The sequence below is a fragment of the Pseudoflavonifractor sp. An187 genome (assembly GCF_002160275.1).
In the GTDB taxonomy this organism is placed as follows: Bacteria; Bacillota; Clostridia; order Oscillospirales; family Oscillospiraceae; genus Enterenecus; species Enterenecus faecium.
On record NZ_NFKG01000010.1, the window covers coordinates 1 to 57,671 of the forward strand.

The following is a 57,671-nucleotide window of genomic DNA, read 5'->3' on the forward strand; positions in this document are numbered from 1 at the left end:
ACTTTTTCGTCAGAAATCGAGCCCCATCCGTCATGCAGTCTTTTTCGCCAAAGAAGTCCTGGGACTTCTTTGGCAAGACCACGAAGGGGGACGGTGGTACACCGTCCCCTTTTACAGGCTGTGGAAAAACTCTCGGGGTTCGGAGCCTCGCAGAGTTCCGTCATCCGCAGATGACGGAATAAATTGAAATCCTGTCATTTCCACGGGCATGTGCCGGGGAAATGACACTTCTCATGACGGGTGGGGTGACTTTTTCGTCAGAAATCGAGCCCCATCCGTCATGCAGTCTTTTTCGCCAAAGAAGTCCTGGGACTTCTTTGGCAAGACCACGAAGGGGGACGGTGGTACACCGTCCCCCTTTTAGTATGGCTAATATGAACTTACTTTACCACCTGGGCCTTGATCAGGTTGGTAGAGCCGCTCTTGCCGATGGGCACGCCAGCGGTGATAACCACGGTATCACCCTCCTGGACAACGCCCTCCTTCTTGGCGGATTCCACACACAGAGAGAACAGACGGTCGGTGGAGTCCACGGTGCCGGACAGGTAGGGAGCCACGCCCCAGGTGATGGCCAGCTGACGGCGGACACGCTCGTTGGTGGTCAGGGCGGCCACCAGGCAGCCGGGACGATACCGGGTGGTCATACGGGCGGTGTGACCGGTCTCGGTGGCGGTGAGGATGGCGGAGGCCTTCAGGTCCATGGCGGTCAGGCAGGCGGTGTGGCTGATGGCATCGGTGATGGAAGCGGTGTGGTCCACGGTGGACTTGGTGAAGCGCTTCCAGTAATTGGTGGAGTTCTCAGCGGTGGTGACGATGTCCACCATGGTCTGCAGGGCCTCCACGGGGTGCTTGCCGGAGGCGGTCTCACCGGAGAGCATCACGCAGCCGGTGCCGTCGAACACGGCGTTGGCCACGTCGGACACCTCAGCACGGGTGGGACGGGGATTGCGGATCATGGAGTCCAGCATCTGGGTGGCGGTGACCACGTGCTTGCCCTGGGCAATGGCGGCCTTGATCATGCGCTTCTGGATGACGGGCACATCCTGAGCGGGGATCTCCACGCCCAGGTCGCCACGGGCCACCATCAGGCCATCGGCAACCTTGAGGATCTCCTCCAGATTGTCCACGCCCTCCTGGTTTTCGATCTTGGCGATGATGCCGATGTGCTGGCCGCCGTGGGAGTCCAGAACGGCACGGATCTCCTCCACGTCGGAGGCCTGACGCACAAAGGAGGCGGCAACGAAGTCGAAGTCGTTCTCCACGGCGAACTTCAGATCGCTCTTGTCCTTCTCGGTCAGAGCGGGCAGGGAGATGTGGGTGTTGGGGATGTTGATGGACTTGTTGTTGGACAGGGGGCCGCCAGTGACTACGTTGCAGATGATGTCCTGACCCTTGATTTCGGTGACCTCGATGTCCACCAGGCCGTCGTCAATGAGCAGGTGGGTGCCCACGGACACCTCGTTGTGCAGGTTGGGGTAGGTCACGGACACGATGGTGTTGTCGCCGTCCACCTCACGGGTGGTCAGGGTGAAGGTATCGCCATCGGCCAGCTCGATCTTGCCGTTGGCAAAAGAACGAATGCGAATCTCGGGGCCCTTGGTGTCCAGAATGGTGGCCACGGGGCAGCCCAGACGATCCCGGACGTTCTTGACGCGGGTGAGGACGGCCAGGTGGGACTCATGGGTGCCGTGGGAGAAGTTGAAGCGGGCGGCGTTCATGCCGGTGAGAATCAGCTTCTCAATCATCTCCTCGCTGTCGGAAGCAGGGCCCAGGGTGCAAATAATCTTTGTCTTTCGCATAGAAATGTTTCCTCCGTTCTGTCATTTACAGGGTGAGAATGGTGCGGGGTGGCGCACTATAACTAAGAAGATCTATTAGAAAAACAAGGCCAGGAGCCCTGCTCATCTACAATAGAAATGCTGGGGTCAGTGTTTGGCTTCCTCCTCTTGGGGAGGGAGCTTGGAGACTTGGGCCAGCTCCACCCGTCGGTCGGTGAAGTTGAGCACCTTGATGTGAAGCCCGTAGGCGTCCAGTTCCAGCTGTTCGCCGTCGGAGGGAATCACAGACAGTTGGGCAAAGACCAGGCCGCCCAGAGTATCGAACTCCTGGTCCGCGGGGAAGGTGATGTCCAGAGCCTGCGCCAGTCGGTCCAGGTCACAGGAGCCGGAAACTTGCCAGAGGTTGTCGTCCAACTGGACCAGATCGGCCTCCTCCTGGGGGTCGAACTCGTCGTAGATGTTGCCCACGATCTCTTCCAGCAGGTCCTCCATGGTCACCAGACCAGAGGTCCCGCCGTATTCGTCCACCACAATGGCCAGGTGGACCTTTTTGCTCTGCATATCCCGGAACAGCACGTCGGTGCGCACCGACTCGGGCACGAAGTAGGCGGGGTAGAGCAGCTCCCGCAGGGGCTTGGGGTGTGCCTGCTGGGTGTTGAGCAGGTAGACCCGGGTGGATAAGATACCCACGATGTCGTCGGCGTCCTCCTCGTAGACGGGGAAGCGGGACAGACCGGACTGCCGAATGGTGTTCAAGATCTCCTCGGGGGTGTCCCCGGCCCAGATCATCACCATGTCGGTGCGGTGGACCATCACATCCTCGGCGGTGGAGTTGTTGAACTCAAAGATGTTCTCAATGAGCTCCTTCTCGGCGGTTTCAATGGTGCCCCGCTCCTCGCCCAAATCCACCATCATGCGGATCTCGTCCTCAGACACCTCTTCCTCATCGGCACGGGGGTCGATGTGCAGCAGGCGCAGCACCCCGTTGGTGGACTTGGACAGCAGCCAGATGATGGGGCGGCACACCGTGGCGATGACGCACACAGGGCCTACGGTCATCCGGGCCACCGCCTCCGTCTTCTTCATGGCGATGCGCTTGGGCACCAGTTCGCCCAGCACCAGGCTGAAGTAGGAGAGGATGATGGTGATGATGATGACGGTGATGGTGTTCAGGGTCCCGGCGGGAATCTGGGTCACGCCTCGGGCCACCAGCCAATGCACAAGGGGACCGGAAAAGCTGTCGGCGGCAAAGGCGGAGGACAGGAAGCCTGCCAGGGTGATGGCGATTTGAATCGCGGAGAGGAAATGGTCGGGCGCCTGGGTTAAGGCCAGGAGCTTCTTGGCTTTCTTATCTCCTTCCTCCGCCTGCTTTTTCAGCTTGGTTTCGGACAGGGAGATGACGGCGATCTCGGCGGCGGCGAAAAAGGCGTTGACCAAGATCAGAACAATGAGGACCAGAAGCTTGGGCAATATAGATGGGTCGTCCGGCAAAATGAGTAACCTCCTAATTTATCGTTGGGGGATGGATTTGCTGTGTACAGCCTGAACCCCAACGCCTTACAGTATAGCATCTTTCTGTAAAATTGCAACTAGAAAAGGGGTAGCATCCTGCTAGGAAAATAATTGCGTAATTTATGCAAAATCCCTGGAAATAGAAGCTTCTACTCCCAGGGATTGACGAATCAATTAAATTTGTATATTTTTCGAGCCATGCGATAGAGTGAAACAGACAACTTTCGGCCCTGGTAACCGGGGATGTTGGTGGCGGCGTTGGTGGCGCGGTAGCGGCAGCGGCGGTAGAGGGCGGGGTCCTTCTGCCGCAGATACTCCCACAGCTCGGTGCGCATCCCCAGAGACTCTGGAGTGTTGGCAATCACGGCAAAAATGGAAGAAATCGTCATCATCATGGACAGATAGCCCAGCATATACCGGCCCAGGCGGGGCTGACTGGCCTTGATGGCCAGCACATCGTGGGCGGCAATCATCAGGCGGGTGACCCGCACCTGCTGGTCAATGCGCCCGGCCATCACCGACTCGTTGACGCTCTGGTCCGCCCGGCCGATGAAGTAGCGGTACAGGTCCACATTGAGGTAGTAGATGGTCTTCACGTAGGGCAGGGGCTGGTAGACAAAGATGTTATCCACATAGAAGGTGTGCTTGGGCAGCTCCAGACCACAGTCCCGCAGCAGCTGGGTGCGGTAGATCACCGAGTGCATCAGCAGGTACTGGGAGGTGCGGAAGTGGCGAATCTCGTCCCAGGTGAAGATGCGGCCGGTGGGGAACACGTTTTTATAGTTTACCGCCTTGCGGGTGTTGTCCTCCACGTGCTCATAGACGTAGTTGGCCACCACCATGTCCACCGGGGCGGGCATGTGGGCGAACTGGCGCAGCTGGTCCATCACCGTGTGCAGGGCGGTCTCGTCCAGCCAGTCGTCGGAGTCCACCACCTTATAGTATAAGCCACGGGCGTTGCGGATGCCCTGGTTGACGCCCTCGCCGTGTCCGCCATTTTCCTGGTGGATGGCCCGGATGATGTCCGGGTACTTGGCGGCCCACTCGTCGCACTTCTCATGCGTGTTATCCTTGGTGGAGCCGTCGTCCACCAGGATGATCTCAATGTCCTCGCCCCCTTTGAGCAGGGTCTCCACACAGTGGTCCATGTAGGCCGCTGAATTGTAGCAGGGGACGGCAAAGGTAATGATTTTATCCATGAAATCGTTCTCCCTCGTCTATATTATGATATGCCGGGCTCAGCAGAACGTGTCCCGGTAGTTGGAGATGGCCTCGGCAATGATCTTCACGGCGGCGGCCCGGTCGTTGACCTCTCCGGCCACGGTCTCCTTGCCCTCCAGGGCCTTGTACACCGAGAAGAAGTGGGACATCTCGTCAAACTTGTGGGCGGGCAGGTCGCACAGGTCCTTGGTGGTATTATAGGTGGGGTCATTGAAGGGGATGGCCACGATCTTCTCGTCCCGCTTGCCGCCGTCCAGCATGGAGATGTAGCCGATGGGGTAGCAGCGGACCAGAGTCAGGGGGTCCAGGTCCTCTGAGCACAGCACCAGCACGTCCAGGGGGTCCCCGTCGTCGCCGTAGGTGCGGGGGATGAAGCCGTAGTTGGCGGGGTAGTGGGTGGAGGTGTGGAGGATGCGGTCCAGGATGATCATACCTGTGGCCTTGTCCAGCTCATATTTTTTCTTGCTGCCCTGGGGGATCTCAATCACCGCGATAAAGTCCTCGGGAGAGATGCGCTTTGGGTCCATATCATGCCAGATGTTTCCCATATGGTATACTCCTTGTCACTTGAATTCCTACATTCCGAAAAGTCTAGCCCATTATATCCTAGCTTGAAGGAAAATACAACAGGGTGGAAGGGCAATGGGAAAAAACATTGTCACATGTGGGGGATTGTGGTAAAATATCCACAAAGAAGGGCTGGGTCTGTTCCGGGAAGGGGGCGGATAGGCCAATTTTTGAGAAAGGGGAACCGACATGGAACCCGTAATTGAACGATTTCGCACCTCTCTGGCAGGCTTTCACCGGGGAGATGTGCTCCACTACATGGATCGGCTGGCCGCCCAGCACCGCAGCGAGATGGCAGGGGTGGAGGCCGAGCTGAAGCGCGCTCGGGAGAACGAGCGCAGGCTTCAGCAGGAAATGGATGCCCTCCGCCAGGCCCACGGCAGCGTATCCGCCGAGGAGGCCAAGGTGCGGGCTTCTCTGGAGGAGTCCACCCGGGCTCTGGCCCGTCTGCGGGGTGAGCTGAGCCAGACCGAGACCAAGCTGGCCGCCGCCCGGCTGGAGCTGGGCCGCCTCCACGGCCAGGTGGACGAGATGGAGCCCATGGCCCAGAAGTACGACCAGCTCAAGGACTATGTGGCCACCGTGGAGCTGGATGCCCACCACAAGGCCCAGGAGACCATTGAGCAGGCCAAGACCAAGGCGGAGAAGATTCAGACCGACACCCGCCAGTGGCTGGACCAGGTCCTCAGCGGATACAGCAACCTGAGAACCGAGATGGACCGCCTCTTCCAGCAGATTCGAGAGCTGGGGGAGATGGGGGTCCAGTTCGACCAGGCCGACGAGGCCGCCCAGAGACTCCAGGAACAGGGCGAGCAGGGAGACCAGGCGCAGGAGGAAGAGGTCCAGAGCGAAGAGGCGGAAGAGGTGGAGAGCCATGAGTGAGACCAAGGTACTGACCACGGACCAGCTGCCCCAGGTGCTGGGAGAGCTGAGAGCGGGGGACCGAGTGCTCCTGTCTGGCACCATCTATACCGCCCGGGATGCCGCCCACAAGCGCATCTTCCAGCTGTTGGACGAGGGCAAGCCCCTGCCCTTTGAGCTGAAAGGCGCCGTCATCTACTACGCCGGCCCCACCCCGGGCCAGCAGGGCATGGCAGTGGGAGCCTGTGGCCCCACCACCGCCGGGCGGATGGACGGCTTTGCCCCCCGGCTGCTGGACTTAGGGCTCACCGCCATGATTGGAAAGGGGGAGCGGGCCCAACCGGTGGTGGACGCCATTGTGCGCAACAGGGCGTGCTACTTTGCCGCCGTGGGCGGCGCCGGGGCCCTTATTGCCAAGTGCATCAAGACCGCCCAGGTCATCGCCTTTGACGAGCTGGGCTGCGAGTCGGTCAAGCGCATGGAGGTGGAGAATCTGCCCCTCACCGTGGCCGTGGACAGCCAGGGCAATGACCTGTTCAAGATTGGACGCAGTCAATACGCAAAATAAGAGAGGTGGAAGAGCCTATGGAAGGTTCTTCCATCTTTTTTGAGAGAATGACCTTCTCCCAAGTCTGGGTTCAGGCCTGCCAGCCTGGCGGGGACGCTCCGCTGGGCCCGATTTCTCCCCGATGAGAAATCGGGGAAAGAATCGCCAAAGGCGGGGCCTTCCCCCGCCTTGTGGAATCCACCCCGCGGTACTGAGTGGAGGGTGCATCGTTCTCTTTTTGGCCCTGGCATAGATGGCGTAGACATTCTGTCAATCGTGCCTGCTCCTCTGTAGATAGTACTTCTACCGCCAGGGCCTTACCCTGGTGAGCCGCTGTTCCCAGCTATCGGGGGCCCGGTTTCCGGCGGCGAGAACGCCGCACACCGGGGTAAGGCCCTGGAAACAGAGGCACCATCTCACAGAGAAGGAAATGCGTTCTATAGACTTGCCAGGCCATCTATGTGACCCCACCAGGGCCTGGGCCGGCCATAGGATTGACGCAGTTCCAGCCCCGTACCCCAAGGGAGGTCCTTAGGGGGGAACGCCCTAAGCGGGTTTTGGTTTCTTTTGCCCGCTCAAAAGAAACCCCCAGCGGGAAGCGTCCCCACCAGACTGGAAAGCCTGAACATGAGACGTTGGAGGAGGTCAATTTCTCCAAAACAAAAAAACAAGCCTGTTGCACCATAATGGATGCAACAGGCTTGTTTCATGTACGGTTTGGGGAATTAGTCCACCAGCTTGTCCAGCTCCTTGATGTGCTCGGTGCCGGTGGCGGTGGTGTGTCCGGCCTGCTTGGCGTAGATGCCAACGGTGGCCTGGGACTTCTTCACAGGCTGCATGGTGCCGGCGCCGGCCACACAGCCGCCGGGACAGGCCATGCCCTCCAGCAGGTAGCCGTTGTACTTGCCGGCAGCGGCCAGAGTCAGCAGCTTGCGGCACTCCTTCAGGCCGTCGGCGCTGGCGATCTTCACCTCACGGTCGGGATAGCGCTCGGCGATGACGTTGGCCACAGCCTTGGCCACGCCGCCAGCCACAGCGAAGTTGCGGCCGTCGGTGGAGGCGTCGTTGACGCCGTTGGGGTCCTCTTCCATGGCCTCCAGGTCCAGGTGCTTGGCGTCGAAGATGCCGGACATCTCCTCGTAGGTCAGCACGAAGTCCACCTCGCTGCGCACGCTCTTGCGCATGGCCTCCAGCTTCTTGGCGGCGCAGGGGCCGATGAAGACCACCTTGCCCTCAGGCTGCTGCTGCTTAATGAGGCGGGCAGTGAGCACCATGGGGGTCAGGGCCATGGACACGCTGTCGGCGTGCTGGGGGAACAGCTTCTTGGCCATCACAGACCAGGCGGGGCAGCAGGAAGTGGCCATGAAGGGCAGCTTCTCAGGCACCTCGTTGACAAAGTCCTCGGCCTCCTGGACGGCGCACAGGTCGGCGCCGATGGCCACCTCGAACACGTCGGCAAAGCCCAGGGCCTTCATGGCAGCACGCAGCTTGCCGGGAGTGACCTTGGGGCCGAACTGGCCCACGAAGGCGGGAGCCACGGCGGCGTACACCCGCTCACCGGACTGGATGGCGCGGATGACCTGGAAAATCTGGGACTTGTCGGCGATGGCGCCGAAGGGGCAGTTGACCAGACACATGCCGCAGGAGACACACTTGTCGTAGTCGATCTCCGCCTTGCCGTTGGCGTCGGTGTGGATGGCGTCCATGCCGCAGGCCTTGGCGCAGGGGCGCTCCTGGACGATGATGGCCTTGTACTCGCACACGTCGGCGCAGCGGCCGCACTTGATGCACTTGTCCTGGTCGATGACGGAACGGCCATTGAAGCGGTCCAGGGTGATGGCGTCCTTGGGGCACACCTCCACGCAGGGGTGAGCCAGACAGCCCTGGCAGCCGTCGGTGACGTGCACCCGCTTCTCCGCGCAGCCGTTACAGGCAAACTTGATGATGTTGATCAGCGGGGGAGTGTAGTAGGTCTCGTCCTTGGCAGCGGCCTCGATGTTGTCGGACAGGGGGGCGTGCTCCCCAGCGCCGCGGCAGGGCAGACCCATGGCCAGACGCAGGCGCTCGCCGACGATGGCGCGCTCCAGAAATACGTCGTTGCGGTAGTTGCCCACCTCACCGGGAATGATCTTGTAGGGCAGCTCCTCAATGCGCTTCTCCACCGGCCACTCGGTGTGATAAGCCATGCGGGCCACCTCGCGGAAAATGCGGTGGCGAATCTCCTGAATACGGGTTTCTACACCTCTCATGTTGTACAGTCCTCCTTCTGTATCTCATGGGTAGTCACATATAGCATACATCAAAAGTCCGGGCTTGTAAATGCAAGATTGGAAAATTGGTGAAAAGTTTCACAAGACTAACGAGAGGGGCCGGGGCGGCCCCTCTCGTGGGGAAGTGCGGTGGGTCAGGCCAGGAACTGAATCTGGTTGACGCACACAAAATAGATGCGGTTGTTGGCAGAGTTGGACAGCACCAGCACGTTGCCCACGGTGCCCAGCAGGGTGACCCCCTGGAGCACCAGAGGCCCGGCCACGATGGTGACCTTGCGGCTGAGGTTGCTCTGGGACAGGGTGGACAGCAGCCCGGCGGCGCAGCAGCACTCGTCGTCGGAGCAGGCGCAGGAACAGGCGCAGCACCCGCAGGGGTTGGGGCAGGGGGTGAGGCACTGGGACAGGATCTTCTGAATGGTCTGGAAGTTGTTGGCGGTGGCCTGGTCAGAGGTGATGTCCCCGGAGGCGGGGGCGGTGGCGGTTTGCAGGGCCACGGCGGTGAGCTGGCACAGGGGCACCTGGGTGGCGGTGACTCCGGTGCTAGTCTCCGGGGGCGTATTCACCAGGGCGGAGATCTCCAGCAGGTCGCAGTTGCAGGGGGAGAAGCGGCGGAAGGACCCGGACATGGTGTTCAGGTTATCCGAAGGGGTGGTACCTGCGGGAGTGGTGTTGATGGTGGCCCCTGCCACGTAGGTATCGGTGACAAAGGCGGCCTGGTTGAAGTCCAGCAGGGTGGCCAGCTGACTGTTGCACAAAAGCTGGAGGGCCGCCCGGAAGGACTGCTTGCAGCAGCAGCCCTCCTCCACCGGCTGCGGGGTGGGACAGGTGGGCGTGGGCATGGGCTGGCAGCAGCAGATCATGGGTGTGGTCTGGCCGGGACAGGGATTGGGACAGGGGTTACAGGTATTGCAGGTGTTGCAGGTACAGCTGCCCTTGGAACAGCTGGAATTCTGTTGGGCGGCGAACTCCTCCGCCGTGACAGACCCGTTCCAGGACTGGGTGGGCCAAAGATTCTGGTTCATGTGATTCGCTCCTTTCAAAGGTGGGGTTTCCTCATGGGAAACCGCCAGGGTGCACCACATTCTATGCCAATGGGGGCGGGACGGTCCCCAGAGGAAGAGAAGGAAATAAATTCCGTACTCCACAATATTTCGAAATAATCAAAGCCGCTATTTACAACAGCCACAAGATATGGTATCCTGTCTAAGCGCCACTCGACCAGAGGAAATCCCGGACTCCCTGGAAGACGTGGCGGCTGAATTCCATAGAATGCGATGACGACGGTGTGTTGTCCCACCTGGGGCGACCGCCGCTTTGTCCCGCTTAGGGGCGATCTGAAAAGTCGAAATTCTTGACTTTTCCAACCATCAACGCCAGCTACTTCGTTAAAAATACTCGGAATCCATCCAGGATTCCTGCGTTTCTTGCCTCGTATCTGTGCGTTGCTTGTGGAAAATTCGTCGATTTCTTTGTTTTCAGATGCGCCCTAGGATAAAAATAACGGGAGAAAGGGCGTTACAAATGAAAGTAATCAAGCGAGATGGCTCTACTGTAGACTTTGACCGCAGCAAGATTGTCGTGGCCATTCAGAAGGCCAATCTGGCGGTGGAGGAACCCTATCGCATGGACGATGCCTCCATTGAAGCCATCGCCGACTCCGTAGCCAGCAAGGACCGCAAGCGCCTGCTGGTGGAAGACATACAAGATATGGTGGAGAAGCGCCTGATGGAGGCGGAGAAGTATGAGCTGGCCAAAGCTTACATCATCTACCGCTATACCCGCGCTTTGGTGCGCAAGGCCAACACCACCGATGAGTCCATCCTGGCTCTGATCCGCAACGACAACAAGGACCTGGCCGAGGAGAACTCCAACAAGAACACCGCCATCGCCTCCACCCAGCGCGACTACATCGCCGGTGAGGTGAGCCGGGACCTGACCCGCCGTCTGCTGTTGCCGGAGAAGATCTCCAAGGCCCACGACGACGGCGTGCTCCACTTCCACGACGCCGACTACTTTGTCCAGCACATCTTCAACTGCTGCCTGGTGAACATCGGGGACATGCTGGACAACGGAACCATGATCAACGGCAAGCTCATCGAGTCTCCCAAGAGCTTCCAGGTGGCCTGCACCATCGTCACCCAGATCATCGCCTGTGTCGCCTCCAACCAGTACGGCGGCCAGTCCGTGGAGATGAGCCACCTGGGCAAGTATCTGCGTCTGACCTATGAGAAGTACCTGCGCCGCACCCGGGAGGCCGCCCCTGAGCTGGACGACGAGACCGTGGAGAAGATCGCCAAGGCCCGCACCAAGGACGAGCTCAAGAGCGGCGTGCAGACCATCCAGTATCAGATCAACACCCTCATGACCACCAACGGCCAGTCTCCCTTTGTCACCCTCTTCCTGGTGCTGCGGGAGAACGACCCCTATATGGAGGAGAACGCCGCCATCATCGAGGAGATTCTTTCTCAGCGTCTGGAGGGCATCAAGAACGAGAAGGGCGTGTACATCACCCCCGCCTTCCCCAAGCTGGTGTATGTGCTGGACGAGTGCAACTGCCTCAAGGGCGGCAAGTACGACTACCTCACCCGCCTGGCGGTGAAGTGCTCGGCCAAGCGCATGTACCCCGACTACATCTCCGCCAAGAAGATGAAGGAGAACTATGAGGGCAATGTGTTCTCCCCCATGGGCTGCCGCTCCTTCCTCTCCCCCTGGAAGGATGAGAACGGCAACTACAAGTTCGAGGGCCGCTTCAACCAAGGCGTGGTGTCCATTAACCTGCCCCAGATCGGCATTGTCTCCGGCGGTGACGAGGACAAGTTCTGGAAGGAACTGGACCAGCGCCTGGAGCTGTGCTTTGAGGCCCTCATGTGCCGCCACAACGCCCTGAAGGGGGTCCACTCCGACGTGTCCCCCATCCACTGGCAGTACGGCGCCATCGCCCGTCTGGAAAAGGGCGAGACCATCGACAAGCTGCTGGAGGGCGGTTACTCCACCCTGTCCCTGGGCTACATCGGGCTGTACGAGCTGACCCGCCTGGTGAAGGGCTGCTCCCACACCACCCCCGAGGGCGAGGAGTTTGCCCTGCGGGTGATGCGCCACCTGCGGGAGACCACCGACCGGTGGAAGAAGGAGACCGGCCTGGGCTTTGCCCTGTACGGCACTCCCGCCGAGAGCCTGTGCTACCGCTTTGCCCGCATCGACCAGGAGAAATACGGCACCATCGAGGACGTCACCGACAAGGGCTACTACACCAACTCCTACCACGTGGACGTGCGGGAGCATGTGGACGCCTTCTCCAAGTTCCACTTTGAGAGCCAGTTCCAGAAGATCTCCTCCGGCGGCGCCATCTCCTACGTGGAGGTGCCCAACATGCGCCACAACCTGGAGGCCCTGGAGGATGTGGTGCGCTACATCTACGACAACATCCAGTACGCCGAGTTCAACACCAAGAGCGACTACTGCCAGGTGTGCGGCTACGACGGGGAGATTCAGATCAACGAGGAAGGTCAGTGGGAGTGCCCCAGCTGTGGCAACAAGGACCACAACAAGATGAACGTCACCCGCCGCACCTGCGGCTACCTGGGCGAGAACTTCTGGAACGTGGGCAAGACCAAGGAGATCAAGTCCCGGGTGCTCCACCTGTAAAAGAGAGGGAGCTGCATGAATTACGCCACCATCAAGTGGGCGGACGTGGCCAACGGCCCCGGCGTGCGGGTGTCCCTGTTCGTCTCCGGCTGTACCCACCACTGCCCCGGCTGCTTCAATGAGGAGGCCTGGGACTTCTGCTACGGCAACCCCTTCACCCCGGAGGTGGAGGACAAAATCCTGGAGGCTCTGGCTCCCTCTTATCTCAAGGGCCTGTCCCTGCTGGGCGGCGAGCCCTTCGAGCCCGCCAACCAGGCGGTGCTGCTGCCCTTCCTGAGACGGGTGAAGGAGCGTTACCCGGATAAGGAAATCTGGTGCTATTCCGGCTACACCCTGGACGGGGAGCTGTGGCAGGAAAGCCGGGCCCGGTGCGAGCACACCGACGAGATGCTCTCCCTCATTGACGTGCTGGTGGATGGCCGCTTTGTGGAGGAGCTCAAGGACTTAAACCTGCGCTTCCGAGGCTCTGCCAACCAGCGCATCATTGATGTGCCTTCCAGCCTGAAAGCTCACCAGGTGGTGGAGTGGAAGGGCGAGCACACCATCCAGCCCATACAAAAGTAAAGAATACCCCGGCAGCTCTGCTGCCGGGGTATCGCCCGTATCTTGCTATATTTGGAGGAATCCACCTATGACACAACCTGTATCTGTGAAGCTGTTAGACCCCCGGGCCAAGATGCCCACCTATGGCAGTGTGGACGCGGCCGGGGCGGACCTGTATGCCGTCACCGACGGCCCCGTCACCGTGGCTCCCGGCCAGACGGTGCTCATTCACACCGGGCTGGCCCTGGCCATCCCCCAGGGCTTTGTGGGCCTGGTGTACGCCCGGTCTGGCCTTGCCACCAAGCAGGGGCTGGCGCCCGCCAACAAGGTGGGGGTCATTGATGCCGACTACCGGGGCGAGCTGATGGTGGCCCTGCACAACCACAGCGGCGAGAGCCGCACCGTGGAGTGCGGCGACCGCATTGCCCAGCTGGTCATTGCCCCCTACCTCACCGCCCAGTTCACCCAGCAGGAGGAGCTGGACGACACCGTCCGGGGCGAGGGCGGCTTTGGCTCCACCGGAAGTAAATAAGAAAAAAGATTGCCGCCCGGCGCTGTGAACCGCCCCCCGTCAAGTAGACAAAGAAAAAAATAATAGAATCACAGCGCTGCGGCGCTGTGGCAACCGCAGATTTTGGACGGCAGCGATTGCTGCCAACCAGAATCTGCGGTTTGTTTATGCGGCAAAATACATCTCATGCTTTTCAAACGGTGTGAGAACACCCAGACCTCGCTGCAATCGCCTGGTATTATAGTAGAAAATATAATCCTCGATCATAGTCACCAAGGCTTCCCGGCTGGTAAAGCGTTTGCCATAATAACGCTCACGCTTCAAGATACCCCAGAAGCCTTCCATCGGCCCATTGTCAATGCACTTGCCAACACGGGACATACTTTGGATCATGCCAGCTTGTTCCAGCTTCGCATGGAACGTCCGATTGGTGTACTGGAACCCTCTGTCGCTATGGAATAAGGGATGAGCCTCTGGATTGGCAGCTACAGCCTTGTTAAAGGTCTCAAAAACCAGGGCATTGTCGTTGGTGTCACGGATGACGAACGACACGATTCGCCGATCGTAGAGATCCAGAATGGCACTGAGGTAGAGTTTGTGCTTCTCGGCTCCGATGTAGTACTTGAACTCTGTCACGTCAGTCAGCCATTTTTCGTTTGGTTTGTCTGCATAAAACTCACGCCTCAAAATATTTGCCGCCAGATATTGCGGGTTGGAAGCCTGTCTTGTACAGCCATGGTTGCTGTACTTAATGGTAGATTTGATCCCTTTAGCCCGGCAAATGCGCAGTACCCGCTTGTCGCTTACCGGTGTCTGGTGGAACCGCTCCAAATCATCCCGTATCCGCCGGTATCCCTTGTCTGGCTCCTGATTATGAATTTGCTCTATCAAATTCCCAATACGCTCATTCTCTGCGGTTCGCTGGCTTCTGTGGCCGGACTTCCACTTGTAATACGCCGCCCGGGACACCCGCAGAATCCGGCATCCTGCATCGATGGGATAGTGAAATTCTTCGTGGCAATCCCGGATTGCACGGTACTGGCGTTCCTGCCTTACTTGCCCCAGCGATCCCTCCTCTCCAATTCTTTCACTTTTTTTAGCAGGTCACGCTCCATTTTCAGCATATAGTTTTCGTGTTCCAGCTGAGCGATTCGGGCTTTTAACTCTTCTTCTGGTGTCCGAGGAGATTGTTGAGCGATACGCTTTCCCCGCCGATCCTCCAGCCCAGCCGCACCCAGCTGGCTGAATTTCTTCACCCATGTGTAAACCTGCTGATAGCTAACATTGTATTTCTGTGCAATTTCTCCGTAGTTCTTCCCGTTCTCCAGGCATTCCTTTGCGATCATCTGCCGCTCTTTCTGGCTCGTTTTTCGTGATTTCGTCATATGGCTCCCTCCACTGTATGTCTTGAAGTCTTCATGACGATTATACACCTGAATCCAGTTCCGGAGCTGTGCATCTGACCGAATATTATATTTTTCACATATATCCTGCAAGCTGCCTTTCCCTGCCAGATACTCCTCTACGACTTGGCGCTTCATCTCTGCCGGATATGTCCTGTTACGCTCTGATGGTAGGAACGCACTGACTCCCTCCGCCTTATACCGACTCATCCACCGCCTGATATTCTTTTCATCCACTCCTATACGATCTCCCGCTTCGCATACTCCAATCTTCCCTGACAGGCACGCCTCTACTATTTTCAACTTTTCTTCCGCACTGTACTTACTTCGCCTGGACATGACAACTCCCCCTATCGAAGACTTTTCTAATTCCTTGTCTTCCATAGGGGGAGCATATCACTGTGCCAGGCGGCAAACATTTTACTTCTGGGCTTCCTCTTCCTTGGGAATGATGAGGTTGAGGACGATGGCCATAATGGTGGCCACCACCACGGAGGAGGAGCCGAACACGGTGTTCACCCAGCCGGGGAAGCCAGCGCCGGACAGGCAGCCGGACACCTGGGTGATACCCACGCCCATGGCCACAGACAGGCCCATGACGGCGCTCTTCCGGGGAGTAAAGCCGCCCTGGGTGATCATGCGGATGCCGGTCATGGTGATGGCGGCAAACACGGAGATGGTGGCGCCGCCGATGACGCTCTGGGGAATGGTGGTGAGCAGGGAGGCGAACTTGGGCATCAGGCCCGCCACCAGCAGGATACCGGAGGCCAGGGCGAACACGGAGCGGTTGATGACCCGGTTGACGGTAATAATGCCCACGTTCTGGCTGTAGGTGGCGGTGGGCAGGCCGCCGAAGAAGGCGCCCAGCACGCTCATGACGCCCTGGCCGATGATGCCGCCGGACAGCTCGCGGTCGGTGGGCATACGGTCCAGGCCGCCCATGGTGGTGGAGCTGAGGTCGCCGATGGTCTGCACGGCGTTGACCACGTAGACAATGCTCAGGGACACGGCGGCGGAGGGCACGAACTTGATCTCAAAGGGCATGAACTGGGGAAGGGCGAACCACTGGGCGGAGCCGATGGAGGAGAAGTCCACCAGATCCAGAGGGATGGAGATGATGTAGCCCACAATCATGCCGATGAGGATGGCGCCCAGCTTGGTCAGCCCCTTGGTGAAGTTGGTCAGGGCGATGACCACCACCAGGGTAATGAGAGCCACCAGCCAGCTCTTGGGAGTGCCAAACTCAGGGGTGCCAGCCCCGCCCGCCATGTACTTCACGGCAGTGGGGTAGAGGGACAGGCCGATGGTGAAGATGACGGTGCCGGTGACCAGGGGCGGGAAGAGGGGGCGGATCCACTTGACGAAGATGCCGAAGACGATGGCCACACAGCCGCCGATGATCTCCGCGCCCAGGATGGTGGCGATGCCGAACTCGGCACCGATGGCCTGGAGGGTGGGGATGTAGGCAAAGCTGATGCCCATAATGACGGGCAGACCCGCTCCAATGCGCCCGAAGATGGGGAACAGCTGGAGGAGGGTGGCCAGGGCGGTGAGGATGAGGGAGACCTGAATCATCAGGGTCTTCTGCTCCTCGCTGAGGCTACAGGTGTTGGAGATGAGGATGGCGGGGGTGATGATGCCCACCACGGCAGCCACCACGTGCTGGAGTCCCAGGGGAATGAGCTGTCCTGTGGGGGGGATACCCTTCCACTGGAATACCGTGTCGGATTTGGTTTGTTTCATCTGCTTCTCTCCTTCTCGTTTTCTCTTTGTGTTGTCCATACTTAAAAAACACCGGGAGGGAACACAAGGTGTTCCCTCCGAGATTGTCATGGAAAAAGCCAAAGACCATGCAGGGAGTCGTGACGATCTTGCATTGACAAAAGCCCTCGGCAGAGTTTTCCGCCCGCAGGCGGGAAAAAATTGAAATCTGTTTTTTCCGGGGACATGCGTCTCGGAAAAAACACTTCTCAGCCCGCCAGTGTGGAATCGGGTCGTCCTTTGACCCGATTATGCATGCAGCGGGCTGCATCCCCTCGAGAAAATGCTTGCGTTTTCGAGAAATGATTATACATTGAAGCGGAAGAGAATGATGTCTCCGTCCTTGACCACATAGTCCTTGCCCTCGGAGCGGATCAGGCCCTTCTCTCGGGCGGCGGCCATGGAGCCGCAGGCCTTCAGGTCCTCAAAGGCCACAGTCTCGGCCCGGATGAAGCCCCGCTCGAAGTCGGAGTGAATCTTACCGGCGGCCTGGGGGGCCTTGGTGCCGTTGGTGATGGTCCAGGCACGGCACTCGTCCTCACCGGCGGTGAGGTAGGAGATGAGGCCCAGCAGGGTGTAGCTGGCGTTAATGAGACGGTCCAGACCGGACTGGGCGATGCCCAGGTCCTCCAGGAACATGGCCTTCTCCTCGCCGTCCAGCTGGGCGATCTCTGCCTCCAGCTGGGCGCACACGGGGATGCACTGGGCCCCTTCCTCGGCAGCCCGCTGGGACACCTGCTGATAGTACTCCACCTGGTCGGGGTGGGAGAAGCCCTCCTCGTCCAGGTTGGCGGCATAGATGACGGGCTTGAGGGACAACAGCTCGCTGGTGGCGATGAGGGCGGCGTCCTCCTCGTCCACCTGGCTGAGGTAGCTGCGGGCGGACTTGCCCTCGTTGAGCCAGTCCCGCAGGCCCTGGAATACCTCGGCCTCGTGGAGGAACTTCTTGTCCGCCTTGGCGGCCTTGGTGGCCTTGTCAATGCGGCGGTCGGCCATCTCCACGTCGGCCATGATGAGCTCCAGGTCGATGATATCAATGTCCCGGATGGGGTTGGTGGAGCCCTCCACGTGGATGACGTTCTCGTCGTCAAAGCAGCGCACCACGTGGACAATGGCGGCGCACTCCCGGATGTTGGCCAGGAACTTGTTGCCCAGACCCTCGCCGTGGCTGGCGCCCTTCACCAGACCGGCGATGTCCACGAACTCCACCACAGCGGGGGTGGTCTTCTTGGGCTTGTAGAACTCACTGAGCCAGTCCAGACGGGCATCGGGGACGGCCACAATGCCCACGTTGGGGTCGATGGTGCAGAAGGGGTAGTTGGCGCTCTCGGCACCGGCGTTGGTGATGGCGTTGAACAGGGTCGATTTGCCCACGTTGGGCAGACCCACAATACCGAGCTTCATAGATAAGGACATCCTTTCAGACGTTATATATTCTCAACGATTATACAGGGTTTGGCATGGAATTACAAGATGAAGCCGTGAAAACTGTGGGCATAGCTCTTTTATTTTGCAAGATGGTATGATATGATATCACTATTGCACAACAATTCCATTCACAGGCATATTCAAGGAAACAAATCGGAATTTTATGAGGAGTTTGAAATGGACACACAGGAAAAGTGGTTGGAGTGGGCCATGGAATTGCAGAGCATCGCACAGGCAGGCCTGTTCTATTCCAAAGACAAATTTGATTTGGAACGGTTTGAGAGAATCCGAACGGTGGCAGCAGAAATGGTTTCCCATCAAACGGAGCTTCCGCTCAACAAGGTCAAGGATTTGTTTTGCAACGAAACGGGGTATCAAACGCCGAAAATTGACACGAGGGCAGCCATGTTTGACCAGGGGAAAATCCTGCTGGTACAGGAGCATGACGGCCGATGGGCGCTCCCGGGCGGTTGGTGCGATGTGGATGTCTCGGTGAAAGAGAACACCATCAAAGAGGTCAAGGAGGAAGCCGGCCTGGATGTCACTGCGGACAAAATCATAGCAGTACAGGACCGGTCAAAGCACAATTTGCCCGTATACCCCTACGGTGTATGCAAGATCTTTGTCTTATGCACCGTAGTTGGCGGCCACTTTGAAGAAAACATAGAGACCCAAGGGTTTGCCTATTTCTCGGCGGAGGAACTGCCAACATTGGCAACGGAAAAAACAACGAGGAACAGATCCGCATGTGCTTTGATGCGTTCCACAGTCCCAACTGGGAGGTCCTGTTTGATTAAAGCAGAGACCTTGGTAGGCGACGTGTGGGAAGGGTCCTTTTATTTTGAAACATGGTGTGATATGATAACACTATTGTATAACAATTCCTTCCATCCCAGATGGAAGAGTGGAAAAAGGAGTTAGACAAATGGATTACGCAGCAGAATCTTTGAAGCTTCACTACCAGTGGCGGGGCAAGCTGGACACCGTGCCCAAGATGGAGGTCAAGGACCGCCAGGCCTTGTCCCTGGCCTACACCCCCGGCGTGGCCCAGCCCTGCCTGGAGATTCAGAAGGATATCAGCAAGAGCTACGAGCTTACCGGACGGTGGAACACCGTGGCGGTGGTCACCGACGGCACCGCCGTGCTGGGCTTGGGCGACATTGGCCCCGAGGCCGGTATGCCGGTGATGGAGGGCAAGTGCGTGCTGTTCAAGGCCTTCGGCGACGTCAACGCCGTGCCCCTGTGCATCCGCTCCAAGGACGTGGACGAGATCGTCCACACCGTTTCCCTGCTGGCTGGCTCCTTCGGCGGCATCAACCTGGAGGATATCTCCGCCCCCCGCTGCTTTGAGATCGAGCGCAAGCTCAAGGAAGTGTGCGACATTCCCATCTTCCACGACGACCAGCACGGCACCGCCATCATCGTGGCCGCTGCCCTCATCAACGCCCTGAAGCTGGTGAACAAGAAGATTGAGGACATCACCGCCGTGTTCTCCGGCGCTGGCGCCGCTGGCACCGCCATTTTCAAGCTGCTGAAGTCCATGGGCCTGGGCGACGCCATTATCTGCGACCGCAAGGGCGCCATCTGCTCGGCCCGCACCGACCTCAACGACGAGAAGAAGGCTCTGCTGGAGCTGTCCAACAAGCAGGACAAGTCCGGCTCCCTGGCCGACGTGATGGTGGGGGCTGACCTGTTCATCGGCGTGTCCTCTCCCGGCGTGGTCACCCCCGAGATGGTGAAGACCATGGCCCCCAACCCCATCCTCTTCCCCATGGCCAACCCCGTGCCCGAGATTATGCCCGACCTGGCCCGGGAGGCTGGGGCCGCCGTCATCGGCACCGGCCGCAGCGACTTCCCCAACCAGATCAACAACGTGCTGGCCTTCCCCGGCGTGTTCCGGGGCGCCTTCGACGTGCGAGCCAGCGATATCAACGAGGAGATGAAGCTGGCCGCCGCCCGTGCTCTGGCCGAGCTGGTCAGCGACGAGGAGCTCACCCCCGACTATATCATCCCCGCTCCCTTTGACGAGCGGGTGTGCTCCGCCGTGGCCGCCGCTGTGGCCCAGGCGGCCCGGGACAGCGGCGTGGCCCGCATCTAAGGCCCGGGACCCCATACACACCAGTTAGGAGGTTATGACATGAACCAGGATACCAATACCCACGGCAGCGAACAGGACAACCTGCACTATCTGCGCATGCTGGCCAAGCAGTACCCCACGGTCCAGGCCGCCAGCACCGAGATCATCAACCTCCAGGCCATTCTCATCCTCCCCAAGGGCACCGAGCACTTCATCTCGGATGTCCACGGGGAATACGAGGCCTTCCAGCATATCCTCAACTCCGCCTCCGGGGTGGTGCGGGAGAAGATCGACCAGCTGTTTGCCACCAGCGTGTCCAAGGCGGACCGGGACCAGCTGGCCACCCTCATCTACTACCCCCGGGAGAAGCTGGAGGAGCTCCAGAGCCGCATGAACCAGGAGGACATGGAGGAGTGGTACCGCCTGACCTTCCACCGCCTCATTGAAATCTGCTGTCTGGTCAGCTCCAAGTATACCCGCTCCAAGGTGCGTAAGGCCATGCCCAAAGAGTATGCCTACATCATCGACGAGCTCATCCACACCCACTACGAGGACACCGACAAACGGGACTACTACGAGAATATCATCTCCACCATCATCGAGCTGGACCGGGCCGGGGATTTCCTGGTGCAGCTGTGCCAGCTCATCAAGCGCCTGGCGGTGGACCACCTGCACATTGTGGGGGATATCTTCGACCGGGGCCCCGGTGCGGATATCATTCTGGACGCCCTGATGGACCACCACAGCGTGGACATCCAGTGGGGCAACCACGACGTGCTGTGGATGGGCGCCGCCTCCGGTTCCCGTACCCTGGTGGCCACCGTGCTGGTCAACTCCCTGCGCTACAACAACCTGGACGTCATCGAGACGGGGTACGGCATCTCTCTGCGCCCTTTGTCCGTGTTCGCCGCCGAGGTGTACAAGGACTGTGACGTCAGCCGCTTTGAGGTCAAACTCAGCCGGGAGGACGAGGAGAACTACAACGAGCGGGACAAGCGCCTGGCCGCCCAGATGTACAAGGCCATTACCATCATCCTCTTCAAGCTGGAGGGGCAGAAGATCATGCGCAACCCCTGCTTCCGCATGGACGATCGGCTGCTGCTGGACAAGATCAACTACGAGGACAAGACGGTGGTGGTGGACGGCAAGACCTACGCCATGGAGGACACCGACTTCCCCACCGTGGACCCCGCCGACCCCTACACCCTCACCCCGGAAGAGGAGAAGCTCATCAACCAGCTCACCCGCTCCTTCCGCCACAGTGAGAAGCTCCAGCGCCACGTCCGCTTCCTCTACTCCAAGGGCAGCCTGTACCAGGTGTTCAACGGAAACCTGCTGTTCCACGGCTGTATCCCCATGACCGAAGAGGGAGAGTTCATGCGCTTTTCCATCGGCTGCGACAGCCTGGGGGGCAAGGAGTTTCTGGACTTTGCCGACCTGGCCGCCCGCAGGGCCTATTATGATAAGGTGGGCTCCCCGGAGCGGCAGTTCGGCATGGACTTTTTGTGGTTTTTGTGGGCCGGGCGCAACAGCCCCATCTTTGGCCGGGACCGCATGACCACCTTCGAGCGGCGGTTCATCGCCGACGAGTCCACCTGGACCGAGCAGAAAAACGCCTACTATCGCCTGTACCACGACCCCCAGGTGTGTGAGAAAATCCTCCACGAGTTCGGCCTGGAGGGGGCCCACTCCCACATCATCAACGGACACATCCCGGTGAAGTCCAAGAAGGGGGAGAGCCCGGTGAAGGGGGGCGGCAAGCTCATCGTCATCGACGGCGGGTTCTGCAAGGCCTACCAGAAGACCACCGGCATTGCCGGGTACACCCTCATCTACAACTCCAACTTCATGCGCCTGGTCTCCCACCAGCCCTTTGCAGGCCGGGAGCGGGCCATCCATGAGAACTGGGATATCTCCTCCAGCTCGGAAATCTTCGAGCGCATGGAACAGCGCATGAAGATTCGGCAGACGGATGTAGGCCGTCAGCTGCTGGAGCAAATCCGGGACCTCAAGGACCTGGTGGCCGCCTACCGGGCTGGTGAAATTGTGGAAAATCATTCATAATCCAAGGAGAATTGCCGTAGACTTCCAGGGTCTACGGCAATTTTTTGTCCCTTTTGCAAATTGACTTTTGTGTAAAATTCGTGTATAGTCTGTGTGAATATGCAAAAAGGAAAGGAACCTGGAGAAATTGTGATGGAATGGAAAGAAATGGACAAGAAAAGGAGAGGCGTTCTGCTCACTGTGATGCTGCTGACCCCCGTGACGGCGTTTTATCTCATGCAGCTGATCATGGGCACCAAGTTCGTAGACGTCAAGCTCATGGCAGTGGCGGCCAACGGGCTGTGGTTGGCCGGGGTGTACTGGTTGCTGTGCTCCTTCACTGGGTACCCGGTGATGAGCAGCTTGGTGGTGCACCTGCTGTCCGCCCTATGGGGCATGGCCAACTACTTTGTCAATCTGTTCCGGGGCACTCCCATTCTCCCCTGGGACTTCTCCGCGCTGGAGACGGCGGCAGCGGTGTCCGGCAGCTACAAGCTGAGCTTGACAAAGGACATGTATCTGTGGTTGGGCGTGCTGCTGGTGGCGGCCATCCTCTTGCGCAAGTACTTAACCTGGGGCAAGTTCCGGCCCACAGGGAAGACCATCATGCCCCGTGTGGCGGGGGTGGTGGCTGGCCTGAGCCTGATGTTCATCTTTGCCCAGCCCGCCGTGCTGGAGCAGATGAAGGTGGGGGCCTACACCTGGCAGCAGATGGTGGGCTACTGCACCGATGGAGCCCTCAGCGCCTTTTTTGACAACACCAAGTACATGGAAGTGGAGCAGCCCACCAACGCCACCATTGACGACGTGAAGTACGTCCTCAGCCAGGTGGAGGACGCCCAGGGGGAGGGGCTGACCTTCCACGTGGAGGGCCCCGCCGACCAGCAGGGCGGCACCCAGACCGGGGAGAAGTACAACGTCATCGCCATTATGAACGAGTCCTGGGCGGACTTTGAGAGCTACGGCAACCTGTCTCTCAGCGAGAGCGTCATGGACTACATCAAGTCCCTGGACAACGCCGTCTTTGGCCACGCCTATTCCTCCGTGTTCGGCGCTGGCACCAGCGCCTGTGAGTTTGAGTTCCTCACAGGCAACTCCATGGCCTTCCTGCCCTCGGGCAGCGCCCCCTATCAGCAGTACATCACCCAGGAGACCCCCTCCATGGCTTCCCTGTTGGGGGATTTGGGCTATCGCACCCTGGCCTTCCACCCCGGAGAGGTGAAGTCCTGGAACCGGGATAAGGCCTATCCGCTGCTGGGGTTTGACGAGATGAAGTTCCGCCAGGACCTGGATGTGCCCGAGCTCATCGAGCACGCCTACCCCAGCGACTACACCGACTTCCAGCAGATCATCTGGGAATTTGAGCACAAGGAGGCCGGGGAGCCCCTGTTCCTCTTCAACGTCACCTATCAGAACCATGGCGGCTATGAGGAGCCGGACTACCCCACCGAAGTGACCCTCACCGACTGCCCCGGCCAGTACCCCCGGGCGGAGCAGTACCTGACCCTGGCCAACAAGACCGACGAGTATTTCAAAGAGCTGGTGGACTACTTCTCCACCTATGAGGAGCCCACCATCATCGTCATGTTCGGAGACCATCCCCCCTCTCTGGAGCAGGAGTTCCTGGACAAAGCCTACGGCGTGGCTCAGGCGGACATGACCATGGAGCAGTACATGGCCAAGTTCCAGGTGCCCTTTTTCATCTGGTCCAACCGCCCCCTGGAGGCCGAGGACGCGCCCCAGGAGACCAGCCTCAACTTCCTGGGCCAGTACCTGCTGGAATATGCGGGCATTGAGACCGATCTGTACGGCAAGTTCCTCCAGGAGGTGCAGCAGCAGCTGCCCGTGTTCACCTCGGTGGGCTACATCGACACCCAGGGCAAGGCCTACAGCCACTGGGAGACCACCCAGTATGAGCAGCTCCTCAAGGACTACCAGCTGCTGCAATATGATCGGCTGTTTGGTATTTCTGATGTAACATAAATTGCATAAAAAAGGAGCGTTCCGCCTGGAACGCTCCTTTTTTGTGCAATTTATGGCCGCAACCGTCCATACAGCTTGGTCATCCGGTACAGCCGATGGGCCAGCTCTTGGGTGAGATAGCCGGGGGTGGCCCGCCACTGCCAGTTCTCCCCGGTGGTGGAGGGGGTATTGATACGCCCTTCACTGCCCAGGCCCAGCACGTCCTGCATCTGTACGATGGTGTACCGGGCGGCGCTGGCCCAGATGCCCCGCATCATGCCCCAGTTCTCCCCCTCTTCCGGGGTGAGGTTCAGGTAGGCCCGGGCGGTAGCCACGTCGTCCGGGTCGGCGGTGCGGGTCCAGCCCAGGGCGGTGTCGTTGTCGTGGGTGCCCACATAGGCGATGCAGTTGACGGGGTAGTTGTGGGGCAGGTACAGGTTTTGCCCGCTGTCCCGGTGGTCAAAGGCGAATTCCAGCACTTTCATGCCGGGGTACCCGGTGTCGGCCAGCATCTGGTGCACCGAGGGGGTGAGGAAGCCCAGGTCCTCGGCGATGATGGGCCGATCTCCCAGAGTCTCCTTGAGGATGTTGAAGAAGGCGATGCCCGGGCCGGGACGCCAACGGCCCCGGCGGGCGTTTTTGTCCCCGGCGGGGATGGCGTAGTAGGAGTCGAAGCCCCGGAAGTGGTCAATGCGCAGCACATCGTAGATGGTGAACTGGAAGGCCACCCGGCGCATCCACCACTGGTAGCGGTTTTCCGCCATGCCTTCCCAGTCGAAGAGGGGGTTGCCCCACAGCTGTCCGTCCTCGGAGAAGCCGTCAGGGGGGCACCCGGCCACCTCGGTGGGGCACAGATTCTCGTCCAGCTGGAATTGCTGGGGATTGGCCCATACGTCGGCGCTGTCCGAGGCCACATAGATGGGCAGGTCCCCGATGATGGAGATGCCCTGGCGGTTGGCGTACTCTTTCAGGGCTTTCCACTGGGCGAAGAAGAGGAACTGTACCCCCTTCCAGAAGAGAATGGAGTCGGCCAGCTCGCCCGCCAGCTCTTCCACCGCCTGGGGCTGGCGCAGCCGGATGGGGTCGGGCCATTGGGACCAGGGTGCCCCATCATAGTAGTCTTTGAAGGCCATAAACTGGGCGTAGGGCTCCAGCCACTCCTGCTGGGTGCGGCAGAAGTCAGCCAGTTCCTGGGGCCGCTTGATGCTCAGACGCGACACCGCCCGGCGGAGGATGGGGAACCGCTGGCGGTAAATGAGACCGTAGTCCACCTGGGTGGGACTCTCGCCCCAGGTGAGGGTCTGAAACTCCTCGGGCAGCAGCAGCCCCTCCTGGGCCAAATCGTCCAGGTCAATGAAGTAGGGGTTGCCGGCAAAGGAGGAGAAGGACTGATAGGGGGAATCCCCAAACCCGGTGGGGCTGATGGGGAGAATCTGCCAGTAGGTCTGGCCGGACTCCACCAGGAAGGAGACAAAATCCCGGGCGCTTTGACCCAGCGTGCCCACGCCATAGGGGGAGGGCAGGGCGGAAATGGGCATCAAAATACCGGAACTTCTCATGGAACATCCACCTTTCTCTCACAGGAAAACAACACCGCCGGTTCCCGCTGCGGTGTGCCAGATCGGAGGGAAGCTGGAGAGACAGGGGAACGGAGGAAGTTATATTGTGTATTATGCTATAAAATGACGAAAAATGCAAGGGGGTTTGACAAGTTTTTGCACAAAGTACACAGCGGCGTGGGCACCACATAATTGTCCCCCTCCTCACATATATATGCTCGTGTGAGAACCATGAGGGAGTGTTGCCGTTTGAAAGGGAACATGGAAGAGCGAGCCTGCGAGATGGCACTGTACATCATCGAAGAGAAGGGCACGGTGCGCAGTGCCGCCCAGAAATTCGGCTTGAGCAAATCCACGGTGCACAAGGACCTGTCCGAGCGGCTGCCCACCTTCAACCGCCCACTGTATGAGCAGGTGAAGGTGGTGCTGGAGGTCAACAAGGCCCAGCGACACATCCGGGGCGGCCTGGCCACCCGGAAAAAGTACAAAGGGGAATGAGAACATCATCGGCTGTGGCAGGTCAAGGGCGGCGTGCCACAGCCGATTTTGTGTGCAGCGGCGGAAATTTGACATTATCACAGTTTCCAATCTGGCCTGTTTACCGGAATCTTACAACTTATCCGTACAAAAACAACGGGAAAAGTGGAGGTTGTCTGGAAAAAGACGGGAGGAACGGAAAACTTGTATTGTAAAGTACGTACAAATTTACGGAGTTGACCGGCTTTCTCTTGAGCAAAATGGACAGACTATGGTACAATAAGCATACCAATCTTGGCAAATAAGGAGGAAGCTATGAAGACCAACTGGAAACGGCCGGCATCTGCGGCCCTGGCAGCGGTGATGACCCTGTCGCTGGTGCCCCTCTCGGGCACGGTGCGAGCGGCGGAGCCTGTCCAGCCCACTGCCCACTATGACATGTCCCACAGCGGCAATCAGCTGCTGGACGTGTCGGGAAATGACAACCACGCCACGTTGTACAACACCGTAGACGGGAATTTCTCCACCTACGGGGACACCAATGTGCTGCACTTTGCCAACAAGCAGTACGCCACCTTGCCCCAGGGACTGATTGGCGAGTCGGACAACGACTGCGCCGTGGAGATCACCCTGTCTGTGGACGGGGGCAACTCCGCTCAGTGGGCCTGGGTCATCGGTGATGGCGTGGGCAACTGGGGCGATGGCCGCATTGGCAACTATCTGTTTGTGGGCCCCAAGTCCAACCAGGGCAGCTATGCAGGAAAGACCCTCACGGGCATCAAGGTGGGCAACGAGGCCGCCGGCGGCGAGATTCGCAGCAGCGTGCCCAATGTGGGCTGGAGCGACGGCTACCACACCCTCACCGTGGTCAGCGAGGACCAGACCGTCACCACCTACCTGGACGGCGTGGCCATCTCCACCATTGACCACGACTACAACCTGGCCGACGTCATCCCCGATGGGGATGTGTTGGGCTACATCGGAAAGTCCCTCTACGCCCCTGACCCCATGCTCACCGCCGATGTGGTGGACATGAAGGTCTATGACGAGGCCCTGACTCAGGAGCAGGTCCAAGCCAGCATGCCTGGTGTGGAGGTACTGGCCGATCTGATGATGGACGACATCATGGCAGAGGTGCTCAGCGGCAACCCCTCCGCCGACCAGATTACCAAGGATTTGTACTTCCCCACCACCGTGGGCAGCGCCACCCTCACCTGGGGGGAGAGCAGCAACCCCGACGTGGTGGACGCTGACGGCGTGGTCACCCCCTCGGTGGACGGGGATGTCACCGTCACCATCCCTGTGACCATCACCATCCACGGCGAGAGCGTGGAGAAGACCATCACCGTCACCGTGCTGGCTGGCGAGCCGGGCAGCAACGAGGGCCAGCTGGTGGCCGCCTACGACATGACCCACGAGGGGAACACCCTGGTGGACGTGTCCGGCAACGGCAACGACGCCACCCTGTATGACACCCAGGACGGCGACTTCGTCACCTATGGCGATCAGACCGTGTGGCAGCTGGACGGGGCTGGTTATGCCACCCTGCCCTCCTCCATCACCGAGGCCATTGGGGACAGTGAGAACTTCACCATGCAGGCCACCGTCACCACCCAGACCAACGCCGCCCACTGGCTGCTGACCATCGGCGACGGCTTCGGCAACTGGAACGACAAGAACGTGGGGGACTACATCTTCGTCAACCCCTGTGAGAGCAACGGCAACTTCCTGGCCGCCATCAAGACCGGCACCGGAAGCGCCTGGAAGGAGACCCGCCTGCCCGTGGTGGACAGCGGTATGGGCCACGTGGAGGGCTTCGGCACCGTGACTTTGGTGGGCCGGGGCGGCACCCTGAGCCTGTATCTGGACGGGGAGCGGGTGTCCACCGTCACCCAGGACAAGACCATCCAGGACGTGCTCCCCGAGGGCGACGTGATGGGTTACATCGGCAAGTCCCTGTACACCCTGGACTCCCTGCTCAAAGCCAACATCTCCGACGTGAAGGTCTGGTCCTACGCCCTGAGCAAGTCTGAGATCGAGGCCTCTCTGCCCACCGGGGAGGACAAGGCGGACATGGTCATGGCCGACCTGTACGATGTGGTCAAGGGGGACAACGCCAGCCTGGACACCGTCACCGACGACCTCACCTTCCCCACCAAGCTGGACAACGTGACCCTCACCTGGGGCACCTGGGATAACACCGATGTCATCGCCGCCGACGGCACCGTCCACGCCGTGGTGGGCCAGGAGACCAAGGTCACCATCCCCGTGTCCTTCCAGGTGGACGGTGAGAGCTACACCGTGGAGCTGAAGGTCACCGTGATGCCTCTGGACGTGGACCAGGAGCTCACCGAGGCCCTGGAGTCCATCGACATCCCCAACAAGGACGACGTGCGGGGCAACATCACCCTGCCCGAGACCACCTCCAACGGCTTGGACATTACCTGGACCACTGACCGGGCCGACATTGTCAACGTGGAGCCCATCCCCGCCACCGTGGAGGGCTATGACGACACCCCCGCCGGAACCGTCACCCGTCCCGCCAGTGACACCGTGGTCACCGTCACCGCCCAGGTGACTTTGGCCGACCAGACCGTCACCAAGGACATCGCCCTCACCGTGAAGGCCGCGCCTGAGAAAATCAGCGAGGAGGACTACACCGACTACTTCTTTACCTACTTTGCTGGCGAGGGCTACTCCGACGGCGAGCAGATCTACTTTGCCGCCAGCCAGGACGGCCTGAACTGGACCGACCTCAACGAGAATAAGCCTGTGCTCACCTCCGACAAGGGCGAGAAGGGCGTCCGTGACCCCTTCATCATCCGCTCTCCCGAGGGGGACAAGTTCTACCTCATCGCCACCGACCTGAAGATCTATGGCAACGGCGACTGGAACCGGGCCCAGACCGCAGGCAGCCAGGCCTTGATGGTGTGGGAGTCCACCGACCTGGTGAACTGGTCCGACATGCGCATGGTCACCGTCAGCGCTGGCATTGACGCCGGATGTACCTGGGCCCCCGAGGCCACCTATGACCCCCTCACCGGAGAGTATGTAGTGTACTGGGCCTCCAAGGTCTCGGAGGACGGCTACGCCAAGCAGCGGCTGTACTACGCCAAGACCCGGGACTTCTACACCTTCACCGAGCCCCAGGTGTTCATTGACATGGACGAGTCCTCCATTGACACCACCATCATCCGCTCTTCCGAGGACGGCAAGTACTACCGCTACACCAAGAACGAGGGAGGCGCCACCAACGACTACGGCGCCAAGACCAAGACCGTGTACGTGGAAGTGGCCGACACCCTGCTGGGCGAGTGGAGCCACATCCCCTCCGATTCCCTCAACGCCAACCAGTGGGTGGAGGGACCCACCATCTTCCAGTTCAACCAGGATGACCAGGACAACGGCGCCTACTGCCTGCTGGTGGACCAGTTTGGCGGCATTGGCTATTACCCCCTGGTCACCGATGACCTGACCACCGGTGAGTTTGCCCAGCCCGACACTGCCTTCAAGATGCCCAGCCGTGCCCGCCACGGCACCCCCATCCGCATCACCTCTGAGGAGTACGCCCGTCTGATGCAGCAGTACGGCGGCCAGACCGTGGACAACAGCAACCTCCAGGCCGCTGTGGACGCCCAGGTGGAGGCAAACCTCCAGGCTGCCGACTACACTCAGGACAGCTGGGAGCGCTATGACGCCGCCCTCACCAACGCCCAGGCCATTCTGGACAAGGGCACTTCCGCCACCGCCGCTGAGGTCAGCGCTGCCCAGGCCGAGCTGGAGGCCGCCGCCATGGCCCTGGTGCCCGCCAACCGCGCCGCTCTGGAGCAGCTGGTGGAGGAGTGCGCCGCCCTCACCAATGACGGCTACACCCAGGAGAGCTGGGACGCCTTCCAGGCCGCTCTGACGAGTGCCCAGACCCTGCTGCTCAACAGCGCCGCCACTCCCGCCGATCTTGCCGCCGCCACCGATGCCCTGGAGCAGGCCAAGGCCGCGCTGGAGAAGGAGGAGCAGCCCGGCCAGGCCGACAAGTTCCTGCTGGAGTACGCCTACCACTACGCCCTGGAGCAGGACACCTCCAACCTGATTCCCACCGTGGCCGCCAAGTTTGAGGCCGCCATGGACAACGCCAAGGCGGTTCTGGACGACCCCGCCGCCACCCAGACCCAGGTGGACGCCGCCTTTGACCAGCTGGTGGAGGCCATCCACATGCTGGACTTCACCCGTGGCGACAAGACCATGCTGGAGCTGCTCATCACCCGGGCCGACGGCATGGTGGACAACGCTGACAAGTATATGCCCGACAACTGGCAGCTGTTGGTGGACGCCCTGGCCAAGGCCAAGGACGTGTACGCCGACCAGGACGCCATGGACGGGGAGATCCAGCCCGTGGTGGACGAGCTGCTCAGTGCCATTCTGGCCCAGCGCTTCAAGGCCGACAAGTCCATTCTGGAGGACCTCATCCATCAGTACCAGGATACCGACCTGGAGGGCTACACTGCCCAGTCTGTGGCCGCCTTCCGCAGCGCTCTGGCTGCCGCCCAGGCTGTGATGTCTGACGAGACTCTGTCCGAGGAGGACCAGGCCACTGTGGATGCCGCCGCCGAAGCCCTGAAGGCCGCCTATGAGGGCCTCACCGCTGAGAATCCCCAGCCCTCTGAGACCCCCGAGGCCTCCCAGAAGCCTGAGGCCACCGAGAAGCCCGAAAACGTGCCCCAGACCGGGGACAACGCCCAGCTGATGGGCTACGTGGTGGCTCTGGCCGCCGCTGTGTGCCTGCTGGCTGGCGCCACCGTTGCCGTGCGCCGTCGCCGCAGCTAATAAGCTTAAAAACGCCGGAGTCAGGTCTGTCCTGACTCCGGCTTTTTCATATAGGGGTTATTCTTTTTCAAAGGACACGATGGTCACATCGTGAATCCACTGGGCGCTGAGGAATCGGCGCAGGCCGAAGATGCACTTGATGATGTTCTCACTCATCATGGACAGGTACACCCAGAAGATGCCCAGCTGGAACACCAGGCCGGACAGGGCGGCCAGGGGGATGGCGGCCAGCCACAGGGGGGAGAGGTCGATGAGGGTGGCCATGCGCACGTCACCGCCGCCCCGGAGCACGCCCACGATGTTGGTGGTGTCAAAGGAGCGCAGGGGCATAAAGCAGAAGACCACCGTGAGCATCATGGTGCAGATGTCCCCGGCCTGGGCGGACAGGTGGAAGAGAGGGTAGAGGTAGGGGGCGATGATAAAGTAGAGGATGAGCAGGAACACGCCTCCCGACACCAGCCCGAAGGTGAAGGCCAGCACATCCAGCAGCGCCCCCAGGCGGAACACCTGGTCGGTGCGCCCCGAGCCGATCTCCTGCCCCACCAGGATGGCGGCGGTGCCGCCGATGGCGAACACACCCACCGTGCACAGGTTGGTGATGTTGCCGGCGATGGCGTAGGCGGCCAGAATCTCCTTGGACCCGTCCATGTGGCCCATGATGGTGGGGAACAGGGAGGTGCCCAGGCCCCAGAAGGTCTCATTGCACATCACGGGAGTGGAGAAGCGGATGAACCGCCGGGTCATCTCCAGACCGGGGCGGAAGAAGATGGCGGGCTGGATGCGGAATCCACGGTCCCGGATGGCCCACACCACGGCAATGGAGCAGGAGAGAATACGGGCCAGCAGGGTGGCCAGGGCGGCACCCTCCTCGGCCATGCGGGGAGCGCCCAGGTTACCGAAGATGAACACCCAGTTGAGGAAGGTGTTGCCCAGCATGGACACCGCCAGGATATACATGCCTCGGTTGGGCTTGCCCATGGCCCGGTGTGCCCCGATATACACCTGGACAAAGCTGTCAAAGAAGTAGGACCAGCCCACAATGCGGGCATAGCGGGCGGCGGTGGCGATGACGTCGGGGTCGTTGCCGAACAGGCTCATGAAGGGCTGGGTGGCAAAGCCCGTGATGAGGGCAAAGACCAGGGTGATGGCCCCGGCCACATACATGCCGATGCCAATGACCCGGTTGATGGAGGCATAGTCTCCCTTGCCCCGGTATTGGCTGATGAGCACCGCCGAGCCGCTCTGGATGCCGAACATCATCAGCTGGATGACAAACACCGGGATGTTGGCCAGAGTGACGCCCGCCAGAGGGCCTTCGCCCAGGGTGCCCACCATGAAGGTGTCCACCAGGCCGAGGGAGTTGGTAATGAGGTTTTGAATGAGAATGGGGAGGGCCAGGGCCACCAGATGGCGGTAAAAGCCCGGCTCCCGTCGGAAGAAGGAACGCATAACAGACCTCGCAGTACGATAAGATTAGGGGCTTTCTGAAAAGTCGAAATCATTGACTTTCCCAACAATCAACGCCAGCTACTGCGTTAAAAATGCTCGGAATCCACCCAGGATTCCTGCGCTTTTTGCCTTGTATCTGTCTGTTGCTTGTGGAAAATTCGGCGATTTCTTAGTTTTCAGATACGCCCTAGGACAGAGTGGTAAACAGGGTGGCGGCGGCCTCTTTGAGAGCGGCCACCAGTCGGTCCGCCTCCTCCTGGGTGGAGGCGGGGGAGAAGGACAGGCGCAGCGCCCCGTCCAGCCAGGGCTTGGGCAGCCCCAGGGCGGCAAAGACGTGGCTGGGCTTGCCTTTGTGGCAGGCGGAGCCGGAGGAGATGCAGATGCCCGCATCCCCCAGCACCCGCACCACCACCTCGCTCTTATACCCGGGCAGGGTGACGGCGCAGATGTGGGGGGCGTCCCCCTGGGTGATGACCTCCAGCTGGGGCAGCGCCTCGTGCAGCTTCTGGAGGGTGTAGGCCTTGATGGCGGCGGTGCGGGGGAGGCGGTCGGTCTGGGCCATGGTGGCCTGACAGGCGGCGGCAAACCCGGCGATCTGGGCGGTGGGCTCGGTGCCCGAGCGCATGCCGTTTTCCTGCCCGCCTCCGGTGAGATAGGGAGTGAGACGGACCCCCTTTTTCACCAGCAGGGCGCCAATGCCCTTGGGGGCCCCAATCTTGTGGCCGCTCACCGACACAAAGTCCGCCCCCAGGGATGCCATGGTGTAGGGCACCTTCAAAAAGCCCTGGACGGCGTCGCAGTGGAACAGAATGGTCTTGTCATAGGCCTTCACCAGCTTCACACACTGGGCCACCGGGAGGACGGAACCCACCTCGTTGTTCACCAGCATCATGGACACCAGGGCGGTGTCCGGGCGCAGGGCGGCGGCCAGGTCCTGGGGGTTGATGCGGCCCTCCCGGTCCGGCTTGAGGTAGGTCACCTCATAGCCCTGGCGCTCCAGGTCCCGGCAGGTCTCCAGCACGGCGGCGTGCTCAATGGCGGTGGTGATGATGTGCTTGCCCTTCCGGCGGTTCAGCTCCACACCCCGGCGGATGGCCCAGTTGTTGCCCTCGGTGCCGCAGGAGGTAAAATACACCTCCTGGGGGGTACAGCCCAGAGCACGGGCCACCGTCTCCCGGTGGGTCTTCACTCCCTGGGCGGCCTCCCGGCCCAGAGGATAGCGGGAGGAGGGGTTGCCAAAGTGTTGCAGGGCCTCCACCACGGCCTCCATGGCCTGGGGGGAGACGGGAGTGGTGGCGGCATAATCGAAGTAAGTGACGGACATAGATACAGACCTTCTTACATTAATATAATATTTGCAAACGAGCAGATAACATTCTACTGATGGGGAAGGGAAATGTCAACACCCCGGAGGGGGAGAATGTTGGGGCGGGACAGACAGGGTGCGACAGGAAAATTCTTGACACCTCTGGGGAGGCAATGCTATAATAATCACGTTGTTTTGATGTATGAACTGTTGCGCCCACCCTTTTCGTACATGAAAGGGTTGGGCTTCTCTTTTGCCTCAAAACCGCAATTTTTGATTCAGGAGGAATCCCACATGACCGGTATTGTCAAATGGTTCAACGCTGAGAAGGGCTATGGCTTCATCACCCCCGACGACGGCAGCGAGGACGTGTTCGTGCACTTCTCCGCCATCGTGGCTGAGGGCTACAAGAAGCTGCTGGAGGGCCAGAAGGTCACTTTCGAGACCGAGCCCGATCCCCGCGGCGCTAAGGGCGTGCGTGCTACCAACGTGGTGGCCGTGGCCGAGTAATAAAACCCAAAAAATTGCCGTCTGCTCACGCCGAGCAGACGGCAATTTTTAGTTTGCAAATAAAATTTTGAAGAGAAATAAATGAACATCAAGATTCTTTTTGCACCAGCTCATCGATCAGAGCGTTAATGTTCAAAGCGGGGAGGACCACAGGTTCCATCCCGGGCTGTGCGGTGAGCAATGTGAAGGCAGAGCGCACGTAGGGGAACAGGATGGCAACGGTATTTTTCTTTAGAATCGTCTCAGTCCGGATATCATCGTCCTGAATCTCACACAGTGCGCTGATTTGCACATGGGACTGAAACTCACCTGGCCGATCAGCGTGTACGCTTAGAGAGACCTGGTATTGATTGTCAGATTGCTTATTGATTGCCGTCCCTACTGTGACCTTTACATCCTGTTGGGAAGCATGGGGAAATCCGGTGCGTACAAACTCCAGGTGATCAAAAAAGACCTGTTTCAAATGCAACACACTTTGAGAATTTTGAATTGACGTCTCGTGATTCATATAAGCTCCTCGCTTTACGCAGCAATCCAGAGCATGTCCGCATGCTGTTGATAGGGATAATTTTGAGTGCTGGAACATAAGTGCTCAACTGCCAAAGCATGTGTAACCTCTTCGCAATCGGACATGGAGAGGGGGACAAAATGAAATGCACACGGAGTTGGATCAACAGGAATCCCGGATTCCTCCATAGCCGAGCGAATAGCGGCTTCCAAATCATGTGAACTCATAGATTTCAGGCGGGATAAGGCCAAATCCAGATTCATCACACGACACCTCCTTATATTCTGATACAGACATAATAATACCATGGTCAGAGACACAAATTTGTCGTTGTGCGCAGGGAAAGCGAGTTGGCTCGGGGGTGGAGTGATTTGGGAAAAAGGTTTTTGTAATCATTCCTATTTCAGGCATCAATTTACGCACTAGGTTACAGGTGAAATTCCATCGTTTCTCTTTGGAATAGGAGGAAAACTCCACAATCCCCAGAGAAAGGCCCAGCTCATTTGCATGTTCTAACGCTGTTTTCACAAACAGATTCACTTTTGCTAGGGTAGAGGGGTCATCTAAATCCAGCAGTTGCTCCTGACGATATTCCAGAATTGCCTGTAAAATAACTGTCTCGCAATTTGCAAAACGAGCGTGGGAACACCACCACTTAGCGTGCCCGGCGTAGGCGAAAAAATATACACCAGTACCTAGCCATTCATTGTTCTTTGTGCTGTTGCGAAAGTGGTTTTGAGATAAGATGTCCATGGCATTGGCCTTGGTTGTGCCGTGATACCCTTCTATCCTATTCCTTGTCACAGTATCTCCCACACAATCTTAAAACAGAGTGATAACTTACTAAGTCGATTATAGCATAATTAGGGAAAAATGCAACAAAGGAAATGCACAGAGGGGTGTCGTCATAGCTCACTTTTTCTTGGGCAGCTTCACTTTGTTGCCCTTCTCGTCCACCAGATAGGTGTTCTCCAGGTTTCCCACCAAGCTGGCCTTCACGCTGTCGATGTACTCTTTCCGCAGGGCCGCCCGTTCCTCCAGCTCTTCAGGAGACAGGGCCTCTCCGGCCTTGACCCGGCGGGCAAATTCGTTGATGCGGGCAATCTTTTCTTCCGTCATAGAGGGTGTTCCTCCTTCGATATTATACATAGCGGTGCAAGGTGAGGATGATCCGTCCCTTCCGGGACTGGCCCCCCACCTGAGCTAACACACATTTACCCAGCCCCCGGCAGGTGAGCACGTCCCCCTCTTCCACCAGACGGTCGGTTTTCAGGCACTCCAGGTGGTTCACCGACACCCGTCCGGTGGTGATGAGCTGGGACGCCTTGGACCGGGACAGGGAGAACCCGGAGGCCACCACGGCGTCCAGCCGCAGGGTGGCCACGGTGTCGTGGATCTCCTTCACGGTCTGGGGGGCGGGGGAGAGCTGGGACAGGGGGATCTCCTGGAGCTTCAGGGGGTATCGCCCCGCCTGGGAAAACTGGGAGAGCACAATGGGCAGGGCCTCCCGTAGGCACACGATCTGGGCCTCATGGTCCCCCATGAGAATGTCCCCCAGCTTCTCCCGGGTGATGCCGATGCCCATGAGGCCGCCCAGAATGTCCCGGTGGGTGAGGTCTGCTTGGCGGGGGAAGGCGGCGGACACCGCCGCCAGCTCCTCCTCGGCCACGTAGTCCTCCGCCTCCTGCCAGTGGGGGAGAAAGACACACACGGTGCGCTCGGCGTCCTCGTAGCCCCCGCAGAACCGATGCTTGGGGTGGCCGCAGGCGTCCAGCAGCAGCTCCACGCTGGCCCGCAGGGCGGGGGAGAGAAACTGGGTGGCGCAGGGGATGGACCGGGTGTCGGCCCGCTGCATCTGGTCCAGGACCCGGGCCAGCTGGGTGCGCTGCTCCCCGTCCTTGGCGAATTTGTTTAATAGTTCGGTCTTGTTCATACGGATACACTCTTCTGGGCGTTGTACAGCTGGGCGTACTCCCCGCCGCTCTGGAGCAGCTCCTGGTGGGTGCCCTCCTCCACAATCCGGTTGTCATCCACCACAATGATGCGGTGGGCGTTGCGGATGGTGGACAGGCGGTGGGCAATGATGAGGGTGGTGCGGCCCTTTGCCAACTCGTCAAAGGCGCTTTGGATGCGGGCCTCGGTCACCGAGTCCAGGGCAGAGGTGGCCTCATCCAGGATGAGGATGGGGGGATTTTTCAGGAAAATCCGGGCAATGGACACCCGCTGCTTCTGGCCACCGGAGAGCATGACCCCCCGCTCACCCACGTAGGTCTGGAAGCCGTCGGGCATGGCCATGATGTCGTCGTAGATTTCCGCCCGCTTTGCCGCCTCCATGATCTCCTCCTGGGTGGCGTCGGGCTTGCCGTAGCGGATGTTGTCGTAGATGGTGCCGGCAAAGAGAAACACGTCCTGCTGGACGATGCCGATGTTCTGGCGCAGGGACTGCTGGGTGAGGTGGCGCACGTCCATGCCGTCCACCAGAATGCGGCCCCCGGTGACGTCATAGAAGCGGGGGATGAGCTGGCACAGGGTGGACTTGCCGCCCCCGGAGGGGCCCACCACTGCCACCGTCTCCCCCTGGGGGATGTGAATGGACACGTGGTCCAGCACGGTCTCCCCGTCCTCGTAGGAGAAGGACACGTCATCCACCAGAATGTCGCCCTTGGCGGTGTCCATGTCCACGGCGTCGGGGGCGTCCTGCACCGCAGGCTCCACCCGCATCAGCTCCACAAACCGCTTGAAGCCTGCCATGCCGTTGAGGAACTGCTCCACAAAGGCGGCCAGCTTGCGCACGGGGGTGAGGAAGGTGGAGATATACAGAGCGAAGGTAATGAGGTCAATGTAGTTCATCTCACCCTGGAGGATGAACCAGCCGCCAGCGGTGATGGTGAGCACGTTCATGGCGGGCAGGGCGAACTCCAGCCCCGCCATATAGGTGGCCATGGCCTTGTAGTAGTCCCGCTTGGCCCCCTTGAACTGGTTGTTGGACTGCTGGAACTTCCGATTCTCCTGCTCCTCGTTGGCAAAGGCCTTGGCGGTGCGCATGCCGGAGATGGAGGACTCCAGCTGGCCGTTGATGCCCGCCATGTTCTGCTTGACCTGCACCGAGGCCTTCATCATCCGCCGACGCTGGAAGATGGTGAAGATCACAAACAGGGGCACCACGGCAAAGACGATGAGGGCCAGCTTCCACTGGATGGTGAGCATCAGGCAGAAGGCGCCGCCCAAGGTAATCACTGAGATGAACAGGTCCTCGGGACCGTGGTGGGCCAGCTCGGTGATCTCGAACAGGTCGGTGGTGGCCCGGCTCATCAGTTGGCCCGTGCGGTTTTTGTCATAGAAGGAGAAGGACAGATTTTGCATGTGTCCAAACAGGTCCCGGCGGATATCCGCCTCAATGAGCACGCCCATCATATGGCCCAGATAGGTGACGATGTAGTACATCCCCGCCCGGAGCAGATAGGCCGCCAGCAGACAGCCCATGACCCCGAAGAAGGCCCCAAACAGGTTCTGGGGCAGCAGCTCCTGCATGGACAGCCGGGACAGGTAGGGGAAAGCCAGGTCGATCAGGGCGATGCCCAACGCACAGGCCATATCCAGCAAAAACAGGTGCAGGTGTGGCTTGTAGTAGGACAAAAAGATAGACACATGGCTTCTCTGAAATTTCATACGATCCACGATCATTCCTCCCATTAAAATCATATTAAATTAGTATACCTGAGGGGTTTGGGGTTGTCAATGCGGCGGACTGGGAGTATAATCATGACTTGCAAGGTAAAATTTGTGCAACCGTGATCAAATGGGCTCGGACGGACGGCGGGCCTGTGGAGAGGAGTGGTGTGTTTGGAACCCATTCAACTGACCTGGAAGCAGCGGGGGGAACTGTGGCTGCGTTTGGGCGTGCGGGCTGTGCTGTTGGTGCTGGCCCTGCTGGCCCTGCGTTTTGGCGTGCTGCCGCTGCTGTCGTGGCTGAGCCCCTTTGTGCTGGCCCTGGTTCTTTCCTGGATGCTCAATCCCCTGGTGCGCTGGCTGCAAAAGAAGCTGTCCATCTCCCGGGGTATCATCACCATGACGCTGCTCATAGTGGTATTCGGCCTGGTGGGCGGTGCGCTGTGGGCGCTGACCTGGATGGCTGTGGACCAGGTGCAGGCCCTGTTCCAGAACTGGGGCGGCATTGTGGACAGCGTGCTCACCAACCTGGACGAGGTGGTGGACTGGCTGGGCGGCTTCGGGGACCTGCTCCCCGGGGGAGCCTACAACGCCGGAGAGCGGCTGGCCCAGCTGGTGGAGACCTGGGTGCGGGACATTGACGTGTCCGGCTGGCTGAAGGTGGTGGCGGACCGGGCCCCCTCCCTGGTGGGCCAGGTGTCCTCCTTTGTGGTGGCCACCATCGTGTTTTTGATGGCCACTTACTTCATCACCGCCGACTATCCCCGGCTGCGGTTTTTCATCACCGACCGGGTGCCCGCCCCCGCCCGCAGCTTCTGCGGTGAGGTGCGGCGCATCTTCATGGAGGCCTTCGGCGGCTATCTGAAGAGCCAGCTGATTATCTCCTTTGTGGTGTTTCTCATCCTCTCCCTGGGCTTTTTCTTCATCGGGCAGTCCTACGGCCTGTTGCTGGCCCTGGGCTTTGCGGTGCTGGACTTCATCCCCATCATCGGCTCCGGCACCATCATGGTGCCCTGGGCGGTGGTGGATATCATCACCGGAAACTACACCCACGCCGCCCAGCTCATGATCATCTGGGGCATCATCGCCCTGTTCCGCCGCCTGGGCGAGCCCAAGATTCTGGGCGATCAGACGGGGCTGTCCCCCATCCTCTCCCTGGTGGGCATCTATGTGGGTATGCTCCTGGGGGGCGTGCTGGGCATGATCGTGGGCCCGCTGCTGCTGCTGGTGTTTATCAACCTGACCAAGCTGGGCATCTTTTCCCCCGTCATGGCAGACCTGTCCGCCGCCGCCTCGGACGTGGCCGCCATCCTGAAAAGCGGACACCGGAAATAAGAGAACAAATACTGCAACCAGACTCCCAAGTTCGGAGGAGGGTTGCAGTATTTTTTGCCCTTTTTAGGAATTTGATTCGGGGCTCTGGTGGGTGAGCCGGTATTGGCTGGGGGTCTGGCCCTTCTTGCGGCGGAACAGGCGGGAGAAGTACAGGGAGTCCTCATACCCCACAGAGCGGGCAATGTTGGTGATGGTCAAATCCGAATGGGTCAGCAGGGTGCAGGCCTGGCGGATGCGCACGTCCAGCAGATAGGCCTGGGGGGACATGCCCACCATGGAGTTGAACAGCCGATACAGATAGGTGCGCTCCAGGCCCAGCCAGTTGGCCAGGTCCTGGATGGTGACGGCCTCGCTGTAATTGGCCTCGATGTACTTCAAGGCCTCCTCCACATAGGAGATAAGGTACCACAAGGGCCTGTTGCAGCATCGCTGCAACAGGCCCTTTAGACGCTCAAAAACCCATATGTCAATGGAAGAAGGACAGATTATCTTGCAACGTTAAAAAAGCCCTCGGCAGAGTTTTTCCATCCGCAGATGGAAAAATAAATTGAAATCTGTTTTTTTCGGGGACATGCGCATCGAAAAAAACACTTCTCAGCCCGCCAGTGTGGAATCGGGTCGCCCTTTGACCCGATTATGCATGCAGCGGGCTGCATCCCCTCGAAAAAATGCTTGCATTTTTGAGAAGTAGCATTGCTGCAACAGGCCCTTGCCAATTTTTTGCGTTTGTTTATAATCAATTTGAATTCATGTCACAATCTGGACATAATTATTTAGTACCCTTTGCTCAGATCAAAAAACAAGGAGCGATCCATATGTTTGAAGAAAATAATAACAACCAGAACGGCTTCGACAACGGGTTCCAGCCTTTGGATTCCAACGGCTTTAACGGTGAGAATCAGAACCCCAACTTCGCTCAGGGCAGCGGCCCCAATGACGACGGAGCTTACAGATATAGCTGGACGCCCAACGGCGAGAACAACGATACCGGTTCCAACTTCCACGTCAACCCCGCCCCCAAGCCCCCCAAGAAGAAGGGCGCCAGCCGGGCGGTGGCTCTGGTCCTGTGCTGTGCCCTGGTGGGCGGCGGCGCTGGTCTGGGCGGCGCTGCCCTCTATGACAGACTGGGTGGCGGCAGCTCCGATGGCACCACCATCTACCAGAACACCACCCAGGGCACCCAGGTGAATGTGCAGCAGGCGGACGGGGTCAAGGAGATGACCCTGGAGGAGATCTACGCCTCCTACGCCGACTCCTGCGTCAACGTCACCTGCCAAGTGACGGTGCAGCAGGGCTGGCAGCAGTACACCGGCACCTCCAGCGGCTCCGGCTTCATCCTCTCCGAGGACGGCTACATTGTCACCAACTACCACGTCATTGACGGGGCCAACGCCATCAAGGTGACCTTGAACAACGGCGAGGAGTACGACGCCACCCTCATCGGCGGCGAGGAGACCAACGACGTGGCCGTGCTGAAGATGGACGGCATCAGTGGCCTGAAGCCTGTGGTGCTGGGCGACTCCGACTCCCTGGTGGTGGGCCAGCAGGTGTCCACCATCGGCAACGCTCTGGGCACCCTGTCCTTCTCTCAGACCTCCGGTCATGTCTCCGGTGTGGGCCGCTCCGTGACCATGAGCGACGGCACCATTATCAACATGATTCAGACCGACTGTGTCATCAACTCCGGTAACTCCGGTGGCCCCCTGTTTGACCAGTATGGCCGTGTGGTGGGCATCACCTCTGCCAAGTACTCCAACAACGGCGACACCAGTTCCGCCTCCATTGAGGGCATCGGCTTTGCCATCCCCATCAACGATGTCATTGATATGATCCAGGACTTCATCCAGTACGGCTATGTCACCGGACGTCCCTCCATGGGCATCACCGCCGTGGAAGTCACCGAGGACTACGCCAAGGCCTTCGGCTGGCCCTCCGGTGTGTACGTCAATGCCGTCAATGAGGGTTCCTGTTCCGAGACCGCAGGCCTGAAGCAGGGCGATATCATCACCAAGCTGGGCGACACCGCTGTGACCACCGTGGCCGAGCTCAACGCCGCCAAGAACCAGTTCAAGGCCGGTGAGAGCACCACCCTGGAGGTGTACCGGGCCGGCGAGACCCTGACCCTCAACATCACCTTCGACGAGGAGAAGAACAACACCCAGAACAGCCAGACCCAGCAGGACCCCGCCCCCCAGCAGACTACCAGCATGCAGGACGGCTACTTCGATCCCTGGGACTACTACTTCGGCCACTAATCCGACACATCAAAACAGCAGCGAGAGGTTCCTCTCGCTGCTGTTTTTTTATCTCTGTAACATGGCCAGCTCTGCTTCCGCTTCCCGCCGATTGTCGGCGGAGAAGCAGAATTCTCCGTTGAAAAATACTTCTACATGACCTCTGACATACTCCAGCTCATACATGGCGGGACACTTCCTTTCAAGCCTGGGTTCAGGCGTTCTTCTTTGATGATGAAAGTGTACCACAGAGAAAGTCCAATAAATAGGACTTTATTGCGCAGGAGGGGAGGGAGGCAGAACGAAAAATGAATAATGAAGAATGTATAATGAATAATTATGGTGTGCCTGCGGCACGGATTTTCATATGCAGGGTGTAGGGGAGGGGCTTGCCCCTCCCGAATGTCTCAGGGCAAAGCCAGGGAAGCAGCGGGCCGGGCAAGCCCGGCCCCTACGACGTTCTACCAGGGGGGCGGTGGTGTCACCCGGCGGTGGCTAAGACACCGCTCTGCCAGAGTAGGCCCGGACGTAGGCACCGCCTAGCCGTAGGGCCAGCTGCCCAGAGTGGCCTGGGTTGGTGGCAGTGACAGGAGAATAGCAGGAGTGACGGGCCGAAAAGCAACTGGACGCAGTTCCAGCCTGGTACCCCAGGGAGGTCCTTAGGGGGGAAAGCCCTAAGCGATTCTTTGGTGACTTTCTCATCGGGGAGAAAGTCACCCTGCGGAGCAAAGCCAGGCTTGCAAGCCTGCGCCGGCAAACGATGAACGGTGAAAGCCCCCAGCGGGTAGCCTCCCCACCAGGCTGGCTACCCTGAAACTAGGCTATGTAGAAGGTGAGTCCCTCTGCCTACGCCACAAAAGCACAAGCCCCTGGCTCTCGTGAGAGAGTCAGGGGCTTGTTTGTCATTGAAGTATGACCGATTAGCGCAGGTTGAAGAAAGCATCGCGGCCCAGGTACTGAGCGGCATCGCCCAGCTCCTCCTCGATGCGGAGCAGCTGATTGTACTTGGCAACACGGTCGGTGCGGCTGGGAGCGCCGGTCTTGATCTGGCCAGCGTTGAGAGCCACGGAGATGTCAGCGATGGTGGTGTCCTCGGTCTCGCCGGAACGGTGAGAGACGACGGCGGTGTAGCCAGCGCGGTTAGCCATCTGGATGGCGTCCAGGGTCTCGGTCAGGGTGCCGATCTGGTTGACCTTGATCAGGATGGCGTTGGCAACCTTCTTCTCAATGCCGGTGGACAGACGGGACACGTTGGTCACGAACAGGTCGTCGCCAACCAGCTGGACGCGGTCGCCGATGGCCTTGGTGAGCATGCCCCAGCCTTCCCAGTCGTTCTCGCCCATGCCGTCCTCCAGGGAGATGATGGGGTAGTTGTCGGCGAACTTCTTCCACATGTTGACCATCTGCTGCTTGGTCATGGTCTTCTTGGCCTTGGGCAGGTCGTAGCAGCCGGTCTCCTCGTTGTACCACTCGGACACGGCGGCGTCGATGGCGATCATGAAGTCCTCGCCGGGCTTGTAGCCGGCCTTCTCGATGGCCTGGACGATCACCTTCAGAGCGTCCTCGTCCTTCTTCAGGTTGGGAGCGTAGCCGCCCTCGTCACCCACGCCAGCGGCGGGAGTGCCATTCTCCTTCAGAACGGTCTTCAGGGTGTGGAACACCTCGGCGCAGCGGCGCAGAGCCTCACGGAAGGAGGGAGCGGACACGGGCATGATCATGAACTCCTGGATGTCCACGTTGTTGGTGGCGTGAGCGCCGCCGTTGAGGATGTTCATCATGGGCATGGGCAGGATCTTGGCGTTCACGCCGCCAATGTAGTTGTACAGGCTGGTGCCCAGGGACTGAGCAGCGGCCTTAGCGCAGGCCAGAGAAGCGCCCAGGATGGCGTTGGCGCCCAGACGGGTCTTGTTGGGGGTGCCGTCCAGGTCGATCATGGTCTTATCAATGGCGGGCTGATCCAGAACGTTCATGCCGATCAGAGCCTCAGCGATCTCGGTGTTGACGTTGGCAACAGCCTTCTCCACACCCTTGCCCATGTAGCGGCTCTTGTCGCCGTCACGCAGCTCGCAGGCCTCGTAGATACCAGTGGAAGCGCCGGAGGGCACAGCAGCACGGCCCACGGTGCCATCGTCCAGGGTCACCTCAACCTCAACGGTGGGGTTGCCGCGGGAGTCCAGAATTTCGCGAGCGACGACGTCAACGATTTCGATCATGTTTTTCATGGGAATCAATCTCCTTTCAAATCGTAGAGAATGTTATCTTCAGGTGGACAGGTCCAGGCGGGCCTGTCCACCGGATAACCACAAAAGTGGTGCTTAGTGGACGATCAGGGTCTCACCGGTCATCTCTTCGGGTTTGCTGAGGCCCATGAGGTCCAGCATGGTGGGAGCCAGGTCGGCCAGGCGGCCGTCACGCAGCTTCACGTCCGCACCCACCAGGCAGCAGGGCACCAGGTTGGTGGTGTGGGCAGTGAAGGGGGTGCCGTCCTCGGACAGCATGTGCTCGGCGTTGCCGTGGTCGGCGGTGATGATGGACACGCCGCCCATGGCAGCAGTGGCAGCCACAACCTTGGCCACGCCAGCGTCCACGGCCTCGGCGGCCTTCACAGCGGCGTCAAACACACCGGTGTGGCCCACCATGTCGCAGTTGGCGTAGTTGAGGATGATGACATCATACTTGCCGCTCTCGATGCGCTTGACGCACTCCTCGGTGACCTCAGCAGCGCTCATCTCGGGCTGCAGGTCGTAGGTAGCAACCTTGGGGGAGGGGATCAGGCAGCGATCCTCGCCGGGGAAGGTCTGCTCCACGCCGCCGTTGAAGAAGAAGGTGACGTGAGCGTACTTCTCGGTCTCAGCAATGCGCAGCTGGGTGCGGCCCATGCGGGAGATATACTCACCGAAGATGTTGGACAGCTTCTCACGGGGGTAGGCCACCACCACGTTGGGCATGGTGGCGTCATACTCGGTGGTGCACACGTACTGCACGTGGAAGAAGCCCTTCTTGCGCTCAAAGCCGGTGAACTCGGGGTCCACGAAGCTGCGGGTGATCTCACGAGCGCGGTCAGGACGGTAGTTGTAGAAGATGATGGAGTCGCCCTCGCCGATCTCGGCGCCCTTGGTGCACACCACGGGCTCCATGAACTCGTCGGTGACGCCCTTATCATAGGACTCCTGCACAGCCTGAGCGGCATCGGCGCAGAAGGGAGCCTCACCGTAGACCATGGCCTGATAGGCGCGCTCCACGCGCTCCCAGCGGTTGTCACGGTCCATGGCGTAGAAGCGGCCCATGACGGTGGCGATCTGGCCCACGCCCAGCTCCTTCATCTTGGCCTGGAGCTGCTCGACGTAGCTCTTGCCGGAGGAGGGGGGCACGTCACGGCCGTCCAGGAAGCAGTGGACATAGACCTTGGTCAGGCCACGCTCCTTGGCCATCTTCAGCAGAGCGAAGAGGTGGGTGATGTGGGAGTGCACGCCGCCGTCGCTGAGCAGGCCGTACAGGTGCAGGGCAGTGCCCTTCTCCTTGCAGGCGTCCATGGCACCCACGTAGGCAGCGTTCTGGAAGAAGGTACCCTTCTCAATGTCCAGAGAGATGCGGGGCAGGTCCTGGAACACCACGCGGCCAGCGCCGATGTTGGTGTGGCCCACCTCGCTGTTGCCCATCTGTCCGTCGGGCAGGCCCACGTCCAGGCCGGAGGCGGACAGGCGGCAATGGGGATTCTCAGCGAAGATCTTGTCCAGGTTGGGGGTCTTGGCGGCGGCAATGGCGTTGTCTCCGGGCTTGTTCTGGCAGGAGGAGATGCCGAAGCCGTCCATGATGATGAGAGTAGTAGGAGTTTTCATGACTAAGCCTCACAATATCAAAGTGTTTGGCTATGCGCCTATCCGCACGCTTCTTGTTGTCACGTTCGGATTGGACGCATGGCCGGGCCTCTAAGCCCGCCGACTCCGGGCAAACCCGGTGCGGTCAGTGCGCCGCCCCTGGGCTTTGCCCATCCGCTCTGGGCTTAGCGACCCTATGCGTCTATCCTTACGCTTCCTGTTGTCACGCTCGGATTGGACGCATGGCCGGGCCTCTAAGCCCGACGACTCCGGGCAAACCCAGAACGGAAGGTACACCGTTCTTGGGCTTTGCCCATCCGCTCTGTCCTTAGCGGCCCTATGCGTCTATCCTTACGCTTCCTGGTTAGCAGCGTTGATGATAGCCATGAAGTCGTCGGGCTTCAGGGCAGCGCCGCCGATGAGGCCGCCGTCGATGTCGGGCTGAGCCAGCAGCTCAGCGGCATTCTTGGCGTTCATGGAGCCACCGTACTGGATGGTGACGGCACGGGCCACGCGGGCGCCGTACAGCTTGCGGATCACGCCACGGATGTGGGAGCACACAGCGCCAGCCTGCTCGGCAGTGGCGGTCTTGCCGGTGCCGATGGCCCAGATGGGCTCGTAGGCGATGACCACGCGGCGCACCTGGCTCTCAGTCAGGCCAGCCAGAGCGATCTTCACCTGATAGGTGATCAGCTCCTCGGTGACGTCCAGCTCGCGCTGCTCCAGGCTCTCGCCCACGCACACGATGGGACGCAGACCGGCCTCCAGGGCGGCGTGGACCTTCTTGTTGACGGTCAGGTCGGTCTCGTTGTAGTACTGACGGCGCTCGGAGTGGCCGATGATGACGTACTTAGCGCCCACTTCCTTGAGCATCTCCACGGTGACCTCACCGGTGAAAGCACCGGAGGCCTCGTAGTGGCAGTTCTCGCCGCCGATGGCCAGACGGGTGTCCTTGAACAGCTTCACGGCGCCGGGGATGTTCACAGCGGGAACACACAGCACCACTTCGCACCACTTGTGCTTGCCCAGCTGGGGCTTGATGGCCTCGGCGTAGGCGCGGGTCTCGGACAGGGTCTTGTTCATCTTCCAGTTGCCGGCGATGATGGTCTTACGATATTTCAGGTTCATAAGATTGAGTCGTCCTTTCTGTATAGGGGTGGGGCATATGGGGATCACGCTCGGATTGGACGCATGGCCGGGCCTCTAAGCCCGCCGACTCCGGGCAAACCCGGGGCGGCAGGTGTGCCACCCCTGGGCTTTGCCCATCCGCACGGGGCTTAGCGGCCCTATGCGTCTATCCTCACGCTTCTTGTTGTCACGCTCGGATTGGACGCATGGCCGGGTCACTAAACCCGCCGACTTCGGGCAAACCCGGGGCGGTAAGTGCGCCACCCCTGGGCTTTGCCCATCCGCTTTGGTCTTAGCGGCCCTATGCGTCTATCCTCAACGCTTCTTTTGTCACGCTCGGATTGGACGCATGGCCGGGCCACTAAGCCCGCCGACTCCGGGCAAACCCGGGGTGGTAAGTGCGCCACCCCTGGGCTTTGCCCATCCGCTCTGGTCTTAGCGGCCCTATGCGTCTATCCTCAACGCTTCGTTAATTACTTGTCCAGCAGGCAGGCCACACCGGGCAGCTCCTTGCCTTCCAGGAACTCCAGGGAGGCGCCGCCGCCGGTGGAGATGTGGGTCATCTTGTCGGCGAAGCCCAGCTGAGCCACAGCAGCAGCGGAGTCGCCGCCGCCCACGATGGTGATGGCGTTGGTCTCGGCCAGAGCCTTGGCCAGAGCGCGGGTGCCCTCAGCGAAAGCGGGGAACTCGAACACGCCCATGGGGCCGTTCCAGATCACGGTGCCGGCGTCCTTCACGGCGTCGGAGAACAGAGCGATGGTCTTGGGGCCGATGTCCATGCCCATGCGGTCGTCGGGAATGGCCATGGTGTCCACCAGCTCGGGAGTGGCGTCAGCGGAGAACTCAGCAGCGCACAGAGTGTCCACGGGCAGCAGGAACTTCACGCCCTTCTCCTTGGCCTTGGTCATCATCTCCTTGCAGTAGTCCAGACGGTCCTCCTCCAGCAGGGAGGTGCCCACGGTGCCGCCCATAGCCTTGATGAAGGTGTAGGCCATGCCGCCGCCGATGATGATGGTGTCAGCGATGTCCAGCAGGTTGTTGATGACGCCGATCTTGGAAGAGACCTTGGCGCCGCCCAGAATGGCAACCAGGGGACGCTTGGGGTTGGCCAGAGCGCCGCCCATGATCTCCAGCTCCTTCTCGATCAGGAAGCCGGACACGGCGGGCAGGTAAGCGGCCACGCCAGCGGTGGAGGCGTGAGCGCGGTGCACGGTGCCGAAGGCGTCGGACACGTACAGATCAGCCATATCAGCCAGAGCCTTAGCGAACTCAGGATCGTTCTTCTCCTCGCGGATGTCGAAGCGCAGGTTCTCCAGCAGCATGATCTGACCGGGCTGGAGAGCAGCGGCCTTGGCCTTGGCGTCCTCACCGATGGTGTCGTTGGCGAAGATGACCTCACAGCCCAGCAGCTCGCTCAGGCGCTTGGCAACAGGAGCCAGAGTCAGGGACTCCTTCCGCTCGCCCTTGGGCTTGCCCAGGTGAGAGCAGGCGATGACAGCAGCGCCCTGCTCCAGCAGGTACTTCAGAGTGGGCAGAGCAGCCACGATACGCTTGTCGTCAGTAATGGCACCGGTGGCCTTGTCCTGGGGGACGTTGAAGTCGCAGCGGCACAGCACCTTTTTGCCCTTTACATCCAGATCCTTGACAGTCTTTTTGTTGTAGTTCATGTTCAGGCTCCTTTCAAAGTAACAGGGAAAATATTACCTTAATGGTATATAAAATTGGGTTGCAGGGTGGGGGACACCCTGCGCTTTCGCAATCCCATTGCGAACAAAAATCATCCGTCCTCAGCCATACTGCCTGTCCCAGACAGACCAGGGAAGCCCTGCTGTTTCAGGCTACCCCCACAAAACCTGTTTTGTTGGGACCCCCGAGGATTTTATATGCGCAGGCCGGAAGTGAATTCCGTCCTGCTCCGCCGCACCAGCGGCGGCCCGCCGGGGGCGGGCTTACTCGGCCTGGGACATCGAGCCTTTCCCGGACAAGCCGGGAAAGCCTTGCTGTTTCAGGCTACCCCCACAAAACCTGTTTTGTGGGGACCCCCGAGGATTTTATATGCGCAGGCCGGAAGTGAATTCCGTCCTGCTCCGCCGCACCAGCGGCGGCCCGCCGGGGGCGGGCTCACTCGGCCTTGGCCATCGAGCCTTTCCCGGACAAGCCGGGAAAGCCTTGCTGTTTCAAGGCCTCGTAGGTGAGGATGGCCACCGAGTTGGACAGGTTCAGGCTTCTGGCATCCTCCCGCATGGGGATGCGGATGCAGCGGTCCCGGTAGCGCTCCCGCAGCCACTGGGGCAGTCCGGCGGTCTCTTTGCCGAAAAACAGCCAACAACCGTCGGAAAAGGACACATCAGAGTAGTCCCGGGGCGCTTTTGTGGTGGCCAGCCACAGCTCGGGCTGGGGATGTTGGGAGAAAAAGTCGTCCAAATCGCGGTATACCGTCAACTCCACCATAGGCCAGTAATCCAGTCCGGCCCGGCGCACGGCTTTTTCACTGATGTCGAATCCCAGAGGTTCGATCAAATGCAAATGGCAGCGGGTGGCTGCACAAGTGCGAGCGATATTTCCGCAATTCTGTGGAATTTCAGGTTCCACCAAAACAATATTGACCATAATCTCCTCCTTCAACCATGGACATTATATTCGTTTATGAACCAAATTACAAGAGAAAAAATGGGGAAAACAGCAAAAAAAATAACTTTTTTTCGAGCCAAAGAAAAAACTATGAAAATCGCATAAAATAGTGGATTTTTTAACAATACATATTTTAACTATTGATAAAATTTAACAAAAATATAGATTTTACATCTTGCAAGATACTTACTGAAAATGGAAAGTGAAAAATTTTGTGCAGATAGGGAACTTTTGGCTTACCTCATGCGTCCAAGTGTACGGCGAGGACAGGGAGGCCTGACCCGCCAGAGAAATTAAGAAACCATATAAAGTAAGGAGAACTGCAACATGTTGAAGAAGATCGTGACGCTTGCCATGGCCGCCATGATGGCCGTCGCCCTGGTTGCCTGCGGCAACACCGCCAGCCAGCCCACCGCCACTCCCGAGCCCGTGGACCTGGCCGCCTTTGCGGAGAAGTACGTCTCCGAGCAGCTGATGCCCCCCCTGCTGGACACCAACGAGGACATGGGCAAGCAGATTCTGGACACCAGCTACGCCGGCCTGAGCGACCTGGACCTGGAGCAGTGCCTGCCCTACGTGTCCATGATGAGCATCAACAACACCGAGATGGTGCTGGTGCAGACCAGGAACGCCGATGACGTGGCCAAGGTCAAGGAGATCTTCCAGGCCCGCATTGACAACATGCTCAACGGCGGCACCTTCTACCCTGAGACCATTGAGATCTGGCAGAACAACGCCGAGATCGTGGAGAAGGGCAACTATGTGGCCCTGGTGGTCAGCACTGACAAGGACGCCATCGTGGAGGCGTTCAACGGCCTGTTTGCCTAATTGTTCCGGTCAACCGCCTGTTGCGCCCTCACAATTTGAGCATTTGGCAGAATTTTAGCCAGGCTACCCAACAGGCCCACACGGGGTGTTGCATTTGGCAGCACCCCGTGTTACCTTATAAAGAGCGATTTTGTCAACTGAGGTGACTGCCGTGGTATTCTCTACCCCTTATTTTTTGTTCTTATATCTGCCCATGGTGCTGCTTTTGTACTATATTTCTCCTTTGAAGTGGAGAAATCTGGTGCTGATGGTGGTAAACCTGATTTTTTACGGCTGGGGCGAGCCGGTGTATATCATCATCATGCTGGTCAACATCACCGCCAACTATGTATTTGGCCTGGTGGTGACCCGATGCAAACAAAGGGAAAACCAGCGGGGGGCCAAGATTGCTGTGGCTCTTTCCGTGGTGTTCAACCTGGCTTTGCTGGGCTTTTTCAAGTACTGGGACTTTATTGCCGGGTCTCTGGCCAGTCTGGGGCTGGACGTGATGCCCCAGCTGGGGCTGGAGCTGCCCATCGGCATCTCCTTCTATACCTTCCAGACCATGAGCTACACCATCGATGTGTACCGGGGGGACTCCCGGGTGCAGAAGAACCTCATCACCTTTGGCACCTTCGTCACCTTGTTTCCACAGCTCATTGCCGGGCCTATTCTCCAGTACAAGGACTTGGATGCCCAGCTGGAGCAGCGGGACCACACCGTGGAGCGGTTTGCCCTGGGTGTGCAGCGGTTTTGCGTGGGCCTGGCCAAGAAGGTGCTGCTGGCCAACAACCTGGGCAAGCTGTGGGACGTGTATCTGGCCACACCGGGGGCGGAGCTGACCACCCTGGGAGCATGGCTGGGCATTGTTGCCTTCTCTCTCCAGCTGTACTTTGACTTCTCCGGGTATTCGGACATGGCCATCGGCCTGGGTCGGATGCTGGGCTTTGAGTTTATGGAGAACTTCAACTACCCCTATATCTCCAAATCCGCCACCGAGTTCTGGCGGCGGTGGCACATTTCCCTGGGCAACTGGTTCCGGGATTATCTGTATATCCCCCTGGGCGGCAACCGGGTGGGCAAGGGCCGATTGATGTTCAACCTGCTCATCGTGTGGGCCGCCACCGGCATCTGGCACGGAGCCAGCTGGAACTTCCTCATCTGGGGTCTGTACTATTTCGTCTTCATCATGCTGGAAAAGCTGTGGCTGGGCAAGTACCTGAAAAAAGCCCCCGCCGCACTGGCGCACCTCTACGGGATCTTCATCGTGGTGGTGGGCTGGGCCATCTTCGCCGTGGAGGACTTCACCGCCATGGGCCTCTATCTCAAGGCCATGTTCGGTATCGGCGTGAGTCTGGTGAATGGGGATGCCCTGTACTACCTCTTCAACTACCTGCCCATGCTGGTGGTCGCCTGTGTGGCCGCCACTCCCTTGGCTTCCAAGGTGTGGCACAAGATTCCCGCCAAGGTGTGGAAGCCCGCCCTGCCGGTGCTGGTGTGCCTGGCCCTTGTGGTGGCCACTGCCTATCTGGTGGACGGCACCTACAACCCCTTCCTCTATTTCCGATTCTAAGGAGGTGAACCGCTGTGAGTAAAAAGTATGCTGCATTCATTACCGCTCTCTTCTGCGTGTTCATCTTTGGCTTTGGGGCCGCGCTGCTGATTTCCCCCGACCGGGACTTTTCCCAGCAGGAGAACCGCTATCTGGCCAAGTTCGAGGCCCCCACATTGTCCACCTTGAAGTCCGGCGAGTTTATGAAGGACTTTGAGCAGTACGTCATCGACCAGTTCCCCCTGCGGGACGGCTGGATTCAGCTCAAGGCCTGGTGCGAGCGGCTGGTGGGCAAGCAGGAGAACAACGGGGTCTACCTGGGCACCGATGGCCAGACCCTCTTTGCCCAGTACACCAAGCCATCGGAGGACGACCTGGCCCGTCGGGTGGGCTACGTCAACCAGCTGGGGGCCAACGTGGACGTGCCCGTGTACTTCGCCCTCATCCCCGACAAGAGCTACGTGTGGGCGGACCGCCTGCCCCACCGGGCACCCCTGGTGGACGACGGGTCCACCATTCAGGAGTCCATGGACCTCACCGGGGAGGACGTGACGGACATTGACCTGCGGGATGCCTTCAGCGGGGACGATGTGTTCTACCGCACCGACCACCACTGGAGCCTCTTCGGAGCCTTCCAGGGCTATGAGGCCCTGAACCAGGCCATGGGGGTGGAGACGGTGACCCCGGAAGGGGAGCCCACCCGAGTGAGCGACTCTTTCTACGGCACCACCTACTCCTCCAGCGGAGCGGGCTGGGTGAAACCAGACGAGATCTACACCTGGGTCAGCGAAGAGGGCATCACCGTGACGGCCTATCCCAAGGGCCAGCCTGAGCGCGGGGTGCTGTACGACAAGAGTTATTTGGAGAAAAAGGACAAGTACTCCATGTTCCTGGGGGGCAACAAGCCTTTGGCCGTGTTGGAAAATCCCCAGGCAATGGGCGGCAAGCTGCTGGTGATTCGGGACTCCTACTCCGACGCTCTGGCCCCCTTCCTGGCCCAGAGCTGGCAGGAAGTGCACCTGTTTGACGTGCGCTACAACCTCAACTCGGTGCAGCAGTACGTGGAGGAGAACCACATCGACCAGGTGTTGGTGCTCTTCTCCGCCTCCAACTTCTCCACCGAGTCCAACCTCTTTGTCATGGGCCGCTAAAAACCCCATAGAATTGTCTGACGCACAGTCCGCCATTTTGGACTGTGCGTCAGTGTTTTGATATATGAGAGAACACCCCGGGTCAGGGTGGCGGTCACAGCTGGTGTTGGCACATCCGCAGCAGCTGCCACGGCGTGGATGCTGTGCGCGGTTCCGGGATGATTGTGCCAAAAAGATACCATGCATCTCTGAAGCCACCCTGAAAAGATGGTGTTTCACCTGTAAATGATCTGTGAACATCCGCCCTTTCAGCTACCTTTCAGGTTGGAGGAGTAGTATACTGTAGAGACAGTGTAACAGGTATATGGAGGGGTATGCGCACCCTGCTGGAGCAGATGCTGGAGCTGGCCAAGGGGGACCACCAAGAGAGCCAGGCCCAGTATGAGGACGTGGACCTGGGCGAGCTGGTGGACCAGGAGACCATGAGCTATGAGGTGGTCTTTTTTGAGCAGGGCTTGGCCCTGGACAGTCGGGAGGAGGAGCACGTCACCGTGCGGGGCAACCAGGTGGAGCTGCGCCAGGTGGTGGACATCCTCCTGGACAACGCCAGAAAATACTCCAACCCCGGAGGCAAGACGGTGGTGGAATTGCGCCGAGAGGGGCGGCGGAAGTGCGTGTTGTCTGTGGCCAATCCCGGCCCCGAGATTCCGCCGGAGGATTTGGCCCACATCTTCCAGCGCTTCTACCGCATCGACCGGGCCCGCACCCGCACCGGCAGCTTCGGCCTGGGGCTGGCCATCGCCCAGAGCATTGTCCTGCGCCACGGGGGACGCATCTGGGCCACCAGCAAGCACGGGGTGAACACCTTTTCGGTGGAGCTGCCCATGGCATAAGAACTTACAAGGGTCCGTTGCAAAATGAGGCCATAAAAACGAGCGAGGTTTGGAGCCCGAAAGGGTTTCCAAACCTCGCTCGTTGCTTTACTCTTAATTTGTGCGAAAAAAAGAAAAGCAAGACCAGTATAGGGTATATGAGCACCACGGTCAACTGGTACTTGCTCTAAATTCAGAAATGATGATACCGGAGAACGCACCTGTCCGTCTGCTAAACGCCCAGCTTGAGGAACTGGAGTACGGGAAACTGTATGAAGCGTATTCTTCCAAAGGGAGAAAATCGGCGGCGGAGCCCCGGGTGTTGTTCAAGGTATTGGTACACGGCTATCTGTGCGGGATCTACTCCAGCCGGAAACTGGAGGAGGCCTGTCAGTACCGGATCGACTTCAGATGGCTGTTGGAGGACCGAAAAGCTCCGGATTACAGCACGCTTTCGCGGTTTCGCACGGGGCGGTGCAAAGAAGCAGTGGAGGACCTGTTCTACCAGTTTGTGCGGAAGCTGGAGGGGATGGGGGAAACAGATCACAAAGCGGTGTTCCTGGACGGGACGAAGCTGGAAAGCCGTGCGGGACGGTATACGTTTGTCTGGCGGAAGAGCGTGGAAAAGCAGCTGGCCCGGGTGAAGGAGAAGCTAAAAGCCCTGACCGGATTGACCACATCCGCGGCCGTGCGCGCTCTGCTGCAAGAGGAAGCCAAGGGGATTGAGTTTGTCAGCGGGAAAGGCAGCCGTAAGAGTCAGGCTCAGCGGGACTGGGAGGAAAAGCAGACCCTTCTGGAGCGGTGGGAGCGGTATGAAGAAATGCTCTCCACCATGGGGGAAGGACGCAACAGCTATTCCAAAACCGACCCGGAGGCCACCTTCATGCGGATGAAAGAGGACCATATGAGAAATGGTCAGCTGAAGCCGGGATATAATGTTCAAATTGCCGTGAACAGCGAATATATCACCGGAATAGAAGCGTTTTCAGACCGCACAGATGTGAGGACGCTGCGTCCCATGCTGGAGCAGCTGTCTCAATGGCACCGGACCCGCTACGAGGAAGTAGTGACGGACGCGGGTTATGAAAGCCTGGAGAACTATCTGTACCTGGAGCAGAACGGCCAGATGTGCTTCATAAAGCCCACCAACTACGACCAGAAGAGGACAAAAAAATTTCAAAAGCAGGTGGGCCGCATTGAGAACATGGAATATAACCCCGAAGAGGACAGCTTCACCTGCGCCCAGGACAGGAAGCTGCATCTGCGGCGGGAGGCCACAGAAGTCCGGGACGAACAGCTGGTATCCACCGCCTGGTACCGGTGCGAAGATTGCAGCGGCTGTCCCTGCCGGGCACAGTGCTGCCGGGCCAAGGACCCGGACAAGCCCAAGGAACTTGTACTGCGGAAAACCTTCTGGGAAAAACGGGAGCAGGCAGAGAAAAATATCAGGACGGAACGTGGGATCCATCTGTGTCTTTGCCGCTCCATCCAGGTGGAGGGCGCGTTTGGCCTGCTGAAAAACGACTTTGGATTCCGCCGCTTTCTGACCTGGGGCAAGGCCAACATCCGCACAGAGCTGTTCCTGCTGGCCCTGGCCTTTGATCTGAAAAAGCTGTGGATGAAGCGGGAACAGGGCAGGCTCCAGACCCGTGTGTCCATGAAAATGACCTCGTAGCCCCCGCAAAACAGAAAAGTTTTCCACATAGACGCAGGTGGACCGCCTGGGTCTGGTTTGTTGTACACATTTGAGCTGAACAGAGCCACATTTTATGAACATTTAGAACTGTTTGCCCTTTCCCGGGCAAAAAAGGGCCTGCCGCAGAATTTTTCCATTCTGCGACAGGCCCTGTTTATATGAGATGTTGTTGAATCCATTGGTGCAGATCGGGTTCCTTTGCCGTTCCACTGGCGATACTGATAAACATATCCGCCAGTTCCCCTTCCTGTAATCGAAGGGTGTACCCATTCCATTTTAACAGCAGCTGGACCACCATGGCTCCGATGCGCTTGTTTCCATCCAAGAAGGCGTGGTTGGATGCCAAGCCAAAGCCAATACGGGCAATTTTATCAATCTCTCCCGGAAACAGTTCCACTCCACCAAAGGATTGGAGCGGGGCGGAGATGGCAGATTCCAAAACAGAACGATCTCGCAATCCATCTATGCCACCGCTTTTCTGGATAACCCGGGAGTGGATGGCAATCACATCCTCTGCGGTGACCCAGATCATTCTGCCATCCTCTTATAGTCGGCAGAAAACGCATCCAAAAGGGCGTCGGCATCCGCCAACATCTGTGCCCGTGTCACCGGGGCGGGAGCGTCCAGCGTTACGGCAAAGGGCATACCGCCGGTGCGCACAAAGGCATTGGCAAAGATATTAAAGGCAGTGGACGGGGTCATTCCCAGCTGTGCACAAATTTCGGTCATCTGTGCTTTGGTCTGGCTGTCCATGCGAAAGGTCATATTGGTATCCATATCAATCCCTCCTTGCACTACAATTATAGTGCGTATTTTGTACATTGTCAATGCAACGGAGAGAGGACAACCTTCCACGCAAAAAAGACGATGCAGACCAGTTCGGTTCTGCATCGTCTCAGATGGGGAAAAAACACAAGTTTACCAAGAAAAATAAATGATCTTTTATGGGTAAAAAGCCCTCGGCAGAGTTTTCCCGCCCGGGGGCGGGAAAATAAATTGAAATCCGTTTTTTTCGGGGACATGTGCATCGGAAAAAACATCTCTCAGCCCGCCAGTGTGGCCTTGGGTCGTCCTTTGACCCAAGGGTGCATGCAGCGGGCTGCAACTTTTTCCGAAATATGCTTGCATATTTCGGAGGGCTATCCGCCCAAGTAAGCTTTCTTTACGGATTCATCATTGAGCAGCTGGGCGCCCGTGCCGGTGGAGACGATCTTGCCTGTCTCCAGTACGTAGGCCCGGTCGGCCACGGACAGGGCCATCTGGGCGTTCTGCTCCACCAGCAAAATGGTGGTGCCCGCCTTGTGGAGAGAGCGGATGATGTCAAAGATCTGTTCCACCAGGATGGGGGCCAGACCCATGGACGGCTCGTCCAGCATCAGCAGCTTGGGGTTGGACATGAGGGCTCGACCCATGGCCAGCATCTGCTGCTCGCCGCCGGACAGGGTGCCCGCCACCTGACGGCGGCGTTCGCTCAGGCGGGGGAACAGCTCATAGGCCCGTTCCAGACCACCTGCCACGGTGGACTTGGGCTGGCTGTAAGCGCCCATCTCCAGGTTCTCCTCCACCGTCATCTGGAGGAAGACCCGGCGTCCCTCAGGGACCTGGGCCAGGCCCTTGCCCACCAGCTTGTGGGCGGGGTGGCCCATGATATTCTCCCCCATAAACTCAATGGAGCCGGTGCGGGAGTGGAGCAGGCCGGAGACGGTCTGCAAGGTGGTGGTTTTACCCGCCCCGTTGGCGCCAATGAGGGTGACGATCTCGCCGTCATTGACCTCAAAGGACACTCCCTTGATGGCGTGGATGGCGCCGTAATAGACGTTGATGTCGTTGACCTTCAGCATGGTCTTAGCCCTCCTTCTGTTTGCCCAGATAGGCCTCGATGACCACCGGGTTGTTCTGAATCTCCTCGGCGGTGCCCTTGGCGATGATCTGGCCGAAGTTGAGCACGCAGATGCCCTCGCAGATACCCATGACCAGGTTCATGTCGTGCTCAATGAGCATGATGGCAATGTGGAAGGTGTCACGAATTTTCACGATGTTTTCCATCAGCTCCACCGTCTCGGAGGGGTTCATGCCCGC

Annotated in this window: 48 protein-coding genes (1 of these 48 running past the window's edge); 19 read left to right on the forward strand and 29 right to left on the reverse strand. The window is 59.3% G+C overall.

The window, feature by feature from the left end; translation table 11 throughout:
- Positions 1-380: 380 nt before the first annotated feature.
- From pyk to B5F22_RS06095, 4 genes are all read right to left on the reverse strand, one after another.
- Entirely contained in the window at positions 381-1,799 is a 1,419-nt protein-coding gene (gene pyk, locus B5F22_RS06080) for a pyruvate kinase (RefSeq protein ID WP_204210531.1), read from the reverse strand.
- 126 nt (positions 1,800-1,925) lie between these two features.
- The gene (locus tag B5F22_RS06085) at positions 1,926-3,269 is read right to left on the reverse strand and encodes a hemolysin family protein (RefSeq protein ID WP_087391772.1); all 1,344 of its coding nucleotides are present in this window, start codon (positions 3,267-3,269) and stop codon (positions 1,926-1,928) included.
- A 191-nt stretch (positions 3,270-3,460) separates the two neighbouring features.
- Entirely contained in the window at positions 3,461-4,489 is a 1,029-nt protein-coding gene (locus tag B5F22_RS06090; RefSeq protein WP_087234026.1) for a glycosyltransferase family A protein, read from the reverse strand.
- A gap of 39 nt (positions 4,490-4,528) precedes the next feature.
- A complete protein-coding gene (locus B5F22_RS06095) occupies positions 4,529-5,059 on the reverse strand; it encodes an inorganic diphosphatase (RefSeq protein ID WP_087234024.1) in 531 nt (176 codons plus the stop codon).
- A gap of 208 nt (positions 5,060-5,267) precedes the next feature.
- Here B5F22_RS06095 and B5F22_RS12275 point away from each other — a divergent pair, with 208 nt between their 5' ends.
- A complete protein-coding gene (locus B5F22_RS12275) occupies positions 5,268-5,960 on the forward strand; it encodes a hypothetical protein (protein WP_087391774.1) in 693 nt (230 codons plus the stop codon).
- Positions 5,953-6,507: a Fe-S-containing hydro-lyase gene (locus B5F22_RS06105; protein WP_087391776.1), complete on the forward strand. Its 555-nt coding sequence runs from the start codon at positions 5,953-5,955 to the stop codon at positions 6,505-6,507. The genes B5F22_RS12275 and B5F22_RS06105 overlap by 8 nt, the downstream gene beginning before the upstream one ends.
- Positions 6,508-7,211: 704 nt before the next feature.
- Here the strand turns inward: B5F22_RS06105 and B5F22_RS06110 are convergent.
- Positions 7,212-8,735 (reverse strand): 4Fe-4S dicluster domain-containing protein, encoded by a 1,524-nt coding sequence (locus B5F22_RS06110; RefSeq protein WP_087391778.1) that lies wholly within the window; start codon positions 8,733-8,735, stop codon positions 7,212-7,214.
- Positions 8,736-8,890: 155 nt separating this feature from the next.
- Complete coding sequence (locus tag B5F22_RS06115) at positions 8,891-9,778, reverse strand: CotA family spore coat protein (protein WP_087391780.1); 888 nt, start codon at positions 9,776-9,778, stop codon at positions 8,891-8,893.
- Positions 9,779-10,277: 499 nt separating this feature from the next.
- Between B5F22_RS06115 and nrdD the strand changes: the two genes are divergently transcribed.
- The 3 genes from nrdD (at position 10,278) to dut (ending at position 13,476) form a co-directional block, all read left to right on the forward strand.
- Complete coding sequence (gene nrdD / locus B5F22_RS06120; protein ID WP_087391782.1) at positions 10,278-12,401, forward strand: anaerobic ribonucleoside-triphosphate reductase; 2,124 nt, start codon at positions 10,278-10,280, stop codon at positions 12,399-12,401.
- A gap of 15 nt (positions 12,402-12,416) precedes the next feature.
- The gene (gene nrdG, locus B5F22_RS06125; RefSeq protein ID WP_087391784.1) at positions 12,417-12,965 is read left to right on the forward strand and encodes an anaerobic ribonucleoside-triphosphate reductase activating protein; all 549 of its coding nucleotides are present in this window, start codon (positions 12,417-12,419) and stop codon (positions 12,963-12,965) included.
- Between the two features lie 67 nt (positions 12,966-13,032).
- Positions 13,033-13,476: a dUTP diphosphatase gene (gene dut, locus B5F22_RS06130; RefSeq protein ID WP_087369897.1), complete on the forward strand. Its 444-nt coding sequence runs from the start codon at positions 13,033-13,035 to the stop codon at positions 13,474-13,476.
- 144 nt (positions 13,477-13,620) lie between these two features.
- Here dut and B5F22_RS12450 read toward each other — a convergent pair whose 3' ends face one another.
- The 4 genes from B5F22_RS12450 to ychF all read right to left on the reverse strand — a co-directional run bounded on the left by B5F22_RS12450 (position 13,621) and on the right by ychF (position 18,023).
- Entirely contained in the window at positions 13,621-14,538 is a 918-nt protein-coding gene (locus tag B5F22_RS12450) for an IS3 family transposase (RefSeq protein ID WP_343223929.1), read from the reverse strand.
- Positions 14,508-15,242, reverse strand: coding sequence for a helix-turn-helix domain-containing protein (locus B5F22_RS12455; protein ID WP_204210532.1), 735 nt, complete (start codon positions 15,240-15,242; stop codon positions 14,508-14,510). Before B5F22_RS12455 ends, B5F22_RS12450 begins: the two co-directional genes overlap by 31 nt.
- Before the next feature lie 36 nt (positions 15,243-15,278).
- Positions 15,279-16,601, reverse strand: a complete 1,323-nt coding sequence (locus B5F22_RS06145) for a solute carrier family 23 protein (protein WP_087391790.1) — start codon at positions 16,599-16,601, stop codon at positions 15,279-15,281.
- Positions 16,602-16,925: 324 nt separating this feature from the next.
- Complete coding sequence (ychF, locus tag B5F22_RS06150; RefSeq protein WP_087391792.1) at positions 16,926-18,023, reverse strand: redox-regulated ATPase YchF; 1,098 nt, start codon at positions 18,021-18,023, stop codon at positions 16,926-16,928.
- 201 nt (positions 18,024-18,224) lie between these two features.
- On the opposite strand from ychF, the gene B5F22_RS06155 reads away from it, so the two are divergent.
- The 4 genes from B5F22_RS06155 (at position 18,225) to B5F22_RS06170 (ending at position 24,150) form a co-directional block, all read left to right on the forward strand.
- Complete coding sequence (locus tag B5F22_RS06155) at positions 18,225-18,968, forward strand: NUDIX hydrolase (RefSeq protein WP_343223928.1); 744 nt, start codon at positions 18,225-18,227, stop codon at positions 18,966-18,968.
- 4 nt (positions 18,969-18,972) lie between these two features.
- Complete coding sequence (locus tag B5F22_RS06160; RefSeq protein ID WP_087391794.1) at positions 18,973-20,145, forward strand: NADP-dependent malic enzyme; 1,173 nt, start codon at positions 18,973-18,975, stop codon at positions 20,143-20,145.
- A gap of 39 nt (positions 20,146-20,184) precedes the next feature.
- On the forward strand, positions 20,185-22,188 hold the full coding sequence (locus B5F22_RS06165; RefSeq protein ID WP_087232578.1) for a fructose-1,6-bisphosphatase: 2,004 nt from the start codon (positions 20,185-20,187) through the stop codon (positions 22,186-22,188).
- A gap of 132 nt (positions 22,189-22,320) precedes the next feature.
- On the forward strand, positions 22,321-24,150 hold the full coding sequence (locus B5F22_RS06170; protein ID WP_087391796.1) for an LTA synthase family protein: 1,830 nt from the start codon (positions 22,321-22,323) through the stop codon (positions 24,148-24,150).
- Positions 24,151-24,200: 50 nt separating this feature from the next.
- On the opposite strand, the gene malQ is transcribed toward B5F22_RS06170, so the two are convergent.
- Complete coding sequence (malQ, locus tag B5F22_RS06175) at positions 24,201-25,688, reverse strand: 4-alpha-glucanotransferase (protein WP_087391798.1); 1,488 nt, start codon at positions 25,686-25,688, stop codon at positions 24,201-24,203.
- A gap of 249 nt (positions 25,689-25,937) precedes the next feature.
- Here malQ and spoIIID point away from each other — a divergent pair, with 249 nt between their 5' ends.
- Positions 25,938-26,186 (forward strand): sporulation transcriptional regulator SpoIIID, encoded by a 249-nt coding sequence (gene spoIIID / locus B5F22_RS06180; RefSeq protein ID WP_087232593.1) that lies wholly within the window; start codon positions 25,938-25,940, stop codon positions 26,184-26,186.
- A 294-nt stretch (positions 26,187-26,480) separates the two neighbouring features.
- Complete coding sequence (locus tag B5F22_RS12745) at positions 26,481-30,986, forward strand: immunoglobulin-like domain-containing protein (RefSeq protein ID WP_087391800.1); 4,506 nt, start codon at positions 26,481-26,483, stop codon at positions 30,984-30,986.
- A 57-nt stretch (positions 30,987-31,043) separates the two neighbouring features.
- Here the strand turns inward: B5F22_RS12745 and B5F22_RS06190 are convergent, their stop codons facing one another.
- Complete coding sequence (locus B5F22_RS06190) at positions 31,044-32,435, reverse strand: MATE family efflux transporter (protein ID WP_087391802.1); 1,392 nt, start codon at positions 32,433-32,435, stop codon at positions 31,044-31,046.
- A 187-nt stretch (positions 32,436-32,622) separates the two neighbouring features.
- Complete coding sequence (locus tag B5F22_RS06195) at positions 32,623-33,759, reverse strand: cysteine desulfurase family protein (protein ID WP_087391804.1); 1,137 nt, start codon at positions 33,757-33,759, stop codon at positions 32,623-32,625.
- A gap of 276 nt (positions 33,760-34,035) precedes the next feature.
- Here B5F22_RS06195 and B5F22_RS06200 point away from each other — a divergent pair, with 276 nt between their 5' ends.
- Positions 34,036-34,251: a cold-shock protein gene (locus tag B5F22_RS06200; protein ID WP_087232605.1), complete on the forward strand. Its 216-nt coding sequence runs from the start codon at positions 34,036-34,038 to the stop codon at positions 34,249-34,251.
- Positions 34,252-34,339: 88 nt separating this feature from the next.
- Here the strand turns inward: B5F22_RS06200 and B5F22_RS06205 are convergent, their stop codons facing one another.
- The 6 genes from B5F22_RS06205 to B5F22_RS06220 all read right to left on the reverse strand — a co-directional run bounded on the left by B5F22_RS06205 (position 34,340) and on the right by B5F22_RS06220 (position 38,428).
- Positions 34,340-34,759 (reverse strand): protein-export chaperone SecB, encoded by a 420-nt coding sequence (locus tag B5F22_RS06205; RefSeq protein ID WP_158096635.1) that lies wholly within the window; start codon positions 34,757-34,759, stop codon positions 34,340-34,342.
- Positions 34,760-34,773: 14 nt separating this feature from the next.
- Complete coding sequence (locus tag B5F22_RS12280) at positions 34,774-35,022, reverse strand: hypothetical protein (protein WP_158096636.1); 249 nt, start codon at positions 35,020-35,022, stop codon at positions 34,774-34,776.
- Positions 34,973-35,512 (reverse strand): hypothetical protein, encoded by a 540-nt coding sequence (locus B5F22_RS12005; protein WP_087369875.1) that lies wholly within the window; start codon positions 35,510-35,512, stop codon positions 34,973-34,975. The genes B5F22_RS12280 and B5F22_RS12005 overlap by 50 nt, the downstream gene beginning before the upstream one ends.
- Positions 35,513-35,671: 159 nt before the next feature.
- A complete protein-coding gene (locus B5F22_RS06210; RefSeq protein ID WP_087391807.1) occupies positions 35,672-35,878 on the reverse strand; it encodes a DUF896 domain-containing protein in 207 nt (68 codons plus the stop codon).
- A gap of 22 nt (positions 35,879-35,900) precedes the next feature.
- Positions 35,901-36,692: a YlmH/Sll1252 family protein gene (locus B5F22_RS06215; protein WP_087391809.1), complete on the reverse strand. Its 792-nt coding sequence runs from the start codon at positions 36,690-36,692 to the stop codon at positions 35,901-35,903.
- Entirely contained in the window at positions 36,689-38,428 is a 1,740-nt protein-coding gene (locus B5F22_RS06220) for an ABC transporter ATP-binding protein (protein ID WP_087232688.1), read from the reverse strand. The genes B5F22_RS06215 and B5F22_RS06220 overlap by 4 nt, the downstream gene beginning before the upstream one ends.
- Before the next feature lie 174 nt (positions 38,429-38,602).
- Between B5F22_RS06220 and ytvI the strand changes: the two genes are divergently transcribed.
- Complete coding sequence (gene ytvI, locus B5F22_RS06225) at positions 38,603-39,763, forward strand: sporulation integral membrane protein YtvI (protein WP_158096637.1); 1,161 nt, start codon at positions 38,603-38,605, stop codon at positions 39,761-39,763.
- A 63-nt stretch (positions 39,764-39,826) separates the two neighbouring features.
- Here ytvI and B5F22_RS06230 read toward each other — a convergent pair whose 3' ends face one another.
- Entirely contained in the window at positions 39,827-40,174 is a 348-nt protein-coding gene (locus tag B5F22_RS06230; RefSeq protein ID WP_242955068.1) for an AraC family transcriptional regulator, read from the reverse strand.
- A 404-nt stretch (positions 40,175-40,578) separates the two neighbouring features.
- Between B5F22_RS06230 and B5F22_RS06235 the strand changes: the two genes are divergently transcribed.
- Positions 40,579-42,018: a trypsin-like peptidase domain-containing protein gene (locus B5F22_RS06235; RefSeq protein WP_158096638.1), complete on the forward strand. Its 1,440-nt coding sequence runs from the start codon at positions 40,579-40,581 to the stop codon at positions 42,016-42,018.
- An 899-nt stretch (positions 42,019-42,917) separates the two neighbouring features.
- On the opposite strand, the gene eno is transcribed toward B5F22_RS06235, so the two are convergent.
- The 5 genes from eno to B5F22_RS06260 form a co-directional block, all read right to left on the reverse strand.
- Positions 42,918-44,219 carry a phosphopyruvate hydratase gene (gene eno / locus B5F22_RS06240; RefSeq protein ID WP_087369863.1) on the reverse strand — a complete coding sequence of 434 codons (1,302 nt, stop codon included), beginning with the start codon at positions 44,217-44,219 and terminating at the stop codon, positions 42,918-42,920.
- 93 nt (positions 44,220-44,312) lie between these two features.
- Complete coding sequence (gpmI, locus tag B5F22_RS06245; protein ID WP_087391817.1) at positions 44,313-45,836, reverse strand: 2,3-bisphosphoglycerate-independent phosphoglycerate mutase; 1,524 nt, start codon at positions 45,834-45,836, stop codon at positions 44,313-44,315.
- A 330-nt stretch (positions 45,837-46,166) separates the two neighbouring features.
- Positions 46,167-46,943, reverse strand: coding sequence for a triose-phosphate isomerase (gene tpiA, locus B5F22_RS06250; protein ID WP_087232630.1), 777 nt, complete (start codon positions 46,941-46,943; stop codon positions 46,167-46,169).
- 473 nt (positions 46,944-47,416) lie between these two features.
- Positions 47,417-48,610, reverse strand: coding sequence for a phosphoglycerate kinase (locus B5F22_RS06255; protein WP_087391819.1), 1,194 nt, complete (start codon positions 48,608-48,610; stop codon positions 47,417-47,419).
- A gap of 454 nt (positions 48,611-49,064) precedes the next feature.
- Positions 49,065-49,553, reverse strand: a complete 489-nt coding sequence (locus tag B5F22_RS06260) for a tRNA (cytidine(34)-2'-O)-methyltransferase (RefSeq protein ID WP_204210533.1) — start codon at positions 49,551-49,553, stop codon at positions 49,065-49,067.
- Positions 49,554-49,901: 348 nt separating this feature from the next.
- On the opposite strand from B5F22_RS06260, the gene B5F22_RS06265 reads away from it, so the two are divergent.
- From B5F22_RS06265 to B5F22_RS06285, 5 genes are all read left to right on the forward strand, one after another.
- Complete coding sequence (locus B5F22_RS06265; protein WP_087391821.1) at positions 49,902-50,402, forward strand: DUF4358 domain-containing protein; 501 nt, start codon at positions 49,902-49,904, stop codon at positions 50,400-50,402.
- Between the two features lie 151 nt (positions 50,403-50,553).
- The gene (locus B5F22_RS06270; RefSeq protein WP_087391822.1) at positions 50,554-51,954 is read left to right on the forward strand and encodes an MBOAT family protein; all 1,401 of its coding nucleotides are present in this window, start codon (positions 50,554-50,556) and stop codon (positions 51,952-51,954) included.
- A 14-nt stretch (positions 51,955-51,968) separates the two neighbouring features.
- On the forward strand, positions 51,969-53,084 hold the full coding sequence (locus B5F22_RS06275) for a DHHW family protein (protein WP_087391824.1): 1,116 nt from the start codon (positions 51,969-51,971) through the stop codon (positions 53,082-53,084).
- Positions 53,085-53,398: 314 nt separating this feature from the next.
- Positions 53,399-53,917 (forward strand): HAMP domain-containing sensor histidine kinase, encoded by a 519-nt coding sequence (locus B5F22_RS06280; protein WP_087391826.1) that lies wholly within the window; start codon positions 53,399-53,401, stop codon positions 53,915-53,917.
- A gap of 100 nt (positions 53,918-54,017) precedes the next feature.
- Positions 54,018-55,571 (forward strand): IS1182 family transposase, encoded by a 1,554-nt coding sequence (locus tag B5F22_RS06285; protein WP_087391828.1) that lies wholly within the window; start codon positions 54,018-54,020, stop codon positions 55,569-55,571.
- A gap of 175 nt (positions 55,572-55,746) precedes the next feature.
- On the opposite strand, the gene B5F22_RS06290 is transcribed toward B5F22_RS06285, so the two are convergent.
- The 4 genes from B5F22_RS06290 to B5F22_RS06305 form a co-directional block, all read right to left on the reverse strand.
- Complete coding sequence (locus B5F22_RS06290) at positions 55,747-56,124, reverse strand: type II toxin-antitoxin system death-on-curing family toxin (protein WP_087391830.1); 378 nt, start codon at positions 56,122-56,124, stop codon at positions 55,747-55,749.
- Positions 56,121-56,369 (reverse strand): type II toxin-antitoxin system RelB/DinJ family antitoxin, encoded by a 249-nt coding sequence (locus B5F22_RS06295; protein ID WP_158096639.1) that lies wholly within the window; start codon positions 56,367-56,369, stop codon positions 56,121-56,123. Before B5F22_RS06295 ends, B5F22_RS06290 begins: the two co-directional genes overlap by 4 nt.
- A gap of 362 nt (positions 56,370-56,731) precedes the next feature.
- On the reverse strand, positions 56,732-57,433 hold the full coding sequence (locus tag B5F22_RS06300; RefSeq protein WP_087391834.1) for an ABC transporter ATP-binding protein: 702 nt from the start codon (positions 57,431-57,433) through the stop codon (positions 56,732-56,734).
- 4 nt (positions 57,434-57,437) lie between these two features.
- On the reverse strand, positions 57,438-57,671 hold the 3' end of the coding sequence (locus B5F22_RS06305; RefSeq protein ID WP_242954919.1) for an ABC transporter ATP-binding protein. 588 nt of this gene lie beyond the right edge of the window; the window shows 234 of its 822 coding nt (coding positions 589-822); its start codon lies beyond the right edge, outside the window; the stop codon is at positions 57,438-57,440.

Coding starts and splice junctions, on each gene's coding strand:
- B5F22_RS06155 (WP_343223928.1), top strand. CDS start 18,225: ATGGACACACAGGAAAAGTGGTTGGAGTGGGCCATGGAATTGCAGAGC.
- B5F22_RS06160 (WP_087391794.1), top strand. CDS start 18,973: ATGGATTACGCAGCAGAATCTTTGAAGCTTCACTACCAGTGGCGGGGC.
- eno (WP_087369863.1), bottom strand. CDS start 44,219: ATGAAAAACATGATCGAAATCGTTGACGTCGTCGCTCGCGAAATTCTG.
- B5F22_RS12005 (WP_087369875.1), bottom strand. CDS start 35,512: ATGGACATCTTATCTCAAAACCACTTTCGCAACAGCACAAAGAACAAT.
- B5F22_RS06105 (WP_087391776.1), top strand. CDS start 5,953: ATGAGTGAGACCAAGGTACTGACCACGGACCAGCTGCCCCAGGTGCTG.
- nrdD (WP_087391782.1), top strand. CDS start 10,278: ATGAAAGTAATCAAGCGAGATGGCTCTACTGTAGACTTTGACCGCAGC.
- gpmI (WP_087391817.1), bottom strand. CDS start 45,836: ATGAAAACTCCTACTACTCTCATCATCATGGACGGCTTCGGCATCTCC.
- B5F22_RS06195 (WP_087391804.1), bottom strand. CDS start 33,759: ATGTCCGTCACTTACTTCGATTATGCCGCCACCACTCCCGTCTCCCCC.
- B5F22_RS06210 (WP_087391807.1), bottom strand. CDS start 35,878: ATGACGGAAGAAAAGATTGCCCGCATCAACGAATTTGCCCGCCGGGTC.
- B5F22_RS06115 (WP_087391780.1), bottom strand. CDS start 9,778: ATGAACCAGAATCTTTGGCCCACCCAGTCCTGGAACGGGTCTGTCACG.
- B5F22_RS06205 (WP_158096635.1), bottom strand. CDS start 34,759: ATGAATCACGAGACGTCAATTCAAAATTCTCAAAGTGTGTTGCATTTG.
- B5F22_RS06095 (WP_087234024.1), bottom strand. CDS start 5,059: ATGGGAAACATCTGGCATGATATGGACCCAAAGCGCATCTCTCCCGAG.
- tpiA (WP_087232630.1), bottom strand. CDS start 46,943: ATGAACCTGAAATATCGTAAGACCATCATCGCCGGCAACTGGAAGATG.
- B5F22_RS06235 (WP_158096638.1), top strand. CDS start 40,579: ATGTTTGAAGAAAATAATAACAACCAGAACGGCTTCGACAACGGGTTC.
- B5F22_RS06165 (WP_087232578.1), top strand. CDS start 20,185: ATGAACCAGGATACCAATACCCACGGCAGCGAACAGGACAACCTGCAC.
- B5F22_RS12745 (WP_087391800.1), top strand. CDS start 26,481: ATGAAGACCAACTGGAAACGGCCGGCATCTGCGGCCCTGGCAGCGGTG.
- B5F22_RS12280 (WP_158096636.1), bottom strand. CDS start 35,022: ATGAATCTGGATTTGGCCTTATCCCGCCTGAAATCTATGAGTTCACAT.
- B5F22_RS06170 (WP_087391796.1), top strand. CDS start 22,321: ATGGAATGGAAAGAAATGGACAAGAAAAGGAGAGGCGTTCTGCTCACT.
- ychF (WP_087391792.1), bottom strand. CDS start 18,023: ATGAAGCTCGGTATTGTGGGTCTGCCCAACGTGGGCAAATCGACCCTG.
- B5F22_RS06290 (WP_087391830.1), bottom strand. CDS start 56,124: ATGATCTGGGTCACCGCAGAGGATGTGATTGCCATCCACTCCCGGGTT.
- B5F22_RS06260 (WP_204210533.1), bottom strand. CDS start 49,553: ATGGTCAATATTGTTTTGGTGGAACCTGAAATTCCACAGAATTGCGGA.
- B5F22_RS06215 (WP_087391809.1), bottom strand. CDS start 36,692: ATGAACAAGACCGAACTATTAAACAAATTCGCCAAGGACGGGGAGCAG.
- B5F22_RS06145 (WP_087391790.1), bottom strand. CDS start 16,601: ATGAAACAAACCAAATCCGACACGGTATTCCAGTGGAAGGGTATCCCC.
- nrdG (WP_087391784.1), top strand. CDS start 12,417: ATGAATTACGCCACCATCAAGTGGGCGGACGTGGCCAACGGCCCCGGC.
- dut (WP_087369897.1), top strand. CDS start 13,033: ATGACACAACCTGTATCTGTGAAGCTGTTAGACCCCCGGGCCAAGATG.
- B5F22_RS06255 (WP_087391819.1), bottom strand. CDS start 48,610: ATGAACTACAACAAAAAGACTGTCAAGGATCTGGATGTAAAGGGCAAA.
- B5F22_RS06190 (WP_087391802.1), bottom strand. CDS start 32,435: ATGCGTTCCTTCTTCCGACGGGAGCCGGGCTTTTACCGCCATCTGGTG.
- B5F22_RS06300 (WP_087391834.1), bottom strand. CDS start 57,433: ATGCTGAAGGTCAACGACATCAACGTCTATTACGGCGCCATCCACGCC.
- B5F22_RS06200 (WP_087232605.1), top strand. CDS start 34,036: ATGACCGGTATTGTCAAATGGTTCAACGCTGAGAAGGGCTATGGCTTC.
- B5F22_RS06110 (WP_087391778.1), bottom strand. CDS start 8,735: ATGAGAGGTGTAGAAACCCGTATTCAGGAGATTCGCCACCGCATTTTC.
- B5F22_RS12275 (WP_087391774.1), top strand. CDS start 5,268: ATGGAACCCGTAATTGAACGATTTCGCACCTCTCTGGCAGGCTTTCAC.
- B5F22_RS06265 (WP_087391821.1), top strand. CDS start 49,902: ATGTTGAAGAAGATCGTGACGCTTGCCATGGCCGCCATGATGGCCGTC.
- pyk (WP_204210531.1), bottom strand. CDS start 1,799: ATGCGAAAGACAAAGATTATTTGCACCCTGGGCCCTGCTTCCGACAGC.
- B5F22_RS06090 (WP_087234026.1), bottom strand. CDS start 4,489: ATGGATAAAATCATTACCTTTGCCGTCCCCTGCTACAATTCAGCGGCC.
- B5F22_RS06280 (WP_087391826.1), top strand. CDS start 53,399: ATGCGCACCCTGCTGGAGCAGATGCTGGAGCTGGCCAAGGGGGACCAC.
- B5F22_RS06295 (WP_158096639.1), bottom strand. CDS start 56,369: ATGGATACCAATATGACCTTTCGCATGGACAGCCAGACCAAAGCACAG.
- B5F22_RS12455 (WP_204210532.1), bottom strand. CDS start 15,242: ATGGAAGACAAGGAATTAGAAAAGTCTTCGATAGGGGGAGTTGTCATG.
- malQ (WP_087391798.1), bottom strand. CDS start 25,688: ATGAGAAGTTCCGGTATTTTGATGCCCATTTCCGCCCTGCCCTCCCCC.
- B5F22_RS06220 (WP_087232688.1), bottom strand. CDS start 38,428: ATGAAATTTCAGAGAAGCCATGTGTCTATCTTTTTGTCCTACTACAAG.